The sequence below is a fragment of the Pseudomonas sp. GM48 genome, assembly GCF_000282335.1.
In the GTDB taxonomy this organism is placed as follows: Bacteria; Pseudomonadota; Gammaproteobacteria; order Pseudomonadales; family Pseudomonadaceae; genus Aquipseudomonas.
In genome coordinates this window covers 1-42,808 of the sequence record NZ_AKJM01000042.1, presented here as the reverse complement: position 1 = coordinate 42,808, position 42,808 = coordinate 1, and the positions used below count along the sequence as shown (strand labels likewise).

Annotated in this window: 31 protein-coding genes; 11 read left to right on the top strand and 20 right to left on the bottom strand. The window is 59.6% G+C overall.

All coding sequences use genetic code 11. The features are described from left to right. The first annotated feature begins 360 nt into the window (after window positions 1-360). Complete coding sequence (locus PMI28_RS21680) at window positions 361-1,371, top strand: extracellular solute-binding protein (RefSeq protein WP_007984007.1); 1,011 nt, start codon at window positions 361-363, stop codon at window positions 1,369-1,371. Then, entirely contained in the window at window positions 1,371-2,936 is a 1,566-nt protein-coding gene (locus PMI28_RS21685) for an ABC transporter permease (RefSeq protein ID WP_007984004.1), read from the top strand. Before PMI28_RS21680 ends, PMI28_RS21685 begins: the two co-directional genes overlap by 1 nt. Before the next feature lie 121 nt (window positions 2,937-3,057). Here the strand turns inward: PMI28_RS21685 and PMI28_RS21690 are convergent, their stop codons facing one another. The 12 genes from PMI28_RS21690 to PMI28_RS21745 all read right to left on the bottom strand — a co-directional run bounded on the left by PMI28_RS21690 (window position 3,058) and on the right by PMI28_RS21745 (window position 18,051). Then, a complete protein-coding gene (locus PMI28_RS21690; RefSeq protein WP_007984002.1) occupies window positions 3,058-4,992 on the bottom strand; it encodes a methyl-accepting chemotaxis protein in 1,935 nt (644 codons plus the stop codon). A 149-nt stretch (window positions 4,993-5,141) separates the two neighbouring features. Beyond that, complete coding sequence (locus PMI28_RS21695) at window positions 5,142-6,434, bottom strand: adenylosuccinate synthase (protein ID WP_007984000.1); 1,293 nt, start codon at window positions 6,432-6,434, stop codon at window positions 5,142-5,144. Between the two features lie 54 nt (window positions 6,435-6,488). Further along, on the bottom strand, window positions 6,489-7,676 hold the full coding sequence (locus tag PMI28_RS21700; RefSeq protein ID WP_007983998.1) for an ATP phosphoribosyltransferase regulatory subunit: 1,188 nt from the start codon (window positions 7,674-7,676) through the stop codon (window positions 6,489-6,491). A 296-nt stretch (window positions 7,677-7,972) separates the two neighbouring features. After that, window positions 7,973-8,842, bottom strand: a complete 870-nt coding sequence (hflC, locus tag PMI28_RS21705) for a protease modulator HflC (RefSeq protein WP_007983996.1) — start codon at window positions 8,840-8,842, stop codon at window positions 7,973-7,975. Beyond that, window positions 8,842-10,014, bottom strand: a complete 1,173-nt coding sequence (gene hflK, locus PMI28_RS21710) for an FtsH protease activity modulator HflK (protein ID WP_007983994.1) — start codon at window positions 10,012-10,014, stop codon at window positions 8,842-8,844. The genes hflC and hflK overlap by 1 nt, the downstream gene beginning before the upstream one ends. Window positions 10,015-10,110: 96 nt before the next feature. Beyond that, a complete protein-coding gene (hflX, locus tag PMI28_RS21715) occupies window positions 10,111-11,412 on the bottom strand; it encodes a ribosome rescue GTPase HflX (protein ID WP_007983993.1) in 1,302 nt (433 codons plus the stop codon). 12 nt (window positions 11,413-11,424) lie between these two features. Further along, window positions 11,425-11,685 carry an RNA chaperone Hfq gene (gene hfq / locus PMI28_RS21720; RefSeq protein WP_003221112.1) on the bottom strand — a complete coding sequence of 87 codons (261 nt, stop codon included), beginning with the start codon at window positions 11,683-11,685 and terminating at the stop codon, window positions 11,425-11,427. A 93-nt stretch (window positions 11,686-11,778) separates the two neighbouring features. Beyond that, on the bottom strand, window positions 11,779-12,750 hold the full coding sequence (miaA, locus tag PMI28_RS21725) for a tRNA (adenosine(37)-N6)-dimethylallyltransferase MiaA (RefSeq protein WP_007983991.1): 972 nt from the start codon (window positions 12,748-12,750) through the stop codon (window positions 11,779-11,781). Further along, the gene (gene mutL / locus PMI28_RS21730) at window positions 12,750-14,660 is read right to left on the bottom strand and encodes a DNA mismatch repair endonuclease MutL (protein WP_007983989.1); all 1,911 of its coding nucleotides are present in this window, start codon (window positions 14,658-14,660) and stop codon (window positions 12,750-12,752) included. Before mutL ends, miaA begins: the two co-directional genes overlap by 1 nt. After that, on the bottom strand, window positions 14,657-16,093 hold the full coding sequence (locus tag PMI28_RS21735; protein WP_007983987.1) for an N-acetylmuramoyl-L-alanine amidase: 1,437 nt from the start codon (window positions 16,091-16,093) through the stop codon (window positions 14,657-14,659). The genes mutL and PMI28_RS21735 overlap by 4 nt, the downstream gene beginning before the upstream one ends. Then, window positions 16,094-16,564 carry a tRNA (adenosine(37)-N6)-threonylcarbamoyltransferase complex ATPase subunit type 1 TsaE gene (gene tsaE, locus PMI28_RS21740; protein ID WP_007983985.1) on the bottom strand — a complete coding sequence of 157 codons (471 nt, stop codon included), beginning with the start codon at window positions 16,562-16,564 and terminating at the stop codon, window positions 16,094-16,096. It lies immediately after the preceding gene. After that, window positions 16,552-18,051: a bifunctional ADP-dependent NAD(P)H-hydrate dehydratase/NAD(P)H-hydrate epimerase gene (locus PMI28_RS21745; protein WP_007983983.1), complete on the bottom strand. Its 1,500-nt coding sequence runs from the start codon at window positions 18,049-18,051 to the stop codon at window positions 16,552-16,554. The genes tsaE and PMI28_RS21745 overlap by 13 nt, the downstream gene beginning before the upstream one ends. Window positions 18,052-18,114: 63 nt before the next feature. Between PMI28_RS21745 and queG the strand changes: the two genes are divergently transcribed. Continuing rightward, complete coding sequence (gene queG / locus PMI28_RS21750; protein WP_007983981.1) at window positions 18,115-19,185, top strand: tRNA epoxyqueuosine(34) reductase QueG; 1,071 nt, start codon at window positions 18,115-18,117, stop codon at window positions 19,183-19,185. A gap of 14 nt (window positions 19,186-19,199) precedes the next feature. On the opposite strand, the gene PMI28_RS21755 is transcribed toward queG, so the two are convergent. From PMI28_RS21755 to orn, 5 genes are all read right to left on the bottom strand, one after another. After that, a complete protein-coding gene (locus tag PMI28_RS21755) occupies window positions 19,200-23,933 on the bottom strand; it encodes an RHS repeat domain-containing protein (RefSeq protein ID WP_007983980.1) in 4,734 nt (1,577 codons plus the stop codon). A 138-nt stretch (window positions 23,934-24,071) separates the two neighbouring features. After that, complete coding sequence (locus PMI28_RS21760; RefSeq protein ID WP_007983978.1) at window positions 24,072-25,079, bottom strand: hypothetical protein; 1,008 nt, start codon at window positions 25,077-25,079, stop codon at window positions 24,072-24,074. Window positions 25,080-25,467: 388 nt separating this feature from the next. After that, a complete protein-coding gene (locus PMI28_RS21765) occupies window positions 25,468-29,484 on the bottom strand; it encodes a leucine-rich repeat domain-containing protein (RefSeq protein WP_007983974.1) in 4,017 nt (1,338 codons plus the stop codon). 106 nt (window positions 29,485-29,590) lie between these two features. After that, entirely contained in the window at window positions 29,591-30,202 is a 612-nt protein-coding gene (locus tag PMI28_RS21770) for a trimeric intracellular cation channel family protein (protein WP_007983971.1), read from the bottom strand. Between the two features lie 231 nt (window positions 30,203-30,433). Further along, window positions 30,434-30,976 carry an oligoribonuclease gene (orn, locus tag PMI28_RS21775; protein ID WP_007983969.1) on the bottom strand — a complete coding sequence of 181 codons (543 nt, stop codon included), beginning with the start codon at window positions 30,974-30,976 and terminating at the stop codon, window positions 30,434-30,436. Between the two features lie 107 nt (window positions 30,977-31,083). Here orn and rsgA point away from each other — a divergent pair, with 107 nt between their 5' ends. The 4 genes from rsgA (at window position 31,084) to PMI28_RS21795 (ending at window position 34,175) form a co-directional block, all read left to right on the top strand. Beyond that, window positions 31,084-32,115, top strand: coding sequence for a small ribosomal subunit biogenesis GTPase RsgA (rsgA, locus tag PMI28_RS21780; protein WP_007983967.1), 1,032 nt, complete (start codon window positions 31,084-31,086; stop codon window positions 32,113-32,115). A 199-nt stretch (window positions 32,116-32,314) separates the two neighbouring features. Then, the gene (locus PMI28_RS21785; protein WP_007983965.1) at window positions 32,315-32,722 is read left to right on the top strand and encodes a TIR domain-containing protein; all 408 of its coding nucleotides are present in this window, start codon (window positions 32,315-32,317) and stop codon (window positions 32,720-32,722) included. A 2-nt stretch (window positions 32,723-32,724) separates the two neighbouring features. Beyond that, window positions 32,725-33,684, top strand: coding sequence for a caspase family protein (locus tag PMI28_RS21790; protein ID WP_007983964.1), 960 nt, complete (start codon window positions 32,725-32,727; stop codon window positions 33,682-33,684). Further along, on the top strand, window positions 33,684-34,175 hold the full coding sequence (locus tag PMI28_RS21795; protein WP_007983962.1) for a toll/interleukin-1 receptor domain-containing protein: 492 nt from the start codon (window positions 33,684-33,686) through the stop codon (window positions 34,173-34,175). Before PMI28_RS21790 ends, PMI28_RS21795 begins: the two co-directional genes overlap by 1 nt. Window positions 34,176-34,413: 238 nt before the next feature. Here PMI28_RS21795 and motB read toward each other — a convergent pair whose 3' ends face one another. Continuing rightward, window positions 34,414-35,433, bottom strand: a complete 1,020-nt coding sequence (motB, locus tag PMI28_RS21800; protein ID WP_007983960.1) for a flagellar motor protein MotB — start codon at window positions 35,431-35,433, stop codon at window positions 34,414-34,416. Between the two features lie 3 nt (window positions 35,434-35,436). Beyond that, complete coding sequence (gene motA, locus PMI28_RS21805) at window positions 35,437-36,288, bottom strand: flagellar motor stator protein MotA (RefSeq protein ID WP_007983959.1); 852 nt, start codon at window positions 36,286-36,288, stop codon at window positions 35,437-35,439. 166 nt (window positions 36,289-36,454) lie between these two features. On the opposite strand from motA, the gene PMI28_RS21810 reads away from it, so the two are divergent. Genes PMI28_RS21810 through asd form a run of 3 tightly spaced genes read left to right on the top strand, consistent with a single transcriptional unit; the run spans window position 36,455 to window position 39,729 of the window. Next, on the top strand, window positions 36,455-37,993 hold the full coding sequence (locus PMI28_RS21810) for an HDOD domain-containing protein (RefSeq protein ID WP_007983957.1): 1,539 nt from the start codon (window positions 36,455-36,457) through the stop codon (window positions 37,991-37,993). Window positions 37,994-38,034: 41 nt separating this feature from the next. Continuing rightward, a complete protein-coding gene (locus PMI28_RS21815; protein WP_007983955.1) occupies window positions 38,035-38,850 on the top strand; it encodes a rhodanese-like domain-containing protein in 816 nt (271 codons plus the stop codon). Window positions 38,851-38,868: 18 nt separating this feature from the next. Then, window positions 38,869-39,729, top strand: coding sequence for an archaetidylserine decarboxylase (asd, locus tag PMI28_RS21820; protein WP_007983952.1), 861 nt, complete (start codon window positions 38,869-38,871; stop codon window positions 39,727-39,729). A 113-nt stretch (window positions 39,730-39,842) separates the two neighbouring features. On the opposite strand, the gene serB is transcribed toward asd, so the two are convergent. Then, window positions 39,843-41,057: a phosphoserine phosphatase SerB gene (serB, locus tag PMI28_RS21825; protein ID WP_007983950.1), complete on the bottom strand. Its 1,215-nt coding sequence runs from the start codon at window positions 41,055-41,057 to the stop codon at window positions 39,843-39,845. A gap of 135 nt (window positions 41,058-41,192) precedes the next feature. Here serB and PMI28_RS21830 point away from each other — a divergent pair, with 135 nt between their 5' ends. After that, on the top strand, window positions 41,193-42,710 hold the full coding sequence (locus tag PMI28_RS21830; protein WP_007983948.1) for an AhpA/YtjB family protein: 1,518 nt from the start codon (window positions 41,193-41,195) through the stop codon (window positions 42,708-42,710). The last annotated feature ends 98 nt before the right edge of the window (window positions 42,711-42,808 follow it).

Genomic DNA, 42,808 nt, shown 5'->3' with positions numbered 1-42,808 from the left:
AGTCTTCTTCTGGGCACCAATTCAAATTCAAGGTTACGGCCTTGAGTTTCACAGAAACCCGCGAAAGCGGGTTTTTGCGTTTCCGGCTTTCAAAAAATCAACACATTCCCTGTAGCAGCTGGCGAAGCCTGCGTTCGGCTGCGCAGCAGTCGTAAAATCAGGCGATGCGGTGTGTCAGGATGACCTGGTACTCAGGATTAGCGACTGCTGCGCAGCCGAACGCAGGCTTCGCCAGCTGCTACAAGCGATGACGTCGGACGCTCTAGCAAACCCCTGCCAGCCTCGCAAGGCGCATTTGAGAAAGAATATCGTTTATCATTGTTGCAAGTTTTTGCAATGCGACAGTGAGGAACCCTGCGAATGATGTATCGAAATACCCTGCGCCGCGGCCTGACGATCACCCTGCTCGGCCTGACACTCGCCTCCCCCCTCACCCAAGCCGCCGATCCGGCTGCCCTGACCCTCTACAACGGCCAGCACAAAGAAGTCGGCGACGCGGTCGCCAAAGCCTTCGAAGCCAAGACAGGCATCCACGTCAATGTGCGCAAAGGCAGCAGCAACCAGCTCGCCAGCCAGGTCGTCGAAGAAGGCGATCGCTCCCCCGCCGACGTGATCTACACCGAAGAATCGCCGCCACTGAACAAACTCGGCGAACAAGGCCTGCTGGCCAAGACGGATGACGCAACGCTGGCCGTCCTGCCCAAGGAGTACGTCGCCGCCAATGGCACCTGGATTGGCGTGACTGCCAGGGTGCGCGTCGTCGCCTTCAACCCCAAGCTGATCGATGAAAAAGACTTGCCGACCTCGGTGATGGAGTTCTCCAACCCAAAATGGCAGGGCAAAGTCGGTTTCGTACCCACCAGCGGCGCCTTCCAGGAACAAGCCGTCGCGATCATCAAAGTGCACGGTATGGACGCCGCCGAAGAATGGCTGACCGGGCTACGTGCATTCGGCAAGACCTACAGCAACAACATGGTTGCATTGAAAGCAGTGGAAAATGGCGAAGTCGCCACCGTACTGGTCAACAACTACTACTGGTTCGCCCTGCAGCGTGAAAAAGGTCAGCTCGATTCGAAACTGCATTACTTCACCGGCGGCGATGTCGGCGGACTCATCACCGTGTCCAGCGCAGCGGTACTCAAATCCAGCAAACACCCCAAAGAAGCCCAGCAATTGCTCGCCTATATGGCCAGCGAGGAAGGCCAGCGCGTGATCACCCAGACCACCGCCGAATACCCTCTGCACAAAGACATGGAATCTGATCGCGGACTCAAGCCATTCAGCGAACTGCAAGCACCGAAAGTCACGCCAGCCGACCTGGGCAATGCCGAAGAAGCCCTGGATCTGGAACGTGACGTTGGCCTGAACTGATGAGCGCATCGCTATCTGCCACCCGCCTGCGCAGCAACAACTCGTCCCGCCGCAAGCGTCCGCCGATCGGGTTGGTGTTGCCGGTATTGCTGCTGGTCGTACTCAGCTTCCTGCCGCTGGCCTATGTCGGACTCAAAGCTTGGCAAGCAGGCTGGGCCGAAGCCTTGCACCTGCTGTGGCGGCCCTACGTATTCGGCCTGCTGCGCAACACCCTCGCGCTGATGCTCGGCGTAACCGTCACCTGCGGCGTGATCGGCTTGTCCCTGGCATGGCTACTGGAACGCAGCAATCTTTCCGGACGGCGGTTATGGGGGGTGATTCTGTGCCTGCCGTTCGCCGTGCCCGCGTTTGTCAGCAGCTTCACCTGGGTTTCGCTGAGCGCCCACTTTGAAGGACTCGGCGGGGCGATCCTGGTGATGAGCCTGTCCAAATACCCGCTGATTTTTCTGCCCGTGGCGGCGACCTTGCGCAATCTCGACCCGTCCCTGGAAGAGTCGGCCCGCACGCTGGGGCAGAATCGCTGGGGCGTGTTTTTCCGCGTCACCCTGCCACTGCTCTGGCCTTCGCTACTGGCGGGTTCATTGCTGATTGCGCTGCACATGCTGGTGGAGTTCGGCGCCTTGTCGATTATCGGTCTGCAAACCTTCACCACGGCGATTTATCAGCAGTTCGAGCTGGAGTTCAGTAACGCCAACGCAGCCATGCTTTCAGCAGTACTGCTGGCGCTGTGCCTGATGTTGCTGTGGCTGGAGTTGCGCGTACGCGGCAAAGGCCGACATGTGCGCACTGGCCAAGGCGCGGCGCGCAATGCCGAGCAAGTTCAACTGGGACCGTGGGCAGTGGCGGGACAGCTTTATTGCCTGCTTCTGGCAATCATTGGCAGCGGGATTCCGCTCGGTATGCTGGCCTACTGGCTGGCGGTGGGATCATCGGCCGCCTTCCCTGTGGTGGCAATCGGCGAGGCACTGCTGTCATCCCTCGCACTGTCGCTGGGTGGCGCGGCGCTGTGCCTGGTCCTGGCGGTGCCGGTCGGACTGCTGGTCGTACGCTACAAAGGTCAACTGGCGATCTGGGCCGAGCGTTTGCCGTATCTGCTGCACGCCCTGCCGGGACTGGTCATTGCCCTGACCCTGGTGTATTTCGCCCTGCACTACGTGCCGATGCTTTACCAGACGTCCGCGTTGTTGCTGATCGCCTATGCCCTGCTGTTTCTGCCATTGGCCCAGGCGCCGATCCGCACCGCCCTGAACAAGGCAGCGCCGCAACTCGAGGAAGCGGCTCGTACACTGGGCGCATCATCATTCAGCGCTTTCTGCCGAGTGACACTGCCGATAATTTTTCCGGCACTGGGCGCGGCTTTTGCGCTGGTATTCCTGGATGCGATGAAGGAACTGACGGCAACCTTGCTGTTGAGCCCCACCGGGTTGAACACCCTGGCAACGGAAGTCTGGGCGCATACCGCGAATGTTGAATTTGCGGCGGCAGCGCCTTATGCGGCGTTGTTGATATTGGTGTCGGGGTTGCCGGTCTATCTGCTTACGACCCGGATGTATCTGAGCCGTTGAGACCGTATTCGCGAGCAAGCCCGCTCCCACACCAGATCTGCTGTGAACTCACTATTTGTGAACAGCAGAGATGAAATGTGGGAGCGGGCTTGCTCGCGAAGGGGCCAGGCCAGGCAACCCGTCAAGCCCGGAACTGCCCCAGGCTCGCCTTCAACTGCGCCGCAAGACTGTCCAGCACCTTGCCACTGGCCGTGGTCTCCACTACAGCTTGCGCCGCCCTCTCGGCCTGGGCATGAATGGTCTGGACCCGGCCCCGCACCGCCTGCGCGCCCTGAGCCTGATGCGCCGCGGCCTGGGTGGCCAGACCGATTGCCGCATGTACCTGCTCGACGGATGCCTGCACCGACTGCTGCAACCGCGCACTGTCACGCAGCACCAGCAAACCCTCACTGGCCTGGCGCCCGGCCTGACCAATCGCCGCCACCGCCTCACGCGCACCTTGCTGCAACGCCACGATATGCGCCTGAATATCGCCGGTGGAGCTCTGCGTCTTGCTCGCCAGCGCCCGCACCTCATCGGCCACCACCGCAAACCCACGCCCGGTCTCGCCGGCACGTGCCGCTTCGATAGCCGCGTTCAGCGCCAGCAGGTTGGTCTGCTCGGCGATCCCATGAATCACCGTCAGCACCACCTCAATCTGCTCACTTTGCTGTGCCAGGCGCTCGATCACTTGCGCACCAGTGTTGACCTGGCCCGCCAGCTCCTCGATCAGGCTGCCGACTTTCGCCGAAGTCCGGGTGTTTTCATCGGTCGCCTGACGAATGTCCACAACCTGCTTCAGCGCCGCCTGCATGGCATGGCTTTCCGACTGCGCCTCATCCGCCATTTGCGACAGCGCACGCAAACTCTCCGCCACCTCGTCGCGCTGCATGCCCGCCGCCGCATCAGCGCCAGCGTTGCGCAAGGTCATGGCGCCAATTTCCACACCGGTACGCTGGGCTACATCGCCCGCCTCGCGCACGATCGGCTGCAACTTATCCACAAAGCGATTGACCGCCGAGGCCATGTCGCCGATTTCATCCTTGCTGTTGATCTGCACACGCTTGGTCAGATCGCCCTCGCCCGCCGCCAGGTCATCCATGGCGACGATCAGCATTTTCAGGCGATTGACCACCCGGCGACCGAGCACCACCGCCAACAGCAGCAGGACACCGAAACCCACCACCGCCAGACACACACCGATGCGCCAGCGCAATGTCGTAGCCGCTTCCTGTACGGTGCCGGTGGTGTTGGCTTTCATTTCCGCCGCCGTGGACTGCGCTGACTGCAGGCGCGAGCGCATGGCCGCCGCGCTGTCAGCCGCCGCGCCTTTCAGGCTGTCGCCCACCAGTTGATCGCTGCTGGCGATCAAGGCCGAGAAGCGCTTGTCCAGGGCCGCGAGATCGGTCTCCACCGACGCGGTCGAGACCCCCATCAGGACCTTGCCGATTTCCACGCCATTGGGGTTGATCGAGGCCTCGACGTAGAACACCGAAGGATCGTTCTTCGCTGCATCCAGTACCTTGTCGAGTGCCCGCTCGCCCTGGCCTTTTTCCAGCAATGCCTTGTTGATCGGGTTTTCCCGGTTGAGGTAGCGCGTCAGGTGCTGGCCGGTAGCGTCGTCATACACCACGAACAGTACATTGGGATTGCGCTGGGCCCGGCGGGCGAACTCGGAAAGTGTCGGAACGTCGTTGTCCCACATGGCACGGGGTGCGACCGAAGCCAGAAGCTGCGCCATGTCGCTGGCGGAGTCCTTCAGGTCCTTTTCCAGGGTCGAACGCAATTGCGCCTGCTCTTCCTTCAATCGCGAGGACAAACCGGCCGTGAGGCGCTGACGCGTGCTGGTAGAGAGGTTGTCCAGGCTGGACGTGACTTCACGCCCTGCCCGTTCAAGCTCAGCGGAAAGCTTTTGACTGTCCGCGCCCAGACGCATACCCAGATCGGCTTCCAGCGCGGTCACCGTGCTCCGGGTCAGAGCAACAGCCACCAGCACCTGCACCAAAAGGGCGATACCAAGGGTAACGAACACGGGCCGCAACAAACGGCTTTGTAACAATGAGAGAACGGCCGACATCTGAAATCCCTCTGCTTTGGCGCCATTAAATTGATAGCACGCCGGAAGCAATGCTTTTTTAATGTTCACAGCAAAGGTCATGCCGTCCAGCAGACATAAACGACAAAGGCCCCGATTAAGGAGCCTTTGTGTTTTACATCAACGACTTATCAAGCAAACGGATGACGCAGAACGATGGTTTCGTTGCGATCCGGGCCCGTCGAAATAATGTCGATCGGCGCGCCGACCAGCTCTTCGACACGCTTGATGTAGTTACGCGCAGCCTGCGGCAGTTCTTCCAGGGTCTTGGCGCCCAGGGTCGACTCGCTCCAGCCCGGCATTTCTTCGTACACCGGCTCCAGGCCGATGTAGCTGTCGGCGTCGGTCGGTGCGTCGATCACTGCACCGTCAGCGTTTTTGTAGCCAACGCAGATGTTGATGGTTTCCAGGCCGTCCAGTACGTCCAGCTTGGTCAGGCACAGGCCCGAGATGCTGTTGACGTCGATAGCGCGACGCAGGATGACGGCATCGAACCAGCCACAACGACGGGCACGGCCGGTGGTCGCACCGAACTCGTGGCCACGCTTGGCCAGGAACGCACCTACATCGTCGAACAGCTCAGTCGGGAACGGACCCGAACCCACACGGGTGGTGTAGGCCTTGGTGATGCCGAGGATGTAATCCAGGAACATCGGGCCAACACCCGAACCGGTCGCGATACCGCCAGCGGTGGTGTTGGAGCTGGTGACGTACGGGTAGGTACCGTGGTCGATGTCCAGCAGGGAGCCCTGGGCGCCTTCGAACATGATGTCTTTGCCGGCGCGACGCAGGTTATGCAGCTCGGCGGTGACGTCCAGCATCATCGGCTTGAGCAGTTCGGCGTATTCCATGCACTCGTCCAGAGTCTTCTGGAAGTCGATGGCTGGCTCTTTGTAGTAATTGACCAGTACGAAGTTGTGGTAATCCAGCAACTCGCCCAGCTTGGCGGCGAAACGCTCGCGGTGGAACAGGTCGCCGATGCGCAGGCCACGACGTGCAACCTTGTCCTCGTATGCCGGGCCGATGCCGCGACCGGTGGTGCCGATCTTCAGCTCGCCACGGGCCTTTTCACGGGCCTGGTCCAGCGCTACGTGGTAGGACAGGATCAGCGGGCAGGAAGGGCTGATACGCAGGCGCTCGCGCACCGGTACGCCTTTCTCTTCCAGCTTGACGATTTCCCGCATCAGGGCGTCAGGTGCAACCACCACGCCGTTGCCGATCAGGCACTGCACGCCTTCGCGCAGCACGCCCGACGGAATCAGGTGCAAGACGGTCTTCTCACCGTCGATCACCAGGGTGTGACCAGCGTTGTGGCCACCTTGGTAACGCACTACGGCGGCAGCATGTTCGGTCAGCAGATCAACGATCTTGCCTTTGCCCTCATCACCCCACTGGGTGCCCAGGACTACGACATTCTTACCCATAACACTTGTCCTCATTCGCGCAAACTTGGTGCCGGCTGCAGCCGGCGGGAAAACTCAAGAAGCCAGTGGCGATACTTGCCAAAGCCCGTTCTGCTGAATCAATTGCCGGTCGCAGTCCGCTTCACGGGCGGCGGCCAAAGGTTGTCCAGGCAAGGCCTGAACGACACGCTGACCCTCACTGCGCAACTGGCAAACCTGCTGCCAGAGTGCCGCATCCGTACTGTCAGGCATCCAGATACCGCCAGACGGTAGCTCGATCTCAGCACGCCCCAGGGTCACCAGGGTTTTCAAATCGGTGGAGAAGCCGGTAGCCGGACGGGCGCGACCGAAGTCGGCGCCGATATCGTCGTAACGACCGCCCTGGGCAATCGACTGGCCAACACCCGGCACGAACACGGCGAACACCACACCCGTGTGGTAGTGGTAACCGCGCAGCTCGCCCAGGTCGAAATACAACGGCAGCTCAGGGAAACGCACGGACAGCCGCTCGGCAATTGCCAGCAAGTCATCCAGCGCCGCCGTCACCTGTGCCGGCGCCTTGGCCAGACGCTCGCGGGCCGCAGCCAGCACTTCACGGCCGCCACACAGATCGACCAACGCGCGCAGCATGCCCGACAGATCGGCAGGCAAGCCCTCGGTCAAGGTAATGACCTCATCGATGGCCTTGCGTTGCAATGCGTCGAACAACTGCTGCTCGACCTCACCGGACAAACCGGCGGCGCGGGCCAGGCCACGGTAGATGCCGACATGACCGAGGTCCATGTGCACATCCGGCACATCGGCCAGTTGCAGCATGGCCAGCATCAGGCTGATGACTTCGACGTCGCTGCTCGGGCTGCCATCGCCGTACAACTCGGCACCCAACTGGATCGGGCTGCGCGAGGACGACAAGGCGCGAGGCTGAGCATGCAGCACGCTACCGGCATAGCACAGACGGCTCGGACCTTCGCGACGCAGAGTATGCGCATCGATGCGCGCCACTTGCGGCGTGATGTCGGCACGGAAACCCATCTGCCGGCCCGATTGCGGGTCGATGACCTTGAAGGTGCGTAAATCCAGGTCCTGGCCTGCGCCGGTCAGCAGGGATTCCAGGTACTCGATATGGGGAGTCACGACAAACTCGTAACCCCAGCTCTGGAACAGATCCAACACCTGACGACGCGCGACTTCAATACGCGCCGCTTCAGGTGGCAGTACTTCTTCGATGCCATCTGGCAGAAGCCAGCGGTCTACCGTTGCCATTACGCCTTCCCCTTTATCCGGGCGGCCAGCCCTCGGCCGAGCCTTGAGTGAAGCAGAAAATGATTGCTTCGCGCATGAGCAACGAAGCGAAAAGCCTCTTACCGGCTTCGCTAACCACTTTCCTCGAAAAACTGTCGAGCCAATCGGCCCGGCATCTGCTTAAAAACAGCAATCAAACGTGCAGACGCAAAAAAGCCGGGAATTTCCCGGCTGCCGCATCATACACACGTTTTCCCAAAGGATCACCCCGCCAGAGGTTTTAGCCGCCCGGCGGGAGGATTCAGGTCAACGTCGTATCAAGGCTTGACTTTTTCCAGGTAGTGGAAGAAGTCGCTGCTTGGGTCGAGGACCATGACGTCGGATTTGTTCGCGAAGCTTTCACGGTAGGCGCGCAGGCTACGATAGAACGCGTAGAACTCCTGATCCTGACCGTAGGCCTTGGAGTAGATCGCAGCGGCCTGGGCATCACCGTCACCGCGAACCTCTTCGGATTCACGATAGGCTTCAGCCAGCAGCACGCGGCGTTGACGATCGGCGTCGGCACGGATGCCTTCGGCCAGCTCGTTACCCTTGGCGCGGTGCTCGCGAGCTTCACGCTCACGCTCGGTGCTCATACGCTCGAACACACTGCGGTTCACTTCTTTCGGCAGGTCGATGGTCTTGACCCGAACATCGACAACTTCGATGCCCAGCTCCTTTTCAGCCATCTTGTTCAGCGAAGAAGTAATGTCAGCCATCAGCGCATCGCGCTCACCGGAGACCACTTCGTGCAAGGTGCGCTTACCGAACTGGTCACGCAGGCCCGACTCCAGACGACGGGACAGACGCTCGTCGGCGATCTGCTTGAGGCCGGAAGTCGCGGTGTAGAAACGCTCTGCGTCCTTCACGCGCCACTTGGCGAAGGCATCGACCATCACGGCTTTCTTTTCCAGCGTCAGGAAGCGTTGCGTCGGTGCATCCAGCGTCATCAGGCGTGCGTCGAATTTACGCACCTGGTTAACGTAAGGCACCTTCACATGCAGACCCGGCTGGACATCGGCCTGAACCACGCGACCGAACTGCAGCAACACCGCACGCTCGGTCTGAGCCACGATGTAGAAACAGTTCCAGGCAGCGATCGCCACGACGACACCGACAATAAGGGCGATCAGCGATTTATTGCTCATCAGCGACTCTCCCTGGTACGTGCTTGCTGCTGCAGGTCTGCTGCCGCACGCGCATTCGCTTCATTGCTGCTGGCTGCCGCGCCGGTCACCGGAACGCTGGTGTTGCGACCACTTTCGACCATTTTGTCCAGCGGCAGGTACAACAGGTTGTTCTGGCCGTTCTTGTTGCCGGTCACGAGAACCTTGCTGGTGTTGCTGAAGACTTCCTGCATGGTGTCCAGGTACAGACGCTGGCGAGTGACTTCAGGTGCCTTGCGGTACTCGGCGACCAGCTTGGTGAAGCGATCGGCCTCACCCTTGGCGCGCGAGACGGTTTCGTCACGGTAACCATTGGCATCCTCAAGGATGCGCTGGGCCTGACCACGAGCTTCCGGCACGACGCCGTTGGCATAGGTTTCGGCCTGGTTGCGCGAGCGTTGCTCGTCTTCCCGGGCACGGATCACGTCATCGAAGGCTTCCTGGACTTCACGCGGTGCCGCTGCGCTCTGAACGTTGACCTGGGTAACGGTGATACCGGTACGGTAAGTGTCCATGAAGCGTTGCAGACGCTCCTTGATTTCGCTGGCCATCAATTCACGACCTTCGGTCAGCACCTGGTCCATTGCGGTGGAACCCACCACATGGCGCAAGGCGCTGTCGGTCGCGTGCTGCAGGCTGATTTCCGGCTGGTCGACGCTCAGCACGAAGTCCTGCAGGTTGCTGATCTTGTACTGCACGGTCAGCGGCACTTCGACGATGTTCTCGTCTTCAGTCAGCATCTGGCCCTGCTTGGTGTAGGCACGCTCACGCGTGACGTTTTCCAGGTACTTTTTGTCGATCGGCGGGAAGTAGATATTCAGGCCCGGACCCACGGTTTCGTAGTACTTGCCGAAGCGCAGCACCACGGCCTGCTCCTGCTCGTCGACGACATAGACCGCGCTGTACAGCCATACGGCGGCCAGCACGACCAGGCCGATGCCGAGCAGGCCGCCAAAGCCGCCACTCTTGCCCGGACCACCGCCGTCGTCACCACCACGTTTCTTACCACCACCGAACAAACCGTTCAGGCTTTCCTGCAGCTTTCGGAAGGCCTCGTCGAGATCCGGTGGTCCCTTGCGGTCGCCGTTGTTACGACGCTTGCCACCCCAAGGATCCTGATTATTCGAGTTGCCACCCGGCTCATTCCAAGCCATAGCGCTCTCCATCTGATAAAGCAAAGACGCACCCACGGCGCGCCGACCAATGCTACAGAATGCCTGTCACCACGGCACAACCGCTTTCTCAGGCTTTTATTGCAAAGTGTGTTGCTCGATGAATTCCATCGGTTGCAAACCTTCGCGGCTCACCAGCCGATTCAATTCGGCTCGTGGCAAACGAACGGCCAGTAAACTGATGCCTTCGTCATCGTGTTCTTCTTTCTGTACTGCACCGAGTTCGAAAAACTGCGCACGCAGTCGAGCAAATCGATTCGGCAAGCGCAAGGTCCCGACAAACAACTCATCGCCAAGCAGCTCGGCCACAGCCTGCTTGAGCAGGTCCAGGCCTGTACCATCTTTCGCCGAAAGCCAGACCCGCTGCGGTTTGCCATCGGCATCGCGCTGGATCTGCGGCTCCACGCCCTCGAGCAAATCGAGTTTGTTATAGACCTCCAGGATCGGCAAGTCTTGAGCCCCGATCTCTCCGAGTACCACCATGACCTGTTCAATCTGGGCCATACGCTCGGGTTCATGGGAGTCGATCACGTGCAGCAGCAGGTCGGAGTTGCTCGACTCTTCGAGCGTAGCCCGAAAAGCCTCGACCAGCTTGTGCGGCAAGTGGCGAATGAAACCCACGGTGTCAGCCAGCACGATCGGACCGAGGTCATCGAGTTCGAGCCGGCGCAAGGTCGGGTCGAGGGTGGCGAACAACTGGTCAGCCGCGAAGACTTCGGAATCGGTTACCGAGTTGAACAGCGTCGATTTGCCGGCGTTGGTATAACCCACCAGCGAAACCGTCGGAATGTCCGCTCGTTTACGGCCACGGCGCGATTGCTCACGCTGGCTGCGGACCTTTTCCAGGCGTCCCTTGATCTGCCGCAGGCGAACCCGCAACAGGCGCCGGTCGGTTTCCAGCTGGGTTTCACCCGGACCGCGCAGGCCGATACCGCCTTTCTGCCGTTCAAGGTGAGTCCAGCCGCGAACCAGCCGCGTACTCATGTGCTCAAGCTGGGCCAGTTCGACCTGGAGCTTGCCTTCATGGGTGCGGGCGCGTTGGGCGAAGATATCGAGAATCAAACCCGTGCGGTCGATCACGCGACACTCGAAAATGCGTTCGAGGTTACGTTCCTGACTGGGCGTGAGGATGTGATTGAAAATCACCAGATCGACCTGTTCGGCCTGGACCAGGTCGCGCAACTCTTCGACCTTGCCGCTGCTGATCAGGGTTTTGGCGGTTGGCCGATGACGCGGCACGTTGAAAAACGCGACGGTCTCGGCGCCAGCCGAAATTGCCAGCTCCTGAAACTCCTGCGGATCTTCGCGCGCCTCAGGGTCCTGACCATCCAAGTGAACGAGAATGGCTCGTTCACCACCACCGTGGCGCTCAAAGAACAAAGGAGACTCCTATCAGGCGTTACCTGGCTCAGCATCACCTGCATCGGATTCGGTTGCGCTAGGCAGACGAATTGGACGAACCGGCACTACTGTAGAGATAGCGTGTTTGTAAACCATCTGGCTAACGGTGTTTTTCAGCAGGATGACGAACTGGTCGAAAGACTCGATCGTGCCTTGCAGTTTGATACCGTTGACCAGGTAGATGGACACCCCAACTTTCTCTTTACGTAAAGTATTCAAGTAAGGGTCTTGTAGCGAATGCCCTTTTGACATGTGCCGCACTCCTTTAAGGATTCAATATAAAAAATAGGTAAACAGATGGCTTGGGCCGTCACACCCCCAAGGATAGACGGCAATTGCAAGGACTCAGCTCAATATGGAGATGGTCCCCAGGTATTTCAAGGCGCGTGGCAGATTGTCGCAATCCAGACTGTCCAGCCAATGCAGATCAGCCCAACTGCGCAGCCAGGTGAACTGGCGTTTCGCCAATTGGCGCGTGGCAATGATTCCACGCTCCTGCATCTCGGCTGACGTCAGCTTGCCATCCAGGTAGTCCCAGACTTGGCGGTATCCTACTGCACGTATAGACGGCAACCCGACATGCAGGTCACCTCTTTTACGCAGGGCTACGACCTCGTCAATGAATCCCTGTTCCAACATTAAAGTGAATCTTTGTTTAATTCGCTCGTGCAGTACCTGGCGATTTGCCGGGGCAATGGCCAAGTTCGCGACAGTATAGGGCAATTGTTGCCGTCCCGAAGCGGCTGCTTCAGTACTTTGCGCAGATTGTTGCAAACGCAGGGCAGTCATGCTTTGACCACTGACACGATAAACTTCCAGCGCTCGACTGAGGCGCTGGGGATCGTTCGGGTGGATCCGCGCCGCAGACTCCGGATCGATCACTGCCAATTGCTCGTGCAAAGCTTGCCAGCCAAGGCGTGCAGCCTCTTCTTCGATTTGCGCGCGAACATCGGGATCGGCCGCGGGCATATCGGCCAGACCTTCAACCAAAGCCTTGTAATAGAGCATGGTGCCGCCCACCAGCAGCGGTATTTTTCCGCGTGCGGTGATATCGGCCATGGCCTCCAGGGCGTCACGGCGGAAATCCGCAGCCGAATAGCTTTCGGCCGGATCGAGAATATCGATCAGACGATGCGGATATTGCGCCAGCAGCTCTTTGGAAGGCTTGGCGGTGCCGATGTCCATGCCACGGTAGACCAGCGCCGAATCGACGCTGATCAGCTCGCAAGGCAAGACTTTGCTGAGTTCGATGGCCAGGTCGGTCTTGCCGGCGGCGGTCGGGCCCATCAGGAAAATCGCAGGTGGGAGCTGGCTCATCAACGACCGCGCAAGAACAGTTTGTCCAGATCGTCCAGCCCCAGTTGGGTCCAGGTCGGTCGGCCATGGTTGCATTGACCGCTGCGCTCGGTGTTTTCCATATCACGCAGCAGTGCGTTCATTTCCGGCAGGGCCAAACGCCGATTCGCACGAACCGCGCCGTGACAGGCCATGGTCCCGAGCAACTCGTTCAGATGCGCCTGGATGCGGTCACTGGTGCCGAATTCCATCAGGTCGGCCAGGACGTCGGCGACCAGCCGGTTGGCCTCGGCCTGCTTGAGCAGTGCCGGAATCTGCCGGATCGCCAGGGTTTCCGGGCCCAGGCGCTGCAATTCAAAACCCAGGCGCTGGAACCAGGCAACATGCTCCTCGGCGCAATCGGCTTCACGCTGACTGACGGCCAGGGACTCCGGCACCAGCAACGGCTGGCCGCTCAGGCCTTCGCTGGCCATGGCGACTTTCAGACGCTCGTACATGATCCGTTCGTGGGCAGCGTGCATGTCCACCAGCACCAGGCCTTGAGCGTTTTCCGAAAGGATGTAGATGCCCTTGAGTTGTGCCAACGCATAACCCAGCGGCGGGATGTCGTCCTGTCCGGCCGGCAGCGCGACGGCATTGGCCTCGGGCAGCGGCGCAAAAAACTCGCGATAAGCGGCCTGCGCTTCGGCAACTGGAACACCGGACTGCGGACGCGGAGTGTATTGATACTGATAACCCGCGCCAGCTCCCGAACCTGCCGGCGGATTGAACGACGGCTGAGCCTGAGGCTGCTCCAGCAACGCATTGGCGGCCAGGCGCATTTCGCCCTGGGGTCCGAATTCACCGGCTTCGAGGCCGGTAGGCCGGACGATGGCCGTGGCAACCGGCGCCGCCAGATGATCATCCGGTCGCACATCGCCCAAGGCACGGTGCAAGGTGCCGTAGAGGAAATCGTGAACCATGCGCCCTTCACGGAAGCGCACTTCGTGCTTGGTCGGGTGCACGTTGACGTCGACGCCGGTCGGATCGACCTCGAAAAACAGTACGAAGGTCGGGTGCCGACCGTTGAACAGCACGTCGCGATAGGCCTGGCGCACTGCGTGGGCCACCAGTTTGTCGCGCACCGCACGGCCATTGACGAAGAAATACTGCAGATCCGCCTGGCTGCGGTTGAAGGTCGGCAAACCAACCCAGCCCCATAGATGCAGGCCATTGCGCTCGATTTCGATCGGCAATGCCTGCTCCAGGAAGCCCGGGCCACAGATCGCCGCCACGCGCCGGGCACGGGCCGCATCGTCGTGGGCCTCGTGCAGGCTGAGGATGGTCTTGCCGTTGTGGCGCAGATGGAATGCCACATCGAAGCGCGCCAGGGCCAGACGCCTGATCACTTCCTGCAGGTGATCGAATTCGGTTTTTTCGCTTTTGAGAAACTTGCGTCGCGCCGGTGTGTTGAAGAACAGGTCGCGCACTTCAACCGAAGTACCCACTGGGTGGGCCGCAGGCTGCACGCGGGGCGCCATGTCCCGGCCCTCGGTCTCGACCTGCCAGGCCTGATCGGCGTCACGGGTGCGCGAGGTCAGGGTCAGGCGCGCGACAGAGCTGATCGATGCCAGGGCTTCACCGCGAAACCCCAGGCTCATGACCTGTTCGAGGTCCTCCAGGTTGCGGATTTTGCTGGTGGCGTGACGGGCCAGGGCCAGCGGCAGGTCATCGGCGGAAATGCCGCTGCCATCGTCACGCACCCGCAGCAGCTTGACGCCGCCCTGCTCCACATCGACATCGATGCGTCTGGCACCGGAGTCGAGGCTGTTTTCCAGCAGTTCCTTGATCACCGACGCCGGGCGTTCAACCACCTCACCTGCGGCAATCTGGTTCGCCAACCGTGGGCTGAGCAGCTCGATGCGAGCGCTGTTGTTCACGACCTGATTCATTCTTTGGCCGCCAGTTCAGTGCCCGGAATGGTCAGGTGCTGACCGATCTTGAGCTCATCGCTCGACAGGTTGTTGGCGCTGCGCAGGGTGGCCGGCGATACCTGGTAACGCACGGCGATCATCGCCAGGGTCTCGCCCGGGTTGACGCGATGGTCACGTGGCCCCTGCACAATCTTGCCGGAGTCGCGCAGCCAGGCAATGTAAGTGCCCGGCGGCGGGTTCTGCTGGAAGAACTGGCGCACACCGCTGCTGATCGAACGCGCCAACGCCTGCTGGTGGTTCGATGCCGCGAGCTTCGAAGCTTCGTTGGCGTTGGAGATGAACCCGGTTTCGACCAGGATCGACGGAATATCCGGCGACTTCAGCACCATGAACCCGGCCTGCTCGACCCGCTGCTTGTGCAGTGGCGTAACCCGGCCAATGTTGCTCAGCACTTTCTGGCCAACGTTCAGGCTGGATGTCAGGGATGCGGTCATCGACAGGTCGAGCAGCACGCCGGCGAGCATGCGGTCCTTGTCATCGAGGCTGACGTTGCCGGCACCACCGATCAGGTCGGAACGGTTTTCGCTGTCGGCCAGCCAGCGGGCCGTCTCCGACGTTGCACCGCGATCGGACAGGGCAAACACCGAGGCACCGAAAGCGGCAGCAGAAGGCGCGGCGTCGGCGTGGATCGAGACGAACAGGTCGGCGCCTTTCTTGCGGGCAATTTCGGTACGACCGCGCAATGGAATGAAGTAGTCGCCGGTACGGGTCAGTTCGGCGCGGAAGCCTTTCATGCCGCTGATCTGGCGCTGCGTTTCGCGGGCGATCTGCAACACCACGTCTTTCTCGCGTTGACCGCGAGAACCCGATGCACCCGGGTCTTCGCCACCGTGTCCGGCGTCGATCACCACAACGATGTCGCGCTTGCCGGCCGGGGCCGGTGGCAGCTTGATTGCAGGCTCCGCAGGCGTTACCGGCACGGCGGGCACCGTGGCGACCGAGGGTGCAGGTGCTGGAGGTGGAGGTGGAGCGGCATCTGCGGCGTTATCGAACAGATCGACCACCAACCGGTTGCCGTACTGGGCATTCGGCGCCAGGGAGAAGCTTTTTGGCGTCACGGCCTTTTTCAGGTCGATGACCACCCGCAGGTCGGTCGGCGTGCGTTGAGCCGAGCGCATGGCGGTAATCGGGGTGTTCGAAGTGTTGACGTTGAGCGGCGCACCGAGGGTCGCGCCATTGATGTCGATGACCAGGCGATCCGGTGCCGTCAGGGTAAAGACGCTGTGTTGCACCGGGCCGGTCAGGTCAAACACCAGTCGCGTGTTGTCCGGTGCCCGCCACAGACGAACACTGTTGACCTTCGTATCGGCCACAGCGTCGACGGTCACCGCCAGAAACAACACCCCTACGGCAGCAACCAACGCGCGAAAGCGCATACCTAACCCCATCATCTATATGGATTCCAATGCCAAAGCGGCACACCAGGACTCGCCGCGCGAACCCTGGGATAAAATTTTCAGCGAACGTCCGCTGTCTTGCGGGCTAATGGTAATGGTCAGGTCGGGCTTTGGCAAAAAGCCTGCACCTTTCTCGGGCCACTCGATCAGGCACAGGGCATCGTCTTCGAAGTAGTCGCGGATACCGAGGAATTCCAGCTCTTCCGGGTCGACCAGGCGATACAGGTCGAAATGGAAAGCGCGAATGTCGCCGATCTCATAGGGCTCGACCAGGGTGAAGGTCGGACTTTTTACCGCCCCGACATGCCCCAGACCGCGGATGATGCCTCGGGACAACGTGGTTTTGCCCATCCCCAGGTTGCCCTCAAGGAAGATCAGGCCATGGCCTTGGGTGATTCGGGCAATGCGTGCGCCAAAGTCGCTCATGGCCTGCTCATCGGCCAGGTACAGGGTTACTTCAGACACGGGGCTTGCTCCTCCAACAACTGACGAATGGCTGGAATAAGATCACTAGCCGCCAGCCCACGGCCCAATTTACCTAGTTGTTCACCCGCATTGGCGTGCAGCCAGACTGCCAGGCAGGCCGCGTCGAATGCCGCCATGCCCTGGGCCAGCAGCGCGCCGACCAAACCGGCCAGCACATCGCCCAATCCGGCAGAAGCCATCGCCGGATGCCCTTGATGACACAGCGCCAGGCGCCCATCGGGATGGGCGATCAGGCTGCCGGCACCTTTCAGGACCACGACCGCTGTATATTTTTTGCTCAAGGCCAGGGCCGCCGCCGGACGGTCTGCCTGAACCTCGGCAGTGCTCATGCCAAGCAACCGTGCAGCTTCCCCCGGATGCGGGGTGATTACGCAGCCCTCGGGCAGGCTCACCTGCTCTTCGGCCAGCAGGTTCAATGCATCCGCGTCCCAGACTTGCGGCAGCGGCGCGTTGGCGGCGGCCGACAAAAGACTACGCCCCCAAGCGGCCTGGCCCAAACCGGGGCCGACGACCAATACGGAAACTTTTTGAAGCAATCCCATCAACTGATTGGCTGACGAAGTACCCAGCACCATTGCCTCGGGCACTCTGGCCAAAGCGGCCGGGACATGTTCGCTGCGAGTCGCCACAGACACCATGCCCGCGCCGCTGCGCAGCGCACTTTGCGCGCTCAACAGGATTGCCCCCCCGAAACCACGATCACCGCCGATCAGCAGCACATGGCCGAATCTGCCTTTATGGGAGGCCGGCGCCCGGGCCGCCGGACGCGGCAGGTTACCGGCCGTCAGGCGGAGTGCCGTGATTGCAGCGCCCGCAAGCAATTGCGGATCGGCGTGCAAGTCGTTGAACACCAACTCGCCGACCACATTCACTGCATCGCCGGTGAACATCCCCAGCTTCAACCCGATGAACGTCACGGTGAGGTCGGCACACACCGCGCAGCCAAGCACACGACCGGTATCGGCACACAGCCCTGAAGGGATATCCACCGCCGCAACCGGCAGCCCGCTGGCATTGATCGCGGCGATGGCGCTGGCATACGGCTCACGCACATCGCCACTCAGCCCGGTGCCAAGCAAAGCATCCAGCACGATGCCGCGCAATCCGGATTGTGCAGTCCAGGTCTCGATGTCCACTTTTTCAGACAGCGCCTCGGCATGGGCCAACGCCGCGTCGCCCTGCAAGTGCTGCGGATCCCCCACCGCCAGCACCCGCACCGTCCAGCCGGCGCGCCGGGCCAGCGCCGCCACCAGATAACCGTCCCCGGCATTGTTGCCATGACCGGCCAGCACGCTCAGTTCGCTCGCCGTCGGCCATCGGCGGACGAGCGCGCGCCACGTTGCCCGCGCCGCGCGCTGCATCAGTTCGAAGCCTTTTGTTCCGGCCGCAATCAGGCTCGCATCGAGCCCTCGCACTTGCGCGGCGCTGTACAGCACGTCGGGTAATTCATCTTTAGTGTGCGGCATGCGTCTTCGGGCTCCGATGTCTGGCAGAATTATACGCACCTCAGCTCCGGTTTCTCTCGCCTCATGCCCGCTATTACCACAGACCTGCCTGCCCTCGCCCAATCCATCAAGGACTGGGGCCGCGAGCTGGGCTTTCAGCAAGTCGGCATCAGCGGCCTCGACCTGGCCGAGCATGAGCAGCACCTGGAGCGCTGGCTCGAAGCCGGTTATCACGGCGAAATGGACTACATGGGCGCCCACGGCAGCAAGCGCTCGCACCCGGAAGAATTGGTGCCTGGCACATTACGTGTGGTGTCCCTGCGCATGGATTACCTGTCGGGCGACACGCAAATGGCAAAAATGCTCGCCCAGCCGGAAAAAGCCTACGTCTCGCGTTACGCCCTGGGTCGCGATTACCACAAGTTGATCCGCAAACGCGTGCAGCAACTGGCGGAAAAAATCCAGGCCGAGATCGGCCCGTTTGGCTTCCGCGCTTTCGTCGACAGCGCGCCGGTGCTGGAAAAAGCCATTGCCGAACAGGCCGGCCTGGGCTGGATCGGCAAAAACACCCTGGTCCTGAATCGCAAGGCCGGCAGTTATTTCTTCCTCGCCGAGCTGTTCGTCGACTTGCCGCTGCCGGTCGATCCACCCCACGCCACCGAACATTGCGGCCGTTGCAGCGCCTGCCTCGACATTTGCCCGACCAATGCCTTCGTCGGCCCCTATGTGCTGGACGCCCGGCGCTGCATTTCCTACCTGACCATCGAACTCAAGGGCGCCATTCCCGAAGAATTGCGCCCCTTGATCGGCAACCGGGTGTTCGGTTGCGATGACTGCCAGATCGTCTGCCCGTGGAACCGTTTCGCCCGTCCGTCCGGCGAAAGCGATTTCAAGCCGCGCCACAACTTGGACAACGCCGGGCTGGCGGAACTGTTCATGTGGGATGAAGACAAGTTCTTGAGCAGCACTGAAGGCTCGCCGCTGCGCCGGACGGGTTATGAAAACTGGTTGCGCAATCTGGCGGTGGGGTTGGGGAATGCGCCTTCAACGATTCCGGTGCTGGAAGCGTTGAAGGCGCGGCGGGATTATCCGTCGGAGCTGGTGCGCGAACACGTTGAATGGGCGCTAAGGCAGCACGCCAGTCGTCTGGCCTGAGGCAGCCGGAGAACTCAGGTATGCCCCCCTACTTGCAGTATTTCGACAATGTGATCGGTTTCATCGACCAAAAATGTCACCCTGTCTTTGCCGCTTATACGCACTTCAAACCGGTTCAATTTTTTCTCCAGTAGCGTGTACTTGGGGTCGCCCATTTTCTGGGATGCCTGCACCGGAGACAGACCTTCGTCAGCTACCCCCTTTCTGAATACGTCGTACTGTTCCATGGCGCTATCGCTCAAATCGGCCTTGATGTTTTTACCCTTGGGCTCCTTGAGGCTCCACTTGACGGGTGCGTCATCCGCCTTTCCACCTGACTTGGCAACCTTCGCCGCAGCCTTGGCGCCTTTGCCTTTTACTATCGACGATCCTGCCTTCGAGCTCCCCTTGCCCATTCCCTTGGCCATTTCTTTGGCGGCCGCCTGCGCTCCTTTGCTGCTCAGCCCAGGCTTATAGGCATTGGCCAGCTTGTTCCCCCATTGCACGGCACCTTTGCCGAGGGCTCCCAAACCCGCTCCAGCCGACAGCACGCCAGTGGCCAGGCTCGCCCAGCCCAGGATGCCTCCGACCCCCGACTCCGGCGCCACTTCATTGACGATGATGCCAGCGACCCCCAGCGTCGCAGAGGACGCCGCCAGTGTCAGACCGATCACCGCCAGAGGCGTGGCGGCACCCATCGTCACGACACTCAGGGCAAAACCGGCAATCGACAGGGCAATCCCCAACAGGGCTTTCCAGAAATGGCCGGTGGGATCGACCCGATTGATCGGGTCCCCGCCGCAGTAAGCGTAAGGATTCAACCCGCCCGCACCAAACGGACTCATGCTGTCCGGGCTGAGAAAGCGCATCAGCGTCGGGCTGTAGGCCCGGTAACCATTGCCCAACAGATACAGCCCGGTCAAAGGATCAAGTTGCTGGCCACTGAAACCGAGCAGGCTGAACAGCCCGCCCTCTGCCGGCCGATGCCCATAGGGGCTGTAGGCGACGTCCTGACGTTGTGCGCCCATCACTTCGGTCAACACACTCTGTTGCTGGTCCGTGCCCAACAAGCGGGTGACCGCGCTCTGCCCCTGCCGACTCTGCCCCAACACCACGTCAACATTGTGCAAACAGGTGCTCTTGTCCTGGCCATTCTCCTCATTGATCACCCGTCCTTCACGGTAGTAACGCCGGGTGACCGGACCGACCCGTTGCGACATTTCGACCAATCGGTCCTGGGCGTCGTAGTGATAACCGCGCACCACCGCGCCGACGGCACTGGCCACTTGCGTCAGGCGACCCAACGCGTCGTAAGTCAGCATGCGGACCTGTTCGTCCTTGATCAATTGCCCGTTGGCGTCGTACTGCAGCACCACGGGTGCCGGATAATCCTTGTGACTGTGCCGGATGCCGATCAACTGAGTAGGGTCACTGGCGCTGTATTCGTAGGAACACAGGTTTTTACCACCGGGAAATTCGGTTTCCAGCGTGACGATGTTGTCCATGGCATCAAGCACGAAAATTTGCTTGATGATCTCTTTGCCATGCGGATCTCGCGGCCGTTGCGTACCGCTGCAGGTGTACTCAGTCAGCCGACCGCGCCGGTCATAGCTGAAGCGCTCGTCGCGCAGGACCTCATTGCCGCTTTTCATCATTCTTTGCGCCAGTTTGCTGGCCAGTGTGTAGCTCGAGGTCAAGGTTTGCGTGCCGGAACCGCTGACCTCAAAACTACGCGACACCTCGCGTCCCAGATCGTCATAGGCCAATCGGGTGAGCAGCGAACGCGTACCGTTGGCCTCTTGTGCGTTGACCATCGCCAATTGGCCAAGGGCGTTGTAAGTGAATGCGGCTTTGAGCGAGTTGTGCTCAAACGATTTCGGACGCCCATGTTGGTCGTAATCAGTTTTGTGCTGGTTACCAAACACATCGGTGCAGGTTAAGGGGCGTCCGCCGAGGGAATAGGTATACAGAGCCTTTTCCTGTCGGGCGCCCTGGGTCGAGGTCTCACTCTTGAGCCGCCCGGACGGGTAGTACTCGAAACGGGTCTCGCGCCCTTGCTCGGTACACATCGTTGGCAGGCCGAGCCGGTGATCATAGGAGTAACTGGCAACAAGTCCGCCTGCCTTGCGCTGTGTCACCAGACCACCGAGGTTAGGTTCGTATCGGTACTCGACCCGGTCACCGCCCGGCGTCTGTTCCCAGACCGGCTTGCTGACGCCAGCCTCGAACCCCGCCGTCGTCACCCGCCCACCGACCTTGCTCTGGATCAAACGTCCGAGACCATCAAACGTTTGTTGGCCCAGACTGCGCCCCGCAACCTTTACCTCTATCGGCAATTGCCCATGGCTATGCACTGCATACTCGGTTTCCACCGCGTGACCATCCGGCAGTACGCTGCGCCGCAGGCGATTGAAGACATCGTATTGGTAGAGTGTTTTGTTTCCTGCCGGATCCGTCTGGCTAACACCACGACCCAAACCGTCGTACTCATGAAGGATCTTGCCCAGGCTCCTTCCTTGAAGGTCGAAAGTCTCTACGCTCTGCGGCTTACCGAACTTCTGGTAAACCGTGACGGTTTTGCCCATGCCTTGCTGCCAACTCGCTTCCTGCAGGGTCACAGGGTCGAACTCAAGATGCTCAGCGCGACCATCGGCGTGGAGAGTGGTTTTCAGTTGCCCCCATTCATCAAAGACAAAGCTCTTTTTTTGCCCCAGAGGCACACCCTGCAGCCAGTCGGTCGCGATCTCTTCGACAAGTTGGCCTATGGCGTTGTATTGCGCGGAATAAACCATCCGCAGCGGCCCGCCAGCCTGGCTGTCGCTGTCCTGTTCATCGATACGAATCGTCCGTCCCAGCCCGTCACAGGTGACTCGCTGTTGCACGCCGTTGACATCGACGCTGACCATCGACGCCGGAGTAACGCTGCCGGAAGCCAATTGATAGGACCAGCTTCGGCTGGCTTCAAACGCCGTGCCCGGTGCCACGGTCTCGCGAAGCAGCCTGCCAAACGGGTCATGTGTGAAGATAACAGTCCCTTCGTCTTCATTACGCTCCGATAATTTCGTGCCGTTGATTGCAGAAAGCGTTCGGGCCGTCGTCTTGCGAGCGCCATCGAAACCCGTCTGGGTAGTCTGCAACTCAAGGACCGTCCCGTTTAAACGGTATTCAAATTCGCAGTGCGTCGGCTTGCCCTCGCGAATAACCGTTTGCTTGCGTACGAGCCCATGACGTGAGGGATCGCTCGGGACGTTGAAGTAATCCAGATCCGTTTGAGCGCGCAGCGTCTGGGTTTGCCCACTGAGCTCCAGAAACTGCTCCTGAACAGGCACGATACCCGGCACAGTGGCGCTGTCCGCCTTGGTCAGCAGGTCATAACGATAGCGAGTGAGTGAGGTAGGGGCAGAGGCAAACCCTGTCGCCGGGGAAACCGTGCGTTGCTTTTCGAAGCGCACGAAACCCAAAGGGTCGGCCGGGCAGCCGTCGCTCGCAGTCGATGGGTAGAACTCGCAAACTGTCGTCACACCGCTCGGCTCGGTCTGCCTGAGCAAGTTGCCCCACTCGTCGTACTCGGTACGGGTAACCTGCGGCGGTGACTTCACTCCCGTCCTGCGATTCTCATGGATGACCGTCTCGACTTTAGGCATGCGAAATTGCTCCGGTTGCCCGGCCAGATTCACGCCTGGCAACTGGTGATACTCGATCGATCGTGTCGTTAATGCATCCCCGCAAGTGGTGACTTGCGACAGCAACAGATGAAACTTGTTATAGGTTCTGACGGTGAAGCTGTGCACTCGATCGCCTAGCATCAGGCGCTCGGTGGATGTGTAGGTATAGTTGGCAGCGACCCGGTACAGATTGTCGCCGTCGTTGGACCAGTTGATACCGGCACCGAAACCCAAAAAGTTGGCATCGGAAAAGTCGTAGTTCGTGGTAATCGACGGTTGATCGAACCTGGGGTTGCTGATGTGTGCGCTCACACAAGGCATCGATTGCAATGGACCCAAGGGTGGAAAACGATGCCCCACCGTTTTATAGCGGATGGTTTCCATTCCACCCAGCGGAGACTCGACAGAGATGATGCAGTTCAGGCCGCCAATCTGCTGCAAGCCCAACTTCCACTCGCCGCCAATGGGCATACCGACTTTTACCTGAGCACTGGATTGCGACAATGTGAACGCTGCTTCACAGTCCGTGCCGGGATACAGCGTCAGTTTGACGCTCGCATTTCGCGTAATGCTCAGCAAAACGCGCTGAGCATCCCGGACTTCACTCAGTACCGGCAATCCATTGATCGAGGTATAGGCAAGGGTAATACTTGTGCCGTTTGCCGCAACAATACGAATCGGCACCGCAATATTGCTTGATCCATGAAGCCGAAGCTCCTCAAGAACTCCGTTTTTATGGACGATGTCATAGCGCCCTGCCTCAGGCTTACTAACCTTGAGTGTATTGAGCTTCAATTCGCTAAACAGTAGAGCGGAAGCCGTTTCTGACGCCTTGTATCGTTCGCCGCTCGACAACGACAGGACCTTGTTGAGTACGTCATAGCGCGTCAATGCCAAATGCCAACCCTTGCCAAAACCGGTGTCAGTGGAATTAAGCGGATTGAACTGCAACTGAATAGGCAAGGAAGGCCCATTCAACCCTCCGGACTTGATTTCGCCCAGGGACACGCTGAACGTGTACATACCCGTGCGGGCGTCGACGCTACCATTGACAAAATCATTAAAGTTAAATGCATTGGAATAGACAAGACTTTCAGAAGCCATCAGCGATTCGCCTTACAAATTAATAAATACCCTCCGCCACATTGCCAATAAGTGAAAATGACACAATCAAGCACCGGACCAACCGGCGTATTAAACCGAGTTGGCCCGACTCTTTAATAGCGGAACGTTAAACCACTATCAACCACGATCCAGGAAGATATCTTTTAGTTGATTGTCAGCATAAAATATTGGTCGCAGGCTCAATCTATGCTCAGTACCGTATTCATCAATAGCAGAGAAATAAAATACACCCAGTTTTTTCGGGCCTGATGCAGTTTGGTAATTCAGGACCGAAACAAGGGTAAGCTCACCACGCCGGTCATTTACCGAAACAGGGAATGTCCCGCCCCCATTCATCAAGGGGACCGGATAGGTTTTAGTCTCCTCGTGGGCCAATGCATAAAAGAAGGTCCAGATTTTCGGCGCCTTCACATCACGGAAAACCTCACTGCCAGGGAGGCCTACCGAACCGTTCCGCTCCTGCCAGCGGCGCAACTGCACGCTTCTGCCCGGTGGATTCAAACTCAGATATATTTTGTTCATCGGGCTAAGGCTCGGCGCGTTCTCCACACGCACCGTTTGAAGACTGAAATAATCGATTGGGTACACCACCGGCAATAGAGCGTTGAGCGTTACGCTGCTGTCGAACTTGTTCGCGCCGGTGTTGTTGGTTCTGATCGTCTCACCATTGAGCTCCACCTTTGCCCCGATTTGAGCGGTGCCGACAATCTCGGATGAAATCCAGAATTCCAGAGGTTTGGGAATTTGCTGGTTCAGGTTGCTTGTTTTTGTTTCTGAGAGAACGCCGTGTTTGGACAAAGTGTTTGAGGGCAATTCATGTAAATAGTCATTCTCCACCCCCCATACAAACCAGTTCCCGCCCAGGGATTGACCTCCATTGTAATAAATCGGAAAAACCGATTCCTCAACAGACTTCGGCAAGGGCACTACGTTGCCATCCTTGTCCATTACGGATATCAACACCACTACCCGGACCTGCATCCGACCATTGCCGTACAAGCTTTTATTGCGAATGGCAGAGTCCGCATCGAACTTGACTTCGAACTGACTGATGGCTACTGCCGGATTGTTCGCGACTTCAACATTGACACTGGATGTACCCGACAACTGTTCAGCAATAATCATGGTTAACTCCTAACTATCTATTTGCGCAGCATATCGACTGCAGTTATTCGCTGCTGAACCCTCATGAAACTTCAACAACGAGTGATTGAGCGAAAGAAATAACACAGGCGCAAAATGCCTACCAGCCAGGAAAAACCACACGACAACAGCTTCATAACTTACTTACTGAAGTTGACATCCAATAACGTTACCCAAGATTACAAAAACAAAAAACTTTTATAAAATTCATTTCCTCAACACATAAAGCACACAACTCAAACCCACTACAAAACTCCATCCGGCCTGCCACTCATGACATGAATGGCCAACCGATACCACCCCTTTACAACCAAACAAACCTGTATCAACCACCGAGACAACAACAAAACACAGCCTCAACTAAAAAACACTAGCGAGCATCACTTTCTTCGCCACTTTCGACCCCACTCTCATCAGACTCCGAATTGAAGCCATCTTCAAACTCATCTTCACTTTGCGCACTCACTTCATCATCGAATTGAATCAAGACTTTTCGATCCAGGCCTGAATTTTCGACATACCGGGAGATACGTTGCCTGCTTTCATCGCTCAACGGGTTGTCACAAAAATTGAAATTGGTCGGCTGCGTGTCTGGAACGTCGAACAACTCGTCCGGCAAATCGACAATCCGATTGAACGTCAAATCCGCAAAGCGCAATTTTTCCAGGTTGAAGAGCCCGTGAGGTGCCTCGGCCAATCCGGTGGATTTCAGGCTCAGACGCTGCAGGCCTTTGATATAACCAACATCAGGTGTAAGGCCCAGGAGATTGTTGTCCAACTCCAGTTCTTCAAGACTTTCCATATGGGCCAACCCCTCCACGGTGGCTTCGCTCAGGCGAAGGTTGCAATCGTCCAGCGTCAGACTGATGAGCGAGCGCATCTGGAAGGTTTCAATCGGGAAACCATCGAGGCGAACTCCCCTGATCGTCAGATACTTCAAACCGGTAAAGCCCTTCAGGAATTTGCCAGCGCTCAAAAACGGGCTTGTATTGATCAACAGGAATTCGGACACATGACTGAAATCCGCCGACAACTCGGGTAAATCACCGAGGATGTCGAGTTTGGAAAAGAACCTGCCGGTATCAAACCGGTTCTGCGCCGTCAGGCGCCGACTCCAACTCGCTTGCACCACGTCAGCAAACGCTTCCCGGTAGCGCCTTTGGCTGGCAGCGCCCTCGGCCGTCAATGCGATGCCGGACAGCGGGTCATGGGAAGGCACTTCGCCGACCCACACTTGCAGATCATTGACCAACGCGACGTATTCGTTTTCCAGACGTGCCATCGCCACCAGCGGCTCGGTATGCAACAACTCCCGGCGCAAGGTTTCCAGTTCCTCTTCATTGAGCGTGGGGAACAGCCTGCGCATTCGCTGCGCAACAGACTCCGTATGCAACGGTTTGAAATCGCCGCCGCCCAGTAGATAGCCGGGACGCCCCACCGCAAGCGCCATGGGTGAACGCAACGCGGGATCCAGTGGTGGCTGCCCCAGCAGTGCCCTGAGCTGCGAGCGAGGCAAAGGTGCCTGCTTCCTGAGCATCAGCTTGAGTTCGCCACCCTGCCCGACATGGGGCAGACCAAGCGCTTTGCGTTGCGCATCAGGGAGAGCATGTTGCACTGCACTGAAAAAATCGTCGAAGCCATGCAACTCTTCACCGGCCCCACTGTATGCCCGGTAACCAACGTTTTGCCTGACCATAACCTTGCGGATTGGCACGTCGGACCCGCCGATACTGTCCAGCAAGGCACCATCGAAATGTCCGTCCCGCACCTCGATACGAATGTCCGGGGACCAGCCGTTCACGGTTTCGAGCATGTGCAGCGCCAGGACATCGCTATCCACGCTGGCTCGCGCCTCCAGGTACAGCCCCTCATAGGCACGGCTCAGGCGCACCTCTCGCAGGTAGAACAACGCTTCGTGCGCCATGTGCCGGGGGATTCCCGGTTTGTTGAGCAGGTGCAAACGGTCGCTCGCGCTGGCCTCGGACCAGAACTCTTCGGCGATGGATCGCGGCAGCTCAGGGAAGATCCTGCGAATTTGCCGGGTTGGCGCGTCCGCGCTCAGCTCAAATGAATCCTCCAGCAAGTTGAACAGCCGTACTCGCTGTTCCTGCACCCAGTCGGCCATTCTGATGCGCAGCAGGGCAGCGCGAACAGGGATCGCCGGCAAACTGTCACCAGGCGCAGGACTCAATCCAAGGAGTTTTTTCAGAGCACCCTCCTCCAGCGTTTCCACGACGGTTTGAATCACGTTGGCATGGCGTAACTGACTCTGCGACAAATTGACCTGCTGCCCCTTCAGTACATGCAGTTGCAACTGTGCATCGGCGTCGGTGTAGATCGCCGGATCGCTGCTGGACATTTGCACCCTGAACTTTTCAATCCGCCGATCGAGCTTGAATCGCCGAACAGTGTCCTTGAGCAAGGCCGGCGGACGCCGTGCATGAACGTGCAGGTGCCGCAACATCGCTTCATCGACCCCGCTAATCGTGAGGATGTGTCGTGCCGTCTCATCGGAAAACTCCGCGACCGAATGCCCCAGACGCCGGAACAGTTGCGCGCCTTGCCACTCCATCGGTCGCTCGACCTCATGGGCCCAGGCGCCGGTGTTGTTGTGGGTCAGTTGCGGTCGGTAGGCGTTCGGTCGCTGCGGGTGGCGGACGTGATAGGCGTCACCCTGAGTGTCGGCAGCGACTTCATAAGTGCGCGCGTCAAGGGTGAGAAAGGTTTTGCCTGCTTGATGCTGTAAGCCCAGTTCGTCCGGTTCGCCCTGGAGGGGCAGCGAAGCCGGTTGCTCATAGGGCTGGAGGTCGGGATTCCATAAACGTATGCGGCCGTCGTACAGCTCAACCGGTTTGAGCCCCTCCACAAACTCCGAAGGCTTGATGGCCAATACTTTGCCAGCTACGGCTGCGGCCACTCCGAAGGCTGCCAGTTGCGCCATGTTTTCGGCGATGGTCAGCAGGTGGTCGGCGGCCTCGATCACTTGCCCGTCCGCCCAATCGAGAATGCCGGTAAAGGTTTCGTCGAGCAGTTGATAAGCGGTGTAGGCCAGCATCAATTCGCCCAGAAACGGCACGAAAGGGATCGCCACCAGTGTCGCGACCTGCATGACGATCGATGCTACGTTTTGCAGACTGTCCCACAACGCCCAGCGCGACTTACGGTCTTCATCCGCCGTGGGCACGGCGATGTTGCGCGCGTCATTGAGGATTTTGTTGAGCGTGTCCTGATACAGCCATTGCCAAGGATCAGCCGGGGTTCGATGCGCGTCAAAGTGCAGCGCAGGATTGTCGACGGGAGTGCGGCGCCAGGCGGGTTGCGGATCATTGGCTTGTGGTGGATGCCAGGTCACAACATTCAGACGCTGGTCGAGCATGGCAAAGAACTGCCCGCGTTGCTCATGCGCGATAAACCGCGCAAAAAATGCCTGATAGGCGGGTGTGCGCAGTTGTTCGGTCAATGTCGCCCTGAACGCCTGGGTCGACGGATATTCCTTGAGCGGATGCTGCGGATCATCGGGTATGTACACCACCAGCGGCTCTACTCTGGACGAACGTTCAAGGTCACCCGCCAGCACCATAATCCCGGTCAGCCTGGCCGTCATGATCTGTAACTGATGGCAGTGCAATGCCGGACTCGCCACGCCATCAGCCAGCTGCAACAGCCTTTGCTGCGAGTCCGCGCCGATATCGCCTTTCATCCGAGCCAGGAGCACGGCCGCCCTGAATGCATCTTTCTGACTGGCCTTGACCCTCAGTTCCAGCACCGCTTTGGCCACCGCATCCCCGGGTAATAACAGAGCTTGCAGTTGTCGTGAGTACTGGCCGCCAATATCTAACTCCCGGCACATCGAAACAAATGCACTGATACTTATCCGTTCATTAATCGGGAGTACTTTGAAATGGCCACGATTGTCGGGCTCATTGATAAAACCAGAGGCGTGTCCGAAATAGTTGTCGGTCGACTCTTTTTTCTCGAAGTTGTGCAGGGCTGCATCCAGCAGTGAAAGGGTTTTAACTTGATACGCGGTCAACACACCTTTGGGCAGATAGAGCCGCAGGTACGTTCGCGCGACATCCAGCTCAATATCAAAGCGATCTTTCAACGCCTTTCGCAACAAGGGTTCGGCGAACCGACGGGCATCCGCCAGCGGCTCGAACACCTTGTCCAGGCGGGTCTGCGACAGCCAACTGGCTTTAACGGCTTGCGCCAGTTGTGCATGCGAAGCGGCTGAGGCGGCTCTGTACCAATCGGGAATAACCACGGGGGTACGCTGCAACGCCTGGCGCCTGTGGGGCAACGCCTGGATCAGCCAATCCGGAATTTTTTCTTCTATTAGCAGGCGATGCTTACTGTCGGGACGCTGTTGTGCGGGCACTTCAAACATATAATCAGTCTCCAAGCCGAAATGAAACTTCAGCTTAGGGAACTCATCGCCCGGAAAAGCCTACATAGTTAACGCACTCAATCACGCAAACTGTGGCAAGCAACGGTCAATGTTCGTCGTTATACACAAACTTTGGCATCTCCCAATGGAAGCGGATGGCCAGCAAACGCAGCAGAAAGCCACCGAACAGAGTGATCAGAATCGATTGTTCGCCAGGTAATTGCAGGTAGATGCACAGCATGTAACACCACGCCGCCGAAAACGACACACTGGCGTAGAGTTCGCGCCGGAAGATCAGCGGAATGTCGTTGCAGAAAATGTCCCGCAGGATGCCGCCGAAAACCCCGGTGATCACGCCGCTGACCGATGCCACCAACATGCCATGGCCCATTTCCAGGGCGGTGATGCAGCCGATCAGGGTGAAAGCCACCAGGCCCATGGCATCGAGCACCAGAAACAGCGAGCGCAAATGGCGCATCCAGCGCGCCGTGAACACCGTGATCATCGCAGCAGCCGTGGTCAGTACCAGGTATTCCGGGTGTTTGACCCAGGTCAGCGGGTAGTGCCCGAGCAACACATCGCGTACCGAACCGCCACCCAGCGCAGTGACACAAGCGATCAGCACCACACCAAACCAGTCCATGCCGCGCCGGCCGGCAGACAAGGCGCCAGTCATGGCTTCGGTGGTAATGGCGATCAGGTAGAGCATCAGCAGCATGGTGGCGGTCCTTGCAGAAAGGCGCGCAGTCTACTCAGTTCACCCAGGCACCAAAAGAGGGCAAGCAGAGAACCAGTGGCGAGGGGGCTTGTCGGATCGCCTCACCGTCCCGCTGGAGTGCGAAGCGCTCCCCTGTTTTCTTCAGTCACACCGTGCGCACAGATCTCACGACTGCTTCGCAGCCGGGCGGGAGCAAGCTCCCTCGCCACAAAAAGCCCTCGCCGGACACCATCAGGCCTTGATGAAATGCTTGCGGTAGTGCTGCAATTCAGCGATCGATTCGCGGATGTCGTCCAGCGCCAGGTGAGTGCTGCCTTTCTTGAAGCTGTCACGCACGTCCGGCGCCCAGCGTGCGGCCAGCTCTTTCAGGGTCGACACGTCGAGGTTGCGGTAATGGAAGTAGCTTTCCAGGGACTTCATGTGGGTATAAAGGAAGCGACGATCCTGGCAAATGCTATTGCCGCAAATTGGCGACTTGCCCTTCGGCACCCACTTTTCCAGGAAGGCGATGGTTTCGGCTTCGGCTTCGGCCATGCTGATGCGGCTGTCGCGAACCCGCTGGGTCAGCCCGGAACCGCCATGTTGACGGGTGTTCCACTCGTCCATGCCGGCGAGGATTTCGTCGCTGTGGTGAATGGCGATCACCGGGCCTTCGGCCAGGGTGTTCAGGTCACTGTCGGTGACGATGGTGGCCATTTCGATGATGACATCGGTATCAGGGTTCAGACCGGTCATTTCCAGGTCGATCCAGATCAGGTTCTGCGGGTTTTGCATGTGTCGGCTCCTAGGCAATGCTGCGCAGTTTAGCCTAGGCCGGTGGCCGGGCGTGCTAAACTCGCGGCCGTTTTACCTAATCGCTGCATTCTTTATACGGAACACCCATGGCCAAACGCCAACTCAATCGTCGTCAAAACTGGCGCATCGAAAAGATTCAGGGCGAACGCGCCGCCCGCGCCGCCAAACGCGAGTCCTCGGCTGTCGAGGCACTTGAGGGTGGCGACCTGGGCCCGGAACAGCACGGTCTGGTGATCGCGCACTTCGGTGTGCAGGTCGAAGTCGAGGCCCGCGACGGCGAACTGGCCGGCCAGGTGTTCCGTTGCCACCTGCGCGCCAACCTGCCAGCGCTGGTGACCGGCGATCAGGTGGTGTGGCGCGCCGGCAACCAGGGCATCGGTGTGATCGTGGCGCAACTGCCGCGCAACACCGAGCTGTGCCGCCCGGACAGCCGAGGCCAGCTCAAGCCGGTAGCGGCCAACGTCGACATGATCGTCATCGTGTTTGCGCCGCTGCCCGAGCCCCACGCCAACCTGATCGACCGCTATCTGGTGGCGGCCGAGCATGCGGGCATCAAGCCGCTGTTGTTGCTGAACAAGTTCGACCTGATCGATGAAAACAACGCGCCTGCGCTGAATGCCTTGCTCGCGGTTTACCGTACCCTCGGTTATCCGGTGCTGGAAGTGTCAGCGCACCACGGCAATGGTATGGAGCAATTGCAGGCACAACTGGACGGGCGCATCAGCGTGTTCGTCGGCCAGTCCGGCGTCGGCAAGTCGTCGTTGGTCAACAGCCTGCTGCCGGATGTCGAAGCCCGCGTCGGCCCGCTGTCCGAGCTGTCCGGCCAGGGCACCCACACCACCACCACCGCGCGGCTGTTCCACTTCCCTGGCGGTGGTGAGCTGATCGACTCCCCGGGTATCCGCGAATTCGGCCTGGGCCATGTCAGCCGTGCCGATGTCGAGGCCGGTTTCATCGAGTTCAACGACCTGCTTGGCACCTGCCGCTTCCGCGACTGCAAGCATGACCGCGAACCCGGTTGCGCCCTGCTCAAGGCCCTTGAAGACGGCCGCGTGCAGCAACAACGGATGAACAGCTACCGCTCGATCATCGCCAGCCTGCCGGAAAACGGCTACTAAACAGACGTGCCGGCCGCCCTGACTACAGCGGGGCGGCCGGCGGCTGGATCTTTCCCCCACTTAAACATCAGATTTTTCTGTAAGGCTTGCGCACGCTTGCTTGTAGGGCGTTTCTCTTTCCGCCCCCGCCCCTTGTGGTCGCCCTTCAATCGCCTAAGTTCAAACCCTCTTCGCACTCCAGCGACACCGAGGGACACCCATGCAAATCTACCATCTGTTCATCAGCCACTCGTGGAACTACTCCGACGCCCACGACAATCTCGTGCGCCTGCTCAACGCCAAGCCTGGTTTCACCTACAAGAATTTTTCGGTGCCACCGGACAACCCGATTGTCGGCACGAAAACCGACAAACAACTTGAGGAGGCCATCGAAAACATGATCCGCCCGTGTTCGGCGGTGCTGATCATGGCCGGGATGTATTCCACCTACAGCAAGTGGATCAACAAGGAAATCGAGATCGCCAAGCGCATGGGCAAGGTGATCATTGCGATCAAGCCGTTCGGCGCCGAGCGGATCTCCACGGTGGTACGTGATGCGGCACATGCCGAATGTGCGTGGAACACCAACAGCATCATCAGCGCAATTCGCCAGCATACGGCGGTGTAACCATGCGCAAGGGACTGTTTATCGGCATCAACGACTACACCCACGTTTCGTGGCTGAGCGGTTGCAGCAATGACGCAATGGCCATGGCCTCCGTGCTGAAGACTGACGCCAATGGCGATCCGAACTTCAAGAACATCGTACTGACATCCGCCGAGGACTACCTGAGCCGGGAAAAACTCGAAGACCAGATCCGCGAGCTGTTTGCCGGGGACTGCAATGTCGCGCTGCTGTATTTCGCCGGCCACGGCAGCTTCGACACCGACACCGACGAAGGCATGTTGATCCCGCAGGATTACAAGAGCGCCAAGGACGGGATTCGCCTCAGCGACATTCTTAACTGGGCGAGCAAAGCCACGAAGATCAAAAACAAAGTGATCATTCTCGACTGTTGCCAGAGCGGCTCGGCCGGCGAACTGCGAGCCTTGCGCAGTGAGGGCTGCGTGGTCGGCGAAGGCATGACCATTCTGACTGCCTGCAAAAAGGAAGAACCGGCGATGGAAGGCGTGCAACATGGTGTGTTCACCGGTTTGTTGCTCCAGGCCCTGCACGGTGGTGCAGCGAACATCCTGGGCAAAATCACGCCCGGCAGCCTCTATTCGTTTGTCGACAATGCCCTTGATGCCTGGGAACAGCGCCCGGTGTTCAAGACCAATGTGTCGCAGTTCATTTCCCTGCGCGAAGTTTCGCCGCTGATCCCCAAGGAAATCCTGCGCAAACTCCCCGAATGGTTTGCCGAAGCCGAGTCGGTGTACCCCCTCGCGCCCAGCTTTGAACCCACCGAACCGGAATTCAACCCGGAACACGGCGAGGTCTTCGCCCAGTTGCAAAAGTGCAACCGCCACAGCCTCATCGAACCGGTGGACGCCGAGCACATGTATTACGCCGCCATTCACGCCACCGGCTGCCGCCTCACCGCCCTCGGCGCCTATTACCGCGAACTCGCGATCAAGGGACATTTCTGATGCCAGTGTTTATCAGCTACCGCCACATGGATCGCGCCCACGCGGTCAAAATCAACACGCGCCTGATGCAGGCCAGCATCAAGACCTACCTCGATGTACTGGATGCCGAATCCCAGACCACCGACGACATTACCGGGGTGATTACCCGCAACATCAGCGAATGCACGCACCTGCTGGCGGTGGTGTCGGAGAAAACCGCGCTGTCCTGGTGGGTGCCGTTCGAAATCGGCGAGGCGACCATCACCAACCGGCGTATCTGCTCGTTCAAGACCGGCCCGGCAGAGCTGCCGCTGTACCTCGATAAGTGGCCGAAGCTGACCAGCGACCGGGACATCGAGTTCTTTATCGATGCCTATCGAAACGAAGCGACGCTCAAGCGCTCGATGTCGCTGGATTCGGTGACCGGTAGCGAATCGGTGCGCAGCGTTAACAAATCCAATGCGGATCGCTTCCACGCCGACCTCAAGTCCCGAATCATCCGCGGGTTCTGACGCCACTCTGCTCCCCGATCCGTCCACTTGACCGGTCGGGGTTTCTCTCACCCACCATCTGTAGGAGCCAGCTTGCTGGCGATGGACTCCAGTACGCCAAGTGGATCCAGACAGCACGCGTTATCGTTGACGACCATCGCCAGCAAGCTGGCTCCTACAGGCGATCATGCCCCTGGTGGCCTCCAAACCAGTGAAAGCCGCACAAAAAAGCCGACATCGCTGTCGGCTTTTTTGTGCGTCACTGCTTGGGCGCTTCACCCGGTTTCGGCACCGGAGCATCAAACAGATTCAACCGTTCGCGCAGCTCGTGGGCCGGCAGCGGCTCCTTGTCCGCCGGCAACGCGTTCGGGTCGGCCGGTGCGGTTGCCGGAGCTGCCGAACCTTGCGGAGCATCAGGTGCCGGCTCCGCGCCTTGCGAACCTTCGATCGCATGCTGGGCTTTCTTGGTCAGCACCACGATGTCGATGCGACGGTTGACCGGGTTGAACGGATGCTCGCGATCGAACAGGGCCGACGAGGCATAACCAACCACGCGCGCCACCTGCGCCTCCGGGTAGCTGCCGGCCACCAGCGCACGACGTGCGGCGTTGGCACGGTTGGCTGAAAGCTCCCAGTTACCGAAATCACCGGTGCCGGTGTACGGCTTGGCATCGGTGTGGCCGCTGATGCTGATCTTGTTCGGCACCGCTTTGATGGTGTCGGCCATGGCCAGCAGGATGTCTTCGAAATACGGCTTCAAACGCGCGCTGCCAGAGTCGAACATCGGCCGGTTCTCGGCATCCACGATCTGGATGCGCAGGCCGTCCGGAGTGATTTCGAACAGGATCTGGTCCTTGAACTTCTGCAGTTGCGGGTTTTCTTCGACCTTGTTCTGCAGTTCTTGCAGCAACAGTTCGAGGCGTTCTTTTTCGACCTGCTCGGCCATGCCTTCAACCTGGTCGGTATCGATGGTGACCTTGTCGGGCTGTGGCTGGGACTTCACCTCGGGGTTGAGGGTGTTTTCCGGCGCCAGGGTCGGCGTGCCGCCCAGATCGATGATGTACGGCGTGCCGCTTTCGGAGAAACCGATCGGGTCCTTGAAGTAACCGGCGATGGCGATCTTCTGTTCCGGCGTTGCCGTGGACAACAGCCATAACACCAGGAAGAACGCCATCATCGCTGTCGCGAAGTCCGCGAAGGCGATTTTCCACGAGCCCCCGTGGTGCCCGCCCGCGTATTTCTTGACGCGCTTGATGATTATTGGCTGGTTATTTTCCATGACTTAGCGACCGCGAACCGCTTGTTCCAGCTCAGCGAAGCTGGGACGGTGCGCCGGATACAGAACCTTGCGGCCGAATTCCACCGCCAGCGATGGCGGCATGCCGGAAGCCGAAGCGACCAAAGAGGCCTTGATGGCTTCGTAGACGTTCAGTTCTTCCTTGGCATCGTGACCCAGGGCGTGGGCCAACGGACCGAAGAAACCGTAGGCGGCGAGAATACCGAAGAAGGTACCTACCAGCGCTGCACCGACGTGCAGACCGATCATTTTCTGGTCGCTTTCACCCAGGGACGCCATGGTCACCACGATACCCAATACCGCCGCGACGATACCGAAACCGGGCATGGCGTCGGCGATGCCGTTGACTGCGTGGGAGGGATGGTCCAGGTCTTCCTTGAGGCTGGTCAGCTCCATGTCGAACAAGCCTTCAAGCTCATGGGGAGCCATGTTGCCGGAGGACATGATGCGCAGGTAATCGCAGATGTACGCGGTCATGCGCTCATCTTTCAATACCGTCGGGTACTTGGCGAAGATCGGGCTCGCGGCGGCGTCTTCGATGTCACCTTCGATCGCCATCATGCCTTCGCGCCGGCTCTTGTTGAGGATCTCGTAGATCAGCCCCAGCACTTCCAGATAGAAGCCGTGGTTGAAGCGCGAACCGAACATGCCCAAGGCCTTCTTGAGCACGCGCATCGTCATGTGGCCGGGGTTTGCCTGCAGGAATGCGCCAAGGGCCGCCCCCCCGATAATCATCACCTCGAAAGGCTGGATGAGAGCGCCGATTTTGCCGTGGGAGAGCACGTATCCGCCGAGCACGCTCGCGAATACGACGATGATGCCGATAATTTTAGCCATAGGTAGGAGAGCACTTACTGAGTCGGGTTCAAGGTCATATTCGGAAGTTAAAAAATCTCTTCTTCTACTTATCGGCAAAACTGCGCCAGACTATAGGCCGTTCAGGCGAAAAGCCAATTTGACCCAATCCGGGCATAGGTAATGTTGACGATGATCGCCTCCCACCATGGTTAACGAAACGAACGTTCCAACGCCAAGACCGACGACGCTCGAAGGTTGGGTCAAGCTTCTGGATAGTGTGCGCCTGCCGGTTCCGCAGGACAGTCACGACCGAGTCTGCCGGGCGATCCGCGACAGTCGCAGCTCGCTGCGCGATATCACTGAATTGATGCAGGACAGCCCGGCCCTGGCCCTGAGTGTCATCCGCGAGGCCAACCGGCACACCCACGGCAGCATGACCGAGCCGGCGGAAAACCTTGAGATCGCGATCAATCGCCTCGGCTTGAAGCGCACGGAAGAGCTGCTCGCGCGCCTGCCCGCCCAACCCCAGTCCGATATTCCCAAAGTCCTGCGTCAGTTGCAGATGATCAGCCAGCACGCCACGCAACAGGCCAACGGTTTTTTTGCCAGTCGCCTGGCACGCCTGTGGCAGGACATCCACTGGGGCAGCCTGCTGTTTCTTTCGCCCCTGTGGCCGTTGGCACTGACCCATCCAAAACTGCTCGAAGACTGGGAGTTGCGAGTCATCCATAAAGGTGAGTCGGCACGCAAAGTCGAACAGCAACTGTTTGGCGTACGCCTGCTGGACATCGGCCAGGCGCTGGTGGAGATCTGGCGCTTGCCGATCTGGGTGCAGCAGGGTTATCGGCTGTTGCTCACTGAACAGCGGGAACTGGTGAAAGTCCTGCGCATCGCCCGTGACAGCGAGCATCCACTGCGCCAGCAGAACCGCCTTGATGACGATCCGACCCTGCGCCGCTGGCTCAATCAACCGGCCAACACGGTGCTGCTGGCCAACGGTCTGGCGCTGTCGGCACAACACGCCTGGGACAGCCCGCACAGTGAGCGCTGGCAGCTCCTGACCAGCCTTTACCTGCAAATGCCGATGGACGAGGTGCAGCAGCAATTGCACCAGCAAGCTGCCAACAGTGCACGTCAACACGCCATGCCCGACCTCTGGCACCCCGCCGAATCGCTGATCTGGCCGTGGGGCATGAACCGTATCCACGCCGGTTTGCTGCCGGCGGCGGCACCGAACGCCGAAGAGCTGGCGATGTGGCGCAAGCAATGCGCCGAATTGCTGGTCGAGCCGAGTCGTTTCACCAACGCCATGCACTTGACCATCGCTGCCCGGGACGCCCTCGTGGCCTGCGGCATGCGTCGGGTGATGATCCTGATGGCCGACCGCAGCCACGCCAATCTGCGCGTGCACCAGACGGCCGGCCTGCCAAAGGAAGCGGCCGGGCTGAACTTTGTGGTCAGCCAGAGCAACGTGTTGCAACGCCTGCTCGCGCAACAGGCCCAGGTGCGCCTGACGCCAGCCAACAACACGCAATTCTCGGCCCTGTTGCCCAACAGCCTGCGTTCGCAGTTCAGCGGCGAACATCTGCTGCTGCGCTCGCTGGTCAATAATGGCCGGGTGATCATGATCGTCGTGGCAGATCAGGGCGGCGGGCCGTTTTCGGAAATTTCCGTACAGGCCTTCGGCAAAACCGCGCAATGCATCGAAAAAGCCCTGCACAGCTTTAGCCACCGAGGCCAATAAGCTGCGTTACAATCCTCCCTTTTGTGCTCTGGAGACCTCACATGTCTGACTTCTCTGGCTTGCCGCTGGTGATCGAGCCGAGCGACTTGCTCCCTCGCCTCGACGCCCGCGAACTGATTCTGGTGGACTTGACCAGTGTCGCCCGCTACACCGAAGGGCACATACCCGGTGCGCGCTTTGTCGATCCGAAACGCACGCAACTTGGCCAGGCGCCCGCCCCGGGATTGATGCCGCCGCAGGCAGCGCTGGAAACGTTGTTTGGCGAGCTTGGACACAACCCCAATGCCGTCTACGTGGTGTATGACGACGAAGGCGGCGGTTGGGCCGGACGCTTTATCTGGCTGCTGGACGTCATCGGCCACAGCAAGTACCACTACGTCGACGGCGGCCTGACGGCCTGGCTGGCAGAAGGCTTGCCCATGTCGATCCAGGTCCCGCCAGCCGTGGGTGGTCCGGTTTCTCTGACCTTGCACGACGAACCCACCGCCACCCGCGAGTACCTGCAAAGCCGTCTCGGTGCCGCCGACCTGGCGATCTGGGACGCACGCGGGCCGCTGGAGTATTCGGGTGAAAAAGTGTTGGCGGCCAAGGGCGGGCACATTCCCGGCGCGGTCAATTTCGAATGGACCGCCGGTATGGATCCGTCACGCCAGTTGCGCATCCGCACCGACATGCCGCAGATCCTCGAACAACTCGGGATCAGCAAAGACAAAGAAGTGATTACCCACTGCCAGACGCACCACCGTTCTGGTTTCACCTATCTGGTGGCCAAGGCTCTCGGTTATCCGCGGGTCAAGGGCTACGCCGGCTCTTGGGGCGAATGGGGCAACCATCCCGATACCCCGGTAGAAATTTAAGATTTTTAAGGACTGTTAATGAACAAGCGTCTGTTTCTCCTCGGCCAGTACCTGCTGCCCCACAACTTGCTCTCGCGACTGGCCGGCTGCATCGCCGAATGCCGCGTGCGCTGGTTCAAGAATGCCTTTACCGCCTGGTTCGCCAAGCGCTATCAGGTGGACATGTCCCAGGCGCTGGTCGAAGACCTGACTGCCTACGAACACTTCAACGCGTTCTTCACCCGCGCACTGAAAGACGGTGCCCGTCCGCTGGACGAAACTCCGGGCGCGATCCTCAGCCCGGCCGACGGCGCGATCAGCCAGCTCGGCCCGATCGAACACGGTCGTGTGTTCCAGGCCAAGGGCCACAGCTTCAGCGTGCTGGAACTGCTGGGCGGTGATGCGGCAAATGCTGCGCCGTTCATGGGCGGTGACTTCGCGACCATCTACCTGTCGCCGAAGGACTACCACCGCGTACACATGCCTCTGGCCGGCACCCTGCGCGAGATGATCTACATCCCGGGTCGTCTGTTCTCGGTCAACCAGACCACCGCTGAAAACGTTCCGGAACTGTTCGCCCGCAATGAGCGTGTAGCGTGCATTTTCGACACCGAGCGCGGGCCGATGGCCGTGGTGCTGGTGGGCGCGATGATCGTGGCTTCGATTGAAACCGTCTGGGCCGGCCTGGTCACGCCGCCGAAGCGCGAGCTGAAAACCTTCCGTTACGATGAAGCCGCACGCGCGCCGATCCATCTGGAAAAAGGTGCGGAACTGGGTCGCTTCAAGCTGGGTTCGACCGCTGTCGTACTATTCGGGCCGGATCAAGTGAAGTGGGCTGAAGAAATGACCGCCGGTACAGCGGTGCAGATGGGTCAGGGCATGGGCTCACCAAAAGCCTGATCTGTATGAAGATCTGAATGTGGGAGCGGGCTTGCTCGCGAAAGCGGACTGACAGTCAACATAGATGTTGAATGTGACGACGCCTTCGCGAGCAAGCCCGCTCCCACATTGCTTTACAGCTGTCCGTCGCGATCGCGGAAGCCGAGCAGGTACAACACACCGTCCAGCCCCAGGGTGGAAATCGCCTGCTTGGCCGACTGCTTGACCAGCGGCTTGGCACGGAATGCCACGCCCAACCCGGCAATCGCCAGCATCGGCAAATCGTTGGCTCCGTCACCGACCGCAATGGTCTGCTCCAGGCGCAAGCCTTCCTTGTGTGCCAGCTCCCTCAGCAAATCCGCCTTGCGCTGTGCATCGACAATCGGCTCGACCGCCACGCCGGTGACTTTGCCGTCGACCACTTCCAGTTCGTTGGCAAACACATAGTCGATACCCAGCTTCGCCTGCAATTGCTTGGCGAAGTAGGTGAACCCGCCCGACAGGATCGCGGTCTTGTAGCCCAGGCGCTTGAGTTCAGCGAACAGGGTTTCTGCGCCTTCGGTCAGACGCAACGAGGCGCCGATAGAGTCCAGCACGCCAACGTCCAGCCCCTTGAGCAAGGCCAGGCGCTCTTTGAAGCTGGCGCGGAAGTCCAGTTCGCCAGCCATCGCCCGCTCGGTGATTTCCGATACTTTGTCGCCGACGCCGGCAGCCTTGGCCAGCTCGTCGATCACTTCGGCTTCGATCAGGGTCGAGTCCATGTCGAACACCGCCAGGCGACGGTTGCGACGAAACAGCGAATCTTCCTGGAAGGCGATGTCGACGTTCAGTTCCTGGGCAACGCTGAGGAACTCGGCACGCAGCGCCTGCGGATCAGCCGCTTCGCCGCGCACGGAGAACTCGATGCAACCCTTGCCCTTGTCGGCCGGCGTGTCCAGCGGCATACGCCCGGACAAGCGATCGATGTGATCGATGTTCAGGCCATATTTGGCGGTGATCGAACTCACGGCCTGCAACTGCCCGGCTGTCACCTTGCGGGTCAACAGGGTCACGATGTGGCGTTTTTTGCCCTGGTTGCCGACCCACTGCTGGTAATCCTGTTCGGACACCGGTGTGAAACGCACCTGTTGATCGAGCTCGTAGCCCTTGAACAGGATGTCCTTGAGCACGGACTTGCCTTGCTCGGTGTCGGGAATTTCAACCAGGATGCCGAACGACAAGGTGTCGTGGATCACCGCCTGACCGATGTCGAGAATGTTCACACCACCCTGGGCCAGAACGCCGGTAATGGCCGCAGTCAGACCCGGACGGTCGACTCCCGTGATGTTTATCAGGACAATTTCGCGCAAGGCGCACCCCCGCAGGTGGAAAAAAACCGCATTCTACCCACTTTCAGTGACCATCGGGCACCGTGAGCGCTTTGACGGTCTAGGGCCTGTCGCTATACTGCGCGTCAACTTCACGGACAAAAGAGCCGAGCTCAAGTGAACCGGCCCACGCCAGTAAAAACCGATAACTTCTTCCTGCTGATCTTCCGTGCACTGCGCCACCGCCGTGTACCGATTGCATTGCGCATCGCCAGCCATAACGTGATCCTGGTCGCCCTGGCCCTGGTCATCTATGCCGGCGTGATGGGCTTGCAGTTCAAGCAGGCCATGCACGAGCAGGCAGATGCGCTGGGCGAAAGCCTGACCACGCAGACGGCCACGTCGGCCACCGAGCTTTTGGTGTCCAACGACATCCTCAGCCTCAACGTGCTGCTCAATAACCTGACCAAGAACAAGCTGGTGGCCCACGCCGCCATCTACAGCCCGGATAACCGCATCCTCGCCGAGTCTGGCCAGCGTCCCAAGCATGGCCTGTTGGGCGAAGCCGAGGGCATGTACCAAAGCAAGATCACCTTCCAGGACGTGACTGCCGGGCAATTGCGCATCAGCCTGGACATGGACCAGTTCCAGCAGCCGATGACCATCAGCCTGCAAAGCATGGGTATTCTGAGCGCAATCCTGCTGGCCCTGTCTTTGGCCCTGAGCCTGCGCATGGGGCGTTATCTCTCCACGCCGCTGCTGCAATTGCGGGTGTGGCTGCGCAATATCGATGAATACACACCGGCCACCGACCGCCAGGACGAAATCGGCGACCTGGCGCGTCAGCTGCACGCCAACTTCGCCCCGGAGCCCGCCCCTGTGCCGGAACCGGAACCGGAATTCGACGACGTCGACGATGAGGCCGACCCGGCCTTCGAAGTCCGTAACCTGCGCGACCCGAGTTTCGACGAGAGCCGTCCGGTAGCGGCGCTCAAGCCTGCGCCACGGCAGATCGTCAGCACCGTCGAAGACGACGATGACGAAGACCCGTTTGCCGACCTGCGCGATGAGTCGCTAGACAGCACCCCACAACCGGTGATTCGCAAGGCCACGCCGAGCGTGCCGCAACACAGCGCGGTGCTGGCGGTGCAACTGGGCTCCCAGGAGCAACTGCGACGCCTGCCGCGGGCGCGCCTGGAGGAACTGCTCGAACGTTATCGCGACTGCCTCGACCAGGCCGCATCGCTGTATCAAGGCGAAGTGGAGACCTTGAACGATGGCAGCACGCTGATGCTGTTCCACACCGAAGACAGCGGTGACGACTACCTGACCAATGCCATTTGCTGTGGCGAGTTGCTGCGAGCCCTGGGCCACCAGTTGCAGATCGAAGTCGCGGACAGCGGCATCACCCTGCAATTGCAGTTGGGCCTGACCCTCGGCGACGAACTGTTCGGCCTGAGCCAGATCGACCTGCTGCTGACCGACTCCGCCCAAGACGCCCTGGCCCTGTCGCAACACAGTCGCAATCTGCTGCTGGTGGAACGCAAGATCAGTGATGACGCCTTGATCCGCCAGCGCGCACGGATCCGTCCGATTGCCAGCCCTGAAGGTGCGTGCTGCGTGGAGCGGTTGATGGAGCCGTATCCATCGATGCTGGAGCGGCAACTGGCGCGGATGCATGAGCGCCGCGCTTAAACCTTAGGCCCGGCCACAACGAAGCCCGCAGTCGAGTGATCGCCTGCGGGTTTTTTGTGGCCTGTAGCAGCTGCCGAGCCCGCGAGGCTGCGTTCGGC

What these genes read in the sequence shown, in the direction of transcription:
- PMI28_RS21680 (WP_007984007.1), top strand. Translation starts at nt 361, where the DNA reads ATGATGTATCGAAATACCCTGCGCCGCGGCCTGACGATCACCCTGCTC.
- PMI28_RS21685 (WP_007984004.1), top strand. Translation starts at nt 1,371, where the DNA reads ATGAGCGCATCGCTATCTGCCACCCGCCTGCGCAGCAACAACTCGTCC.
- PMI28_RS21690 (WP_007984002.1), bottom strand. Translation starts at nt 4,992, where the DNA reads ATGTCGGCCGTTCTCTCATTGTTACAAAGCCGTTTGTTGCGGCCCGTG.
- PMI28_RS21695 (WP_007984000.1), bottom strand. Translation starts at nt 6,434, where the DNA reads ATGGGTAAGAATGTCGTAGTCCTGGGCACCCAGTGGGGTGATGAGGGC.
- PMI28_RS21700 (WP_007983998.1), bottom strand. Translation starts at nt 7,676, where the DNA reads ATGGCAACGGTAGACCGCTGGCTTCTGCCAGATGGCATCGAAGAAGTA.
- hflC (WP_007983996.1), bottom strand. Translation starts at nt 8,842, where the DNA reads ATGAGCAATAAATCGCTGATCGCCCTTATTGTCGGTGTCGTCGTGGCG.
- hflK (WP_007983994.1), bottom strand. Translation starts at nt 10,014, where the DNA reads ATGGCTTGGAATGAGCCGGGTGGCAACTCGAATAATCAGGATCCTTGG.
- hfq (WP_003221112.1), bottom strand. Translation starts at nt 11,685, where the DNA reads ATGTCAAAAGGGCATTCGCTACAAGACCCTTACTTGAATACTTTACGT.
- miaA (WP_007983991.1), bottom strand. Translation starts at nt 12,750, where the DNA reads ATGAGCCAGCTCCCACCTGCGATTTTCCTGATGGGCCCGACCGCCGCC.
- mutL (WP_007983989.1), bottom strand. Translation starts at nt 14,660, where the DNA reads ATGAATCAGGTCGTGAACAACAGCGCTCGCATCGAGCTGCTCAGCCCA.
- PMI28_RS21735 (WP_007983987.1), bottom strand. Translation starts at nt 16,093, where the DNA reads ATGATGGGGTTAGGTATGCGCTTTCGCGCGTTGGTTGCTGCCGTAGGG.
- PMI28_RS21745 (WP_007983983.1), bottom strand. Translation starts at nt 18,051, where the DNA reads ATGCCGCACACTAAAGATGAATTACCCGACGTGCTGTACAGCGCCGCG.
- queG (WP_007983981.1), top strand. Translation starts at nt 18,115, where the DNA reads ATGCCCGCTATTACCACAGACCTGCCTGCCCTCGCCCAATCCATCAAG.
- PMI28_RS21755 (WP_007983980.1), bottom strand. Translation starts at nt 23,933, where the DNA reads ATGGCTTCTGAAAGTCTTGTCTATTCCAATGCATTTAACTTTAATGAT.
- PMI28_RS21760 (WP_007983978.1), bottom strand. Translation starts at nt 25,079, where the DNA reads ATGATTATTGCTGAACAGTTGTCGGGTACATCCAGTGTCAATGTTGAA.
- PMI28_RS21765 (WP_007983974.1), bottom strand. Translation starts at nt 29,484, where the DNA reads ATGTTTGAAGTGCCCGCACAACAGCGTCCCGACAGTAAGCATCGCCTG.
- PMI28_RS21770 (WP_007983971.1), bottom strand. Translation starts at nt 30,202, where the DNA reads ATGCTGCTGATGCTCTACCTGATCGCCATTACCACCGAAGCCATGACT.
- orn (WP_007983969.1), bottom strand. Translation starts at nt 30,976, where the DNA reads ATGCAAAACCCGCAGAACCTGATCTGGATCGACCTGGAAATGACCGGT.
- rsgA (WP_007983967.1), top strand. Translation starts at nt 31,084, where the DNA reads ATGGCCAAACGCCAACTCAATCGTCGTCAAAACTGGCGCATCGAAAAG.
- PMI28_RS21785 (WP_007983965.1), top strand. Translation starts at nt 32,315, where the DNA reads ATGCAAATCTACCATCTGTTCATCAGCCACTCGTGGAACTACTCCGAC.
- PMI28_RS21790 (WP_007983964.1), top strand. Translation starts at nt 32,725, where the DNA reads ATGCGCAAGGGACTGTTTATCGGCATCAACGACTACACCCACGTTTCG.
- PMI28_RS21795 (WP_007983962.1), top strand. Translation starts at nt 33,684, where the DNA reads ATGCCAGTGTTTATCAGCTACCGCCACATGGATCGCGCCCACGCGGTC.
- motB (WP_007983960.1), bottom strand. Translation starts at nt 35,433, where the DNA reads ATGGAAAATAACCAGCCAATAATCATCAAGCGCGTCAAGAAATACGCG.
- motA (WP_007983959.1), bottom strand. Translation starts at nt 36,288, where the DNA reads ATGGCTAAAATTATCGGCATCATCGTCGTATTCGCGAGCGTGCTCGGC.
- PMI28_RS21810 (WP_007983957.1), top strand. Translation starts at nt 36,455, where the DNA reads ATGGTTAACGAAACGAACGTTCCAACGCCAAGACCGACGACGCTCGAA.
- PMI28_RS21815 (WP_007983955.1), top strand. Translation starts at nt 38,035, where the DNA reads ATGTCTGACTTCTCTGGCTTGCCGCTGGTGATCGAGCCGAGCGACTTG.
- asd (WP_007983952.1), top strand. Translation starts at nt 38,869, where the DNA reads ATGAACAAGCGTCTGTTTCTCCTCGGCCAGTACCTGCTGCCCCACAAC.